General features: G+C 71.4%; 51 protein-coding genes and 1 riboswitch (2 of these 52 only partly in view). Of the genes, 16 read left to right on the forward strand and 35 right to left on the reverse strand.

Features of this window, described 5'->3' with window-relative positions:
- The 3 genes from ACIQFU_RS19575 to ACIQFU_RS19585 all read right to left on the reverse strand — a co-directional run.
- On the reverse strand, positions 1-1,163 hold the 5' portion of the coding sequence (locus tag ACIQFU_RS19575) for an acetolactate synthase large subunit (protein ID WP_402553000.1). It extends 679 nt beyond the left edge of the window; 1,163 of the gene's 1,842 nt are visible here — the first part of the coding sequence; it begins with the start codon at positions 1,161-1,163; the stop codon falls past the left edge of the window.
- A gap of 241 nt (positions 1,164-1,404) precedes the next feature.
- On the reverse strand, positions 1,405-4,503 hold the full coding sequence (locus ACIQFU_RS19580; protein ID WP_402553002.1) for a putative bifunctional diguanylate cyclase/phosphodiesterase: 3,099 nt from the start codon (positions 4,501-4,503) through the stop codon (positions 1,405-1,407).
- A gap of 413 nt (positions 4,504-4,916) precedes the next feature.
- Positions 4,917-5,861, reverse strand: coding sequence for a 2-hydroxyacid dehydrogenase (locus tag ACIQFU_RS19585; protein WP_402553004.1), 945 nt, complete (start codon positions 5,859-5,861; stop codon positions 4,917-4,919).
- Between the two features lie 74 nt (positions 5,862-5,935).
- Between ACIQFU_RS19585 and ACIQFU_RS19590 the strand changes: the two genes are divergently transcribed.
- Both ACIQFU_RS19590 and ACIQFU_RS19595 read left to right on the forward strand, forming a co-directional pair.
- Entirely contained in the window at positions 5,936-6,934 is a 999-nt protein-coding gene (locus ACIQFU_RS19590; protein WP_402553006.1) for an aldo/keto reductase, read from the forward strand.
- A 76-nt stretch (positions 6,935-7,010) separates the two neighbouring features.
- Positions 7,011-8,210 (forward strand): PQQ-dependent sugar dehydrogenase, encoded by a 1,200-nt coding sequence (locus ACIQFU_RS19595; RefSeq protein WP_402553007.1) that lies wholly within the window; start codon positions 7,011-7,013, stop codon positions 8,208-8,210.
- Positions 8,211-8,217: 7 nt separating this feature from the next.
- Here ACIQFU_RS19595 and ACIQFU_RS19600 read toward each other — a convergent pair whose 3' ends face one another.
- From ACIQFU_RS19600 to ACIQFU_RS19655, 12 genes are all read right to left on the reverse strand, one after another.
- A complete protein-coding gene (locus ACIQFU_RS19600; protein WP_402553009.1) occupies positions 8,218-8,415 on the reverse strand; it encodes a DUF6191 domain-containing protein in 198 nt (65 codons plus the stop codon).
- A 38-nt stretch (positions 8,416-8,453) separates the two neighbouring features.
- Positions 8,454-11,579, reverse strand: coding sequence for an AAA family ATPase (locus ACIQFU_RS19605; RefSeq protein ID WP_402553011.1), 3,126 nt, complete (start codon positions 11,577-11,579; stop codon positions 8,454-8,456).
- Between the two features lie 119 nt (positions 11,580-11,698).
- Positions 11,699-11,884 (reverse strand): hypothetical protein, encoded by a 186-nt coding sequence (locus ACIQFU_RS19610; protein WP_402553124.1) that lies wholly within the window; start codon positions 11,882-11,884, stop codon positions 11,699-11,701.
- A gap of 195 nt (positions 11,885-12,079) precedes the next feature.
- Positions 12,080-12,700: a hypothetical protein gene (locus ACIQFU_RS19615; RefSeq protein WP_402553012.1), complete on the reverse strand. Its 621-nt coding sequence runs from the start codon at positions 12,698-12,700 to the stop codon at positions 12,080-12,082.
- Between the two features lie 35 nt (positions 12,701-12,735).
- Positions 12,736-13,320 (reverse strand): GNAT family N-acetyltransferase, encoded by a 585-nt coding sequence (locus ACIQFU_RS19620; RefSeq protein WP_402553014.1) that lies wholly within the window; start codon positions 13,318-13,320, stop codon positions 12,736-12,738.
- Positions 13,298-15,544, reverse strand: coding sequence for an MMPL family transporter (locus ACIQFU_RS19625; protein ID WP_402553015.1), 2,247 nt, complete (start codon positions 15,542-15,544; stop codon positions 13,298-13,300). The genes ACIQFU_RS19620 and ACIQFU_RS19625 overlap by 23 nt, the downstream gene beginning before the upstream one ends.
- A gap of 240 nt (positions 15,545-15,784) precedes the next feature.
- Entirely contained in the window at positions 15,785-17,299 is a 1,515-nt protein-coding gene (gene gatB, locus ACIQFU_RS19630; RefSeq protein WP_402553017.1) for an Asp-tRNA(Asn)/Glu-tRNA(Gln) amidotransferase subunit GatB, read from the reverse strand.
- Positions 17,300-17,314: 15 nt separating this feature from the next.
- A complete protein-coding gene (locus ACIQFU_RS19635; protein ID WP_166002421.1) occupies positions 17,315-17,554 on the reverse strand; it encodes a hypothetical protein in 240 nt (79 codons plus the stop codon).
- Complete coding sequence (gene gatA, locus ACIQFU_RS19640; protein ID WP_402553018.1) at positions 17,551-19,044, reverse strand: Asp-tRNA(Asn)/Glu-tRNA(Gln) amidotransferase subunit GatA; 1,494 nt, start codon at positions 19,042-19,044, stop codon at positions 17,551-17,553. The genes ACIQFU_RS19635 and gatA overlap by 4 nt, the downstream gene beginning before the upstream one ends.
- 5 nt (positions 19,045-19,049) lie before the next feature.
- Entirely contained in the window at positions 19,050-19,346 is a 297-nt protein-coding gene (gene gatC / locus ACIQFU_RS19645; protein ID WP_070023066.1) for an Asp-tRNA(Asn)/Glu-tRNA(Gln) amidotransferase subunit GatC, read from the reverse strand.
- 118 nt (positions 19,347-19,464) lie between these two features.
- Positions 19,465-19,983 (reverse strand): cupin domain-containing protein, encoded by a 519-nt coding sequence (locus tag ACIQFU_RS19650; protein WP_402553019.1) that lies wholly within the window; start codon positions 19,981-19,983, stop codon positions 19,465-19,467.
- A gap of 65 nt (positions 19,984-20,048) precedes the next feature.
- Positions 20,049-20,420 (reverse strand): DUF4267 domain-containing protein, encoded by a 372-nt coding sequence (locus tag ACIQFU_RS19655; RefSeq protein WP_402553021.1) that lies wholly within the window; start codon positions 20,418-20,420, stop codon positions 20,049-20,051.
- 85 nt (positions 20,421-20,505) lie between these two features.
- Here ACIQFU_RS19655 and ACIQFU_RS19660 point away from each other — a divergent pair, with 85 nt between their 5' ends.
- Complete coding sequence (locus tag ACIQFU_RS19660; RefSeq protein WP_402553023.1) at positions 20,506-21,093, forward strand: TetR/AcrR family transcriptional regulator; 588 nt, start codon at positions 20,506-20,508, stop codon at positions 21,091-21,093.
- A gap of 28 nt (positions 21,094-21,121) precedes the next feature.
- Here the strand turns inward: ACIQFU_RS19660 and rmdB are convergent, their stop codons facing one another.
- The 5 genes from rmdB to ACIQFU_RS19685 all read right to left on the reverse strand — a co-directional run bounded on the left by rmdB (position 21,122) and on the right by ACIQFU_RS19685 (position 28,251).
- The gene (gene rmdB, locus ACIQFU_RS19665) at positions 21,122-23,350 is read right to left on the reverse strand and encodes a cyclic Di-GMP phosphodiesterase RmdB (protein WP_402553025.1); all 2,229 of its coding nucleotides are present in this window, start codon (positions 23,348-23,350) and stop codon (positions 21,122-21,124) included.
- A gap of 257 nt (positions 23,351-23,607) precedes the next feature.
- A complete protein-coding gene (gene ligA, locus ACIQFU_RS19670) occupies positions 23,608-25,743 on the reverse strand; it encodes an NAD-dependent DNA ligase LigA (RefSeq protein WP_402553126.1) in 2,136 nt (711 codons plus the stop codon).
- Between the two features lie 86 nt (positions 25,744-25,829).
- A complete protein-coding gene (locus ACIQFU_RS19675; protein ID WP_402553027.1) occupies positions 25,830-26,825 on the reverse strand; it encodes a methionine synthase in 996 nt (331 codons plus the stop codon).
- Positions 26,826-26,994: 169 nt separating this feature from the next.
- Entirely contained in the window at positions 26,995-27,684 is a 690-nt protein-coding gene (locus ACIQFU_RS19680) for an SDR family oxidoreductase (protein WP_402553029.1), read from the reverse strand.
- A 27-nt stretch (positions 27,685-27,711) separates the two neighbouring features.
- Positions 27,712-28,251, reverse strand: coding sequence for a TIGR00730 family Rossman fold protein (locus ACIQFU_RS19685; protein WP_402553031.1), 540 nt, complete (start codon positions 28,249-28,251; stop codon positions 27,712-27,714).
- A 90-nt stretch (positions 28,252-28,341) separates the two neighbouring features.
- On the opposite strand from ACIQFU_RS19685, the gene ACIQFU_RS19690 reads away from it, so the two are divergent.
- Positions 28,342-28,674: a DUF427 domain-containing protein gene (locus ACIQFU_RS19690; protein WP_402553032.1), complete on the forward strand. Its 333-nt coding sequence runs from the start codon at positions 28,342-28,344 to the stop codon at positions 28,672-28,674.
- A 37-nt stretch (positions 28,675-28,711) separates the two neighbouring features.
- Complete coding sequence (locus ACIQFU_RS19695) at positions 28,712-29,491, forward strand: alpha/beta fold hydrolase (protein ID WP_402553034.1); 780 nt, start codon at positions 28,712-28,714, stop codon at positions 29,489-29,491.
- Between the two features lie 43 nt (positions 29,492-29,534).
- Here the strand turns inward: ACIQFU_RS19695 and mnmA are convergent, their stop codons facing one another.
- Positions 29,535-30,665: a tRNA 2-thiouridine(34) synthase MnmA gene (mnmA, locus tag ACIQFU_RS19700; RefSeq protein WP_402553036.1), complete on the reverse strand. Its 1,131-nt coding sequence runs from the start codon at positions 30,663-30,665 to the stop codon at positions 29,535-29,537.
- Between the two features lie 60 nt (positions 30,666-30,725).
- On the opposite strand from mnmA, the gene ACIQFU_RS19705 reads away from it, so the two are divergent.
- The 4 genes from ACIQFU_RS19705 to ACIQFU_RS19720 all read left to right on the forward strand — a co-directional run bounded on the left by ACIQFU_RS19705 (position 30,726) and on the right by ACIQFU_RS19720 (position 34,540).
- Positions 30,726-31,469 (forward strand): N-acetylmuramoyl-L-alanine amidase, encoded by a 744-nt coding sequence (locus tag ACIQFU_RS19705; protein ID WP_402553038.1) that lies wholly within the window; start codon positions 30,726-30,728, stop codon positions 31,467-31,469.
- Positions 31,470-31,679: 210 nt separating this feature from the next.
- Positions 31,680-32,141 (forward strand): hypothetical protein, encoded by a 462-nt coding sequence (locus tag ACIQFU_RS19710; RefSeq protein ID WP_402553040.1) that lies wholly within the window; start codon positions 31,680-31,682, stop codon positions 32,139-32,141.
- 9 nt (positions 32,142-32,150) lie between these two features.
- Positions 32,151-33,935 (forward strand): alpha/beta hydrolase, encoded by a 1,785-nt coding sequence (locus ACIQFU_RS19715; RefSeq protein WP_402553041.1) that lies wholly within the window; start codon positions 32,151-32,153, stop codon positions 33,933-33,935.
- Complete coding sequence (locus ACIQFU_RS19720) at positions 33,932-34,540, forward strand: hypothetical protein (protein ID WP_402553043.1); 609 nt, start codon at positions 33,932-33,934, stop codon at positions 34,538-34,540. The genes ACIQFU_RS19715 and ACIQFU_RS19720 overlap by 4 nt, the downstream gene beginning before the upstream one ends.
- 46 nt (positions 34,541-34,586) lie before the next feature.
- On the opposite strand, the gene ACIQFU_RS19725 is transcribed toward ACIQFU_RS19720, so the two are convergent.
- From ACIQFU_RS19725 to ACIQFU_RS19735, 3 genes are all read right to left on the reverse strand, one after another.
- Positions 34,587-35,756, reverse strand: a complete 1,170-nt coding sequence (locus ACIQFU_RS19725; RefSeq protein ID WP_402553045.1) for a cysteine desulfurase family protein — start codon at positions 35,754-35,756, stop codon at positions 34,587-34,589.
- 91 nt (positions 35,757-35,847) lie between these two features.
- Entirely contained in the window at positions 35,848-36,150 is a 303-nt protein-coding gene (locus ACIQFU_RS19730; protein ID WP_402553047.1) for a DUF4190 domain-containing protein, read from the reverse strand.
- A gap of 32 nt (positions 36,151-36,182) precedes the next feature.
- Complete coding sequence (locus ACIQFU_RS19735; protein WP_402553049.1) at positions 36,183-36,350, reverse strand: hypothetical protein; 168 nt, start codon at positions 36,348-36,350, stop codon at positions 36,183-36,185.
- Between the two features lie 135 nt (positions 36,351-36,485).
- On the opposite strand from ACIQFU_RS19735, the gene ACIQFU_RS19740 reads away from it, so the two are divergent.
- Entirely contained in the window at positions 36,486-37,112 is a 627-nt protein-coding gene (locus ACIQFU_RS19740) for a TetR family transcriptional regulator (protein ID WP_402553051.1), read from the forward strand.
- Positions 37,113-37,124: 12 nt separating this feature from the next.
- Here the strand turns inward: ACIQFU_RS19740 and ACIQFU_RS19745 are convergent, their stop codons facing one another.
- The 10 genes from ACIQFU_RS19745 to ACIQFU_RS19790 all read right to left on the reverse strand — a co-directional run bounded on the left by ACIQFU_RS19745 (position 37,125) and on the right by ACIQFU_RS19790 (position 48,076).
- Positions 37,125-37,985 (reverse strand): thioesterase family protein, encoded by an 861-nt coding sequence (locus ACIQFU_RS19745; protein WP_402553052.1) that lies wholly within the window; start codon positions 37,983-37,985, stop codon positions 37,125-37,127.
- Positions 37,986-38,127: 142 nt separating this feature from the next.
- Entirely contained in the window at positions 38,128-38,787 is a 660-nt protein-coding gene (locus tag ACIQFU_RS19750) for a trimeric intracellular cation channel family protein (protein ID WP_402553053.1), read from the reverse strand.
- Positions 38,788-38,865: 78 nt separating this feature from the next.
- The gene (locus ACIQFU_RS19755) at positions 38,866-40,152 is read right to left on the reverse strand and encodes an ABC transporter ATP-binding protein (protein ID WP_402553127.1); all 1,287 of its coding nucleotides are present in this window, start codon (positions 40,150-40,152) and stop codon (positions 38,866-38,868) included.
- A gap of 47 nt (positions 40,153-40,199) precedes the next feature.
- Positions 40,200-41,297 carry an ABC transporter ATP-binding protein gene (locus ACIQFU_RS19760; RefSeq protein ID WP_402553055.1) on the reverse strand — a complete coding sequence of 366 codons (1,098 nt, stop codon included), beginning with the start codon at positions 41,295-41,297 and terminating at the stop codon, positions 40,200-40,202.
- Complete coding sequence (locus tag ACIQFU_RS19765; RefSeq protein ID WP_402553056.1) at positions 41,294-42,292, reverse strand: ABC transporter permease; 999 nt, start codon at positions 42,290-42,292, stop codon at positions 41,294-41,296. The genes ACIQFU_RS19760 and ACIQFU_RS19765 overlap by 4 nt, the downstream gene beginning before the upstream one ends.
- A 108-nt stretch (positions 42,293-42,400) precedes the next feature.
- On the reverse strand, positions 42,401-44,203 hold the full coding sequence (locus ACIQFU_RS19770; protein ID WP_402553057.1) for an ABC transporter substrate-binding protein: 1,803 nt from the start codon (positions 44,201-44,203) through the stop codon (positions 42,401-42,403).
- 70 nt (positions 44,204-44,273) lie between these two features.
- Positions 44,274-45,281, reverse strand: coding sequence for an ABC transporter permease (locus tag ACIQFU_RS19775; protein WP_402553059.1), 1,008 nt, complete (start codon positions 45,279-45,281; stop codon positions 44,274-44,276).
- A gap of 290 nt (positions 45,282-45,571) precedes the next feature.
- Positions 45,572-46,369: an enhanced serine sensitivity protein SseB C-terminal domain-containing protein gene (locus ACIQFU_RS19780; RefSeq protein WP_402553061.1), complete on the reverse strand. Its 798-nt coding sequence runs from the start codon at positions 46,367-46,369 to the stop codon at positions 45,572-45,574.
- Between the two features lie 191 nt (positions 46,370-46,560).
- A complete protein-coding gene (locus ACIQFU_RS19785) occupies positions 46,561-47,328 on the reverse strand; it encodes an enhanced serine sensitivity protein SseB (RefSeq protein ID WP_402553063.1) in 768 nt (255 codons plus the stop codon).
- A gap of 79 nt (positions 47,329-47,407) precedes the next feature.
- On the reverse strand, positions 47,408-48,076 hold the full coding sequence (locus tag ACIQFU_RS19790; protein WP_402553065.1) for an AAA family ATPase: 669 nt from the start codon (positions 48,074-48,076) through the stop codon (positions 47,408-47,410).
- A gap of 178 nt (positions 48,077-48,254) precedes the next feature.
- A riboswitch (glycine riboswitch) is annotated at positions 48,255-48,348 on the forward strand.
- A 155-nt stretch (positions 48,349-48,503) separates the two neighbouring features.
- Between ACIQFU_RS19790 and gcvT the strand changes: the two genes are divergently transcribed.
- The 4 genes from gcvT (at position 48,504) to ACIQFU_RS19810 (ending at position 52,858) form a co-directional block, all read left to right on the forward strand.
- On the forward strand, positions 48,504-49,637 hold the full coding sequence (gcvT, locus tag ACIQFU_RS19795) for a glycine cleavage system aminomethyltransferase GcvT (RefSeq protein WP_402553066.1): 1,134 nt from the start codon (positions 48,504-48,506) through the stop codon (positions 49,635-49,637).
- Positions 49,638-49,735: 98 nt separating this feature from the next.
- Positions 49,736-50,113, forward strand: coding sequence for a glycine cleavage system protein GcvH (gene gcvH, locus ACIQFU_RS19800; RefSeq protein WP_402553067.1), 378 nt, complete (start codon positions 49,736-49,738; stop codon positions 50,111-50,113).
- Between the two features lie 14 nt (positions 50,114-50,127).
- Positions 50,128-51,390 (forward strand): serine hydroxymethyltransferase, encoded by a 1,263-nt coding sequence (gene glyA / locus ACIQFU_RS19805; RefSeq protein ID WP_402553069.1) that lies wholly within the window; start codon positions 50,128-50,130, stop codon positions 51,388-51,390.
- Positions 51,391-51,490: 100 nt separating this feature from the next.
- Positions 51,491-52,858 (forward strand): L-serine ammonia-lyase, encoded by a 1,368-nt coding sequence (locus tag ACIQFU_RS19810; RefSeq protein ID WP_402553070.1) that lies wholly within the window; start codon positions 51,491-51,493, stop codon positions 52,856-52,858.
- 32 nt (positions 52,859-52,890) lie between these two features.
- Here the strand turns inward: ACIQFU_RS19810 and ACIQFU_RS19815 are convergent, their stop codons facing one another.
- The gene (locus ACIQFU_RS19815) at positions 52,891-55,383 is read right to left on the reverse strand and encodes an ATP-dependent Clp protease ATP-binding subunit (protein WP_402553072.1); all 2,493 of its coding nucleotides are present in this window, start codon (positions 55,381-55,383) and stop codon (positions 52,891-52,893) included.
- Positions 55,384-55,543: 160 nt separating this feature from the next.
- On the opposite strand from ACIQFU_RS19815, the gene ACIQFU_RS19820 reads away from it, so the two are divergent.
- Together ACIQFU_RS19820 and ACIQFU_RS19825 are read left to right on the forward strand one after the other, a co-directional pair.
- Positions 55,544-56,056, forward strand: a complete 513-nt coding sequence (locus ACIQFU_RS19820) for an SRPBCC family protein (protein ID WP_402553074.1) — start codon at positions 55,544-55,546, stop codon at positions 56,054-56,056.
- Positions 56,057-56,088: 32 nt separating this feature from the next.
- Positions 56,089-56,710, forward strand: partial view of an FdhF/YdeP family oxidoreductase gene (locus ACIQFU_RS19825; RefSeq protein ID WP_402553075.1) — the 5' portion only. Its footprint extends 1,685 nt past the window's final position; only the first 622 of its 2,307 coding nucleotides appear in the window; the start codon lies at positions 56,089-56,091; its stop codon lies off the right edge, out of view.

Raw genomic sequence — 56,710 nt, forward strand, 5'->3', positions numbered from 1 at the left:
GCGGGCTGGTCGTAGCCGAGCGGGTAGGTCTCGCGCCAGCGGCTCAGGTCCTTCCACCAGGCGCTGTAGTCGCCCTTGTTGCCCTCGTCGTGCTCCTTCTGGACGGCCTGCACGAGGTCGGCGACGACCTCGCGGGCGTCGCCGACGATCGGGACGTCGGCGGCACGGTTCTTGCCGATCTCGGCCGGGTCGATGTCGGCGTGGACGATCTTGGCGTACGGGGCGAAGCTGTCCAGCTTGCCGGTGACGCGGTCGTCGAAGCGGGCGCCGAGGGCGACGATCAGGTCGGCCTTCTGCAGCGCGGTGACGGCGGTGACCGCACCGTGCATGCCCGGCATTCCCACGTGCAGCGGGTGGCTGTCGGGGAACGCGCCGAGCGCCATCAGGGTGGTGGTGACGGGCGCTCCGGTGAGTTCGGCGAGGACCTTCAGCTCGGCGGTGGCCTTCGCCTTGAGGACGCCGCCGCCGACGTAGAGCACGGGCCGCTTCGCCGCGGAGATCAGCTTGGCCGCCTCGCGGATCTGCTTGGCGTGCGGCTTGGTGACCGGGCGGTAGCCGGGCAGGTCCATGACCGGCGGCCAGGAGAAGGTGGTCTTCTTCTGGAGGATGTCCTTGGGGATGTCGACCAGGACGGGGCCCGGACGGCCGGTGGAGGCGATGTGGAACGCCTGCGCGATCGTCTTGGGGATGTCCTCAGCCTTGGTGACCAGGAAGCTGTGCTTGGTGATCGGCATGGTGATGCCGACGATGTCCGCCTCCTGGAAGGCGTCCGTGCCGATCGAGGAGGAGACCACCTGTCCGGTGATCGCGACCAGCGGCACGGAGTCCAGGTTGGCGTCGGCGATCGGGGTGACCAGGTTGGTGGCACCGGGGCCCGAGGTGGCCATGCAGACGCCGACCTTGCCGGTGGCCTGCGCGTAGCCGGTGGCCGCGTGGCCGGCGCCCTGCTCGTGGCGGACCAGGACGTGGCGCACCCTGGTGGAGTCCATCAGCGGGTCGTAGGCCGGAAGGATCGTGCCCCCGGGAATGCCGAATACGGTGTCGGCGCCGACCTCCTCGAGAGAGCGAATGAGGGACTGCGCACCCGTGACGTGCTCGGGGGCGGACTGTCCTCCGGATCGGGGCCGGGGCTGCGGGTGAGCCCCGGTGGCCTGCTCGGTCATCGGCGTTCTCTTCTCGATGCTGAGGGTTTTTGCGAGGTTTGGGCGTTCTGTGCTGCTGTTCGGCAAGTGCCTGTGCAACAAAAAACCCCTCGTGCCATAAGGCAAGCGAGGGGAGCGCGTCGGTGTGGGTCGCGGGGAGTCCGGGTCGGTCCGGACGTCACCAGCTTCAGCCGACGCGCTTTCCAAGTACGAGAATTCGGGTGCGCATGGCACTGACCTTCCCTCCGGCGCGCACTCACTGTCAAGTGGGTGGGACGGGAGTCTCATCATGTGAGCGCAACGCCGTGCCACCACCGAGGACGGCGGGCAGCCCGGAAGCGACACCTCCGGCGACCTGACCGGCGGCGGGGCCACCGACACCCGTGCTGTACACCCCGGCACCGCCGCCCGCGAAGGCCGGTTCGGCCGGACCGTGCGGCACCGGGTAGTGGCCGGTTCCGAGCGCTCTGCGCAGCCGGTACTCGTCCAGGGCCCCGGAGAACGCCATGCCCTGTCCGTGCGTACAGCCCATCGCGCGCAGGGCGACGATCTGCTCGGGCAGGTCGACGCCGTCGGCGACGGACTTCAGCCCGAGGTCGGTGGCGATGCGCAGCAGACCACTGGTGATCTTGTGCAGCCGCGCGGACTCCACGACGCCCTCGATCAGGCCGCGGTCCAGCTTGAGAACGTCCACGGGCAGCCGCCGCAGCGCGGTGATCGCCGCGTAGCCGCTGCCGAAGCCGTCCAGCGCGATCCGGACACCGACCCTGCGCAGGGCGTTCAGCCGGCGGTCCAGCTCGTCGAGGCCGACCCGTGGGTCGATGTCCGACAGCTCGATCACGAGGGAGCCCGGGGGCAGCCCGTGCCGGGTCAGCAGGGCCTCCACGGAGCCCAGTGGCATGGAGCGGTCCAGCAGGCGGCGGGCGCCGATGCGTATGGCCACGGTCACGGAGAGGCCGGCCGCCGCGCGCTCGGCGGCCTGCTCGACGGCCTCGCGCAGCACCCAGCGGTCCAGTTCGGCGGTTCTGTCGCCGTCCTCGGACACCCGCAGGAACTCGGCGGGGGTGAACAGCACGCCCTGCGAGGAGCGCCACCGCGCCTGGGCGCAGACCGACGTGATCCGGCCGTCCGTCAGGGAGACCACCGGCTGGTGCAGCAGCGCGAACTCCCCGTCGTGCAGCGCGGCCCGCAGGCGCGTGGCCAGCTCGGCCTTGCGTACGACGTCCTGCTGCATCTGCGGTCGGTACAGCTCGACGCGTCCCTTGCCGCCCGCCTTGGCCCGGTACATGGCGAGGTCGGCGTTGCGCAGCAACTCGCCCGCGCCGAGGCCCGGTTCGGCGAAGGCCACGCCGATGGAGGCGTTGACCCGGACCTCGTTGCCGTCGATGAGGTAGGGCTGGGAGAGCGTCAGCCTGAGCCGGTCGGCCAACTCCCGGATGTGGCCCTCGCGGGCGGCCCGGTCCCGGGCCCCGTCTCCGACGATCAGGGCCGCGAACTCGTCGCCGCCGAGTCTGGAGGCGGTGTCGCCCTTGCGGACGGCCTCGTGGAGTCTGCGGGCGGCCTGGACGAGCAGCTCGTCGCCGGCCTGGTGCCCGATGGTGTCGTTGACGCCCTTGAAGCCGTCGAGGTCGATGAAGAGCACCGCCGTGCCGCGCAGGGCGGCACCCCGGTCGGAGGCGCGGCGGCCGGAGAGGGCCTGCTGGACGCGCCGGGTGAACAGGGCGCGGTTGGGCAGGTCGGTCAGCGGGTCGTGCTCGGCGTTGTGCTGGAGCTGCGCCTGGAGGCGCACTCTTTCGGTCACGTCCCGGCTGTTGAAGATGAGGCCGCCGTGGTGCCGGTTGACGGTCGACTCGACGTTCAGCCAGCCGCCCTCCCCGGAACGGAAGCGGCACTCGATGCGCGTGGTGGGTTCCTCGACGGGACTGGCGGCCAGGAACCGGCGCACCTCGTGGACCACGCAGCCGAGGTCCTCGGGATGGATGAGCCCGGCCAGTTCGCCGCCCACCAGCTCCTCCGCCGGGCGCCCGTAGACACCGGCGGCGGCCGGGGAGACGTAGCGCAGGATGCCGTTGGGTGCGGCGATCATGATGACGTCGCTCGAGCCCTGGACCAGGGAGCGGAAGTGGTTCTCCTTCTGGGCCAGTTCCTGGGTGAGGACGATGTTGTCGAGCAGCATGATCCCCTGCCGGACGACGAGCGCGAGCACCACGGTGCCGCCGGTCAGCAGCACGACGCGGTCGACGCTGCGGCCGTTGAGCACGTTGTAGAGGATGCCCAGGGTGCAGACGGCGGCCGCGAGGTACGGCGTGAGCGCGGCCAGGGACCCGGCGATGGGCCGGGCGGCCGGGTACCGGCCCCGCTCGCCGCCCTGTCCGGGGCCGGGCAGGGAGGGAGGCGTGGCGGGGGGCACCGAGGGAGGCGTGGGCTGGTGGCCGGCACCGCGCTGCCCGGGCACGTGTTCGCGCACCACGCGGGTGTGCCCGCCAGAGCCCCGGTCGTCCGGCGCCGCCCGCCCGCGCCGGGAGGCGGCCCAGGGGGCGTAGGCGAGCAGCAGGGAGCCGGCGAACCAGCCCGCGTCGAGCAACTGCCCGGAGCGGTAGCTGTTGTGCAGCAGCGGCGAGGTGAACAGGGCGTCGCACATCACCGTAAGGGCGAGCGCCCCGATGGCCGTGTTGACGGCGGACCTGCAGACGGGCGACCGCCTGAAGTGCAGCGCGAGCACCATGCTGACCAGGGCGATGTCGAGCAGCGGATACGCCACCGAGAGCGCGGAGCGGGCCACGCTGGAGCCGCCCTCGGCCTTCGCCGCCTGCGCGAGGGCCAGGCTCCAGGCCAGGGTGAGCAGCGAACCGCCGATCAGCCAGGCGTCCAGGCCCAGGCAGATCCAGCCGGCCTTGGTCACCGGCCGCTTGGCCAGCACCAGGAGCCCCACGATGGCGGGCGGGGCGAAGCACAGGAAGAACAGGTCCGCGTAGCTGGGGCTGGGCACCGGCACCCGCAGCACGACCTCGTACCACCCCCAGACCAGGTTGCCCAGGGACGCCATCGCCGAGGAGAGGGCGAAGAGCAGCCAGGCCGGTCGAAAGCGGACGCGGCTCCCGCGGGCGTAGAGGAAGCAGGAGACGGCGGCTGCCGCGGCGGCGGCGCTCAGCCCGAAGTCGCCCATGATCTTGGCGACGTACGCGGAGCCCCAGCCGAGCGCGGCGCCGACGGCGTAGGCCGCGCAGACCAGGGCCAGCACCAGCTGGCGGACCAGGGGCGTCGTGCCGGCGGCGGCCGACGACCGGGGCAGCAGCGGTCCGGGCGCGGCCCGGCCGTCGCGCAGCGCTCCTTCCAGCGTGGACACGGGGGGCGGACTCACCGCGGCCTCCCAGTCCGTACCGCTCCCGCGTCCCGCGCACACCGGCACCGGTGGACCGGCCGCTCCTGCCTTCCGCTCCCGCCCGGCCGGAGCGGGTGGGGGCTGCGCCGGCCCGGCCGGCCGGGGTGGCTGTGCCGGCCCCGTTCGCGCGCGGTCGTGGCCGTCGTGCGCCAGGGTCGCCGGCGGCGGCTCCGCCGCGTCGGATCGTTGGTCCATAGGCCGTGCATCGCCCGTCGCCCCCCTCACAGTCTGAGATGTCCGTCCCCGGCGCCGTACGGTGCGCGGCGCGTCCCCTGTCGGACGATACACCAGGATCGTCACTCAGGGACATAGGTTCTCTACGCTCCGTGACGACCAGCGGATATGTGCGCACCCACCGCATCCGGGGGATTGCGGAGGGTGCCCGAAACGGATTACGCGCCCGTCGTCAGGATCACGTTGCGCAGCGGCTCCCGGTTCACGAAACGGTTCAACTGGTCCACCAGCAGCCGCTTGGCGCGCGGCAGGAACGCGGAGGTCGGACCGCCCGCGTGCGGGCTGACGACTATGCCGGGAGCATGCCACAGCGGGTGGTCCCGCGGCAGCGGTTCGGGGTCGGTCACGTCCAGGGCCGCGGTGAGGCGCCCGCTCTCCAGTTCGGTGAGCAACGCCTTCGTGTCCACGACGGGTCCGCGCGCCACGTTGACGAGCAGGGCGCCGTCCTTCATGCGCGCCAGGAACTCGGCGTCGGCCAGGCCGCGGGTGGCCTCGGTGAGCGGTGTGGACAGGACGACGACGTCGGCCTGCGGGAGCAGGGCCGGGAGTTCGGTGAGCGGATGCACGGGGCCGCGCTCCGTGGCGCGGGCGGAGCGCGCGACGCGCACGACCGGCGCGACCTCGAACGGCACGAGCCGGTCCTCGATCGCGGCGCCGATCGACCCGTACCCGACGATGAGCACCGTCCGGTCCGCGAGCGCGGGCCGGAAACCTCCGCCGAGCCACTCGCCGCGCTCCTGCGCCCGCACGAAGTCCGGGATGCCGCGCAGCGAGGCCAGGATCAGGGTCAGGGTCAGCTCCGCGGTGCTGGCCTCGTGCACGCCGCGCGCGTTGCACAGCCGTACGCCCGCGGGCAGGTGCCGCAGGCCGGGCTCGACGTGGTCGATGCCCGCGGAGAGCGTCTGGACGACCTGGACGGAGCGCATCTCGGGCAGCGGACGGACGCCGACCCCGCCCGCCTTCATGTAGGGGACGACGTAGTACACGCAGTCGGCCGGGTCGGCGGGGTAGGTCTCCTCCCCGTCCCAGTGGCGGTAGGCGGGGCCCTCGGGAAGGCCCTCGATCTCGTCCGGGGGGATGGGCAGCCACACGTCAGCAGTCATGGTCAGGAGGCTATGTCAGGGCACGAAGAGGCAGCGGTTAGGTTGGGTGGCCTGACGAGGGAGGGTCACGACCGGTGGAGCGCAGGACGATCGGCGCGACGGCACTCGCGGTGGGGGCCGTCGGACTGGGGTGCATGCCGATGAGCTGGGCGTACAGCGCCTCGCGGCAGCGGGGCGACGAGTCGCTCAGGGCGGTGCACCGGGCCCTCGATCTCGGTGTCTCCCTGCTGGACACGGCGGACATGTACGGCCCGTTCACCAACGAGCTGCTGCTGGGCCGGGTGCTCAGGGAACGGCGGTCCGAGGCCTTCGTGTCGACCAAGGTCGGTCTGCTGGTGGGCGAGCAGCACATCGTGGCCAACGGCCGCCCCGGCTACGTGCGGCGTGCCTGCGACGCGTCCCTGCGCCGGCTCCAGACGGACGTCATCGACCTCTACCAACTGCACCGCGCCGACCCCGAGATACCCGTCGAGGAGACCTGGGGCGCGATGGCGGAGCTGGTGCGGGCCGGGAAGGTGCGGGCGCTCGGGCTCTGCGCGGTCGGCGCGCGGTCCACCCGGCGCCCGGGCGCCCGGCTGTACGACGCGACCGTCCGCCAACTGGAGCGGGTCCAGCAGGTGTTCCCGGTCAGCGCGGTCGAGGCCGAGTTGTCGGTGTGGTCGCCGGAGGCGCTGCGGACGCTGCTGCCGTGGTGCGTCTCGCGCGGCGTCGGCCTCCTGGCCGCGATGCCGCTGGGCAACGGCTACCTGACCGGCACGCTGACGCCGGGCCAGGGTTTCGAGCCGGAGGACCTGCGGGCCCGGCACCCCCGTTTCACCGCCGAGATGATGGCCGCCAACCAGCCGATCGTGGCCACGCTGCGCCGGATCGCGGCCCGGCACGGCGACGGGGTCACCGCGGCGCAGGTGGCGCTGGCCTGGGTGCTGGCGCAGGGGCGGCACGTGGTGCCGGTGCCGGGCACCAAGCAGGAGCGCTGGGTGACGCAGAACGCGGGCGCGGCGGGACTGCGGCTGACCGAGCGGGATCTGGCGGAGCTGCGGGTGCTGCCGCCGGCGCAGGGGTCGTGGGAGTGACGCCTGCGGCGGCCCGCGCAGGACGCCGCCGGATTCGGGATTGGGCGATCGGGAACCTGGAAAGCTCCTGCGGTGTATGACAGGGAGAACCCGCCCCGTCGAAGGGACCGAGATCGTGCGACGTCGAGCCGTGCCGGCCGTGCTGGCCACCGCCCTCCTGCTGACGGCCGGCTGCTCCTCCGACGGCGGGGACCCGCCCGGAGCGGACGGCGGCACCTCCCCGGCCAGTACGGCGGCGCGGTCCTCGCCCGCCGGATCGCCCAGCGAGGAGGCACCGCCCGCGAAGGGCTCGGTGAAGGTGCTCCGCACGGTCGCCACGGGGCTGAAGAGCCCCTGGGGCCTGGCCCCGCTGCCGGGCGGCGACCTGCTGGTCTCCTCCCGCGACGAGGCCACGATCACGCGCGTCGACGCGGAGTCGGGCGAGAAGACGGAGCTGGGCGAGGTGCCCGGGGTCTCCGCGTCCGGCGAGGGCGGCCTCCTCGGCATCGCGCTCTCCCCCGCCTACGCCTCGGACCACATGATCTACGCGTACTTCACCTCCGCCTCGGACAACCGGATCGTGCGCATGCTGTACGACGAGAAGAAGCCGGCGGGCGAACAGCTGGGTGCGCCGGACACGGTCTTCCGGGGCATCCCCAAGGGTGTGATCCACAACGGCGGCCGGATCGCCTTCGGCCCCGACAAGATGCTCTACGCGGGCACCGGCGAGAGCGGCGACACGGGTCTGGCGCAGGACAGGAAGTCCCTCGGCGGCAAGATCCTGCGGATGACCCCGGACGGCGAGCCGGCGCCCGGCAACCCCTTCCCCGACTCCCCCGTGTACTCGTACGGCCACCGGAACGTGCAGGGCCTGGCCTGGGACGGCAAGCAGCGGCTGTTCGCCTCGGAGTTCGGCCAGGACACCTGGGACGAGCTGAACGCGATCAAGCCGGGCGACAACTACGGCTGGCCCGAGGCGGAGGGCAAGGGCGGCGGCTCCGGGTTCCACGACCCGGTCGCGCAGTGGAGCACCGACGAGGCCTCCCCCAGCGGCATCGCCTACGCCGAGGGATCCGTGTGGATGGCGGGGCTGCGCGGTGAGCGGCTGTGGCGGATCCCGCTGAAGGGCACGGAGGCCGCGGCCGAACCGCAGGCCTTCCTGAAGGGCGAGTACGGCCGGCTGCGCACGGTGGCCCCGGCGGGCGGCGACAAGCTGTGGCTGGTCACCAGCAACACGGACGGCCGCGGCGACGCGAAGGGCGACGACGACCGGATCCTGGAGCTCGAGGTGAAGTAGCGGCCGGCTACTCCTCCTCCGGGGCGGCGGTCTCCGTCTCCCCGGAGCGCGGCCGGTGGACGACGACCTTGCCGGAGGTCAGGTCTATCGGGCCGTGGCCGGGGTCGCCGTCGCCGATGTCCTCGCGGGTCAGTTCGAGGCGGTTCTGCTCGTCGCGGGTGTGTTTGCGGCCGGGGGAGAAGAGTTCCTCGAATGCGTTGAACATCGTGCCTCCGTCGGTCGGCGTCCCTTACAGCGTAAGCCTCACTCGGTCGAACCGGACGTGAGCCGTTCGGCGGGGAACAGCGCCAGCCGGTGGGCCACCGCCGCCGCCTCGCCGCGGCCGGAGACGCCCAGCTTGGCCAGGATGTTCGACACGTGGACGCTGGCCGTCTTGGGCGAGATGAAGAGTTCCTCGGCTATCTGGCGGTTGGTGCGGCCGTCGGAGACCAGCCGCAGCACGTCGCGCTCCCGGCCGGTGAGGCCCAGGGCGTCGGCCGGGTCCGCGGGCTCGGGCGCGGTGGCCGGTCCCGCGGCGTGGCCCAGCGTGAGGCGGGCGCGGCGGCCGAGCAGGGCGACGGCGTCGGACAGCGGGCGGGCGCCGAGGTGGTCGGCGACGGTGCGGGCCAGCCGCAGCAGCTCCGTGGCCCGGGCGCGCTCGTCCTCGCCGCCGGTCGCGAGGAGGGCGGCGGCCAGCCGGTGCCGGACGCGGGCGAGGTCGTAGGGGCGCTCCAGGCATTCGAAGGCGGTGACGGCCTCCGACCAGAGCTGCGGGGTGTCACGGTCCCGCGCGCGGTGGAGTTCGGCGCGGACCCACCGCTCGTGGGCGGCCCAGACGGGGGCGCCCGTCGTGAGGTGCTTCGCGGCCTCGGTGAGGCGCGCGAGGACGGCGGCTCGGCCCTCTTCGGCGGCCGGCAGGGTGCGCGCGTCGGCCTCCGCCGCGGCGGCGGACAGCAGCAGGGGCCAGCCGTAGCGCTGGGTGCCGGGCGGGAAGCCCTCGTCCAGGGCGCGGACGAGTTCGGCGCGGGCGTCGGGGAGGCGGCCCTCGGCCGCGGCGATGCCGACGGTGAGCGCGGCCAGCGGCAGCTGGTACTGCGGCATCGGGTCGTGGGTGCCGTAGGCGGTGCGGGCCTCGCCGAGCAGCCGGGCGGCCTCGGCCTGCTCGCCGCGGGCGAGGGCGACGGCGGCGCGTTTGAGCGCGGCGCCACCGCGTGGTGCGGGGCTGCGGCCCGGCGCCCCGGCCCGGTCCGCCGCTTCGAGGGCCTCGTCCCAGCGGCCCAGGGAGATCAGCGACTCGGCGAGGTTGCCCCAGACCCAGGCCTCGGACTCCAGCAGGCCCATCCGCCGGGTGAGTTCGACGCCCTCGCGCAGGATGCCGAGCGCGTCCCGCGAGCGGCCGACGCTCTCCAGGGACGAGGGCAGGTTGACGTGGCTGCGGGCCACCACGACGGACCTGCTCTGCGCCACCACGAGGTCCCTGACCTGGAACATCTCGGCGAGTCCCGCGTCGATCTGGCCTGCGTCCACCATCAGGCCGCCGAGAGTGAGCCGGGCGTTCTGCTCGATCTCGTCGGCGCCGACCATGCGTGCGTACTCGACGGCCCGTTCGGCGGCGGTCATCGCGTCGGGGCCGGGAGAGTGGAGCATCGACCAGTTGGCCGACATGGCCAGCACCTCGGCGTGCACCTGGGAGGGCGGCAGGCCGCGGACCAGCTCCTGGGCGATGCCCAGCTCCCGCCAGCCGTCGCCGCGGCCCTGCGCCTGCACCAGCAGCGAGCGCTGGGTCCAGAACCAGGCGGCGCGCTGCGGGTCCCGGCCGCTCGCGCCCGCCCCGGCGGCCGCGTCCTGCTCGTCCTCCAGGAGGCGCAGCGCCCGCTTGGTGATCTTCATGGCGCGCTCGCGTTCCCCGCACAGCCGCCCGGCGACGGCCGCCTCGGCCATCAGGTCCAGGTAGCGCAGGGGCGTGGTGGCGGGGTCGCAGCCGCACGGAGGGTAGACCTCGGTGTAGTCGACGGGGCGCAGGGTGGCACGTACGTCGTCGGGGACGGAGTCCCAGAGCTCCATCGCGCGCTCCAGCAGCCGCAGCTGCTCGGAGTAGGCGTGCCTTCGCCGGGCCTCGACGGAGGCTTCCAGGACGGCGGGCAGGGCCTGGGCGGGCGCGTGGGCGTGGTACCAGTAGCTGGCCAGGCGCATCACGCGCTCGGCGGCGGGCACCAGCGTGGGATCGGCGTCCAGTGCCTCGGCGTAGCGCCGGTTGAGGCGGGAGCGTTCGCCGGGGAGCAGGTCGTCGCCGACGGCCTCGCGGACCAGCGAGTGGCGGAAGCGGTAGCCGTCGCCGTCGGGAGCGGGGAGCAGGATGTTGGCGTTCACCGCGGAGCGCAGCGCCTCGATGAGGTCGTCCTCGGCGAGCCCGGCGACGGCGGCCAGCAGCCGGTACTCGACGGTGGAGCCGCCCTCGGCGACGATCCGGGCGACCCGCTGGGCGCTCTCCGGCAGCGCTTCGACGCGGACCAGGAGCAGGTCGCGCAGGGAGTCGGTGAGGCCGGCGCAGCTTCCCTCGTGGGCGACGACGGCCAGTTCCTCCACGAAGAAGGCGTTGCCGTCGGAGCGTTCGAAGATCGCGTCGACCTGGAGCGGGTCGGGCTCCTGGGCGAGGATCCCGGCGATCTGCCGGCCCACCTCGTCGCGGGTGAAGCGGCCGAGTTCCAGGCGGCGGACGGTGCGCAGCCGGTCCAGCTCGGCGAGCAGGGGGCGCAGCGGGTGGCGGCGGTGGATGTCGTCCGAACGGTAGGTGGCGAGGACGACGAGGCGGCCGGTGCGCAGGGTGCGGAAGAGGTAGGCGATCAGGTGGCGGGTGGAGGCGTCGGCCCAGTGCAGGTCCTCCAGGACGAGGACGACGGTGTGCCGGGCGGCGACCCGCTCCAGCAGGCGGGCGGTGAGTTCGAACAGCCGCGCCATGCTCTCCTCGTCGTGCCGTCCGCCGCCGGTGACCGGGGCGCCCTCGGCCAGTTCGGGCAGCAGCCGGGCCAGCTCCTCCTCCTGCCCGGCGGCCGCGGCGGCCAGCTCCTCGGGCAGGTGGCGGCGCAGAGCGCGCAGGGCGGTGGAGAAGGGCGCGAAGGGCAGCCCGTCGGCGCCGATCTCGACGCAGCCGCCCAGTGCGACGACGGCGCCCTGCCGGCAGGCGGCGCGGGCGAACTCCTCGACGAGGCGGGTCTTGCCGACGCCGGCCTCGCCGCCGAGCAGCAGGGCCTGCGGCTCTCCCCCGGATGCGGACGCCCGGGGGGCGTCGCCACCGGCGGCACGGGCGAGCGCGTCGTTCAACGTGTCCAGTTCGCCGGTACGGCCGACGAACACGGGACTGACGGACCTGGTCTCCACGGACCCGAGCATCGCACGCGGGTCCGACAGCGGGGCACCGGTTTTCGGCACGTGGACGGTGCCGGGAACGACGGTGCCGGGAACGACGGCGGGGAGGGAGGCCGTGCGGCCTCCCTCCCCGGCTCCCCCGTTCACGCGACCCGGGCGAACCAGGGCCGGCGCTGCCGCGGCGTATGGCTCTCCGCCTCGGCGGCGCCGTGGCGGGCCTCCCGGCGGGCGGCGCGACGGGCCCGGAGCACCTCGCGGGCCAGCCGGGCCTGGTCGGCGCGGCGGATCAGTTCGGCGGAGCGGTACTGCTGGAGTTGGTACTCGTACATGGTGTGTCCCATCGTTGAGAGCCGGATTCGGCTTCGCTCGTTCGCGATGCCTCAACCTTCGTCTCCCAGGGGGGTGGGCCACATCGGGCAAGTTCCGCATCTTCGGCGCCGCGCGGGGCCTTAGACGTGCGTGAGGGGTCTTAGGGCGCGCGCCACAGGCGTGCGGTTGCCCTAAGACCCCTCAGAAATGCCCGGTCAGCCGGTGGAGGGCAGTCCCAGCAGGACGTCCGTGTACTTCAGTACGGCAAGGAGCAGGCCGATGACGCCGAGGGCGACGCCCGCCCAGGCGACCGACTTGATCCACGGCGCCTGCGGGCGGCCGGGCGCGCCGAACGCGGGGCGGGCCAGCACGACGACGCCGACGATCAGCGCGACCAGGGCGAAGACTCCGCCCCACATCGCGGTGGCCTGCCAGGCGTTGCCGTAGCCCTTCTCGATCAGCGTGCCGACGTTCGACGACGAGGAGGTCTCCAGCTGGCCCATCAGCGACTCGCGCGCGGAGGCCACGGTGCCGACCCAGCTGCCGGTCAGGGAGACGATGCCGAGGCCGGCGGAGACGACGGCGCCCGCGCCCTGTCCGACGCCGGTGGGGCCGGCCCCGGCCGCGTCGGTGCCGTCGGTCCCGTCCGTGGCGTCGGCGTCCTCCGGCGTGCCGGTGCCGTCGGGAGTGCCGGTCCCGGACTGCTCGGCGGTTCCGGCGCCCTCAGCGGCTTCAGCGGTTTCAGAGGCCTCGGTGGACCCGGTGGCCTCGGCGGTCTCGTCCGTCTTGTGCTCGTCGGTCTTCACGCCGGTCTCGTCCACTGTCTTCGTTCCCATGCCTCGCACCGTACGGACGCTGTCTGAGAGGTCCCTTAATGATCCTTTCGAGCGGCACGCGCGCGTGCCTCGCGGGCCGCACGCCACTCGGGTGCGAGCACCGCCCACACCTCCATGTCCTGGCGTGCGCCCCGGTGGGGGAAGCTCTCGCGCAGCAGGCCCTCACGCATCATGCCGAGTCGCCGCGCGGCGTTGACACTCGGGGTGTTCGCCGAGGAGGCGTACCACTCCACACGGTGCATGCCGCGCTCGTCGAAGGCCCAGTCGATCAGCACCCGGGCACCGCGGGTGACCAGGCCGCGGCCCGTTCCGGCGGGCTCCAGCCAGCAGCCGATCTCGCAGACCCCGGTGGCCGTGTCGAAGGGGTGGTAGAGCACACCGCCGACGAGCGTGCCGTCCAGCCACAGCCCGTGCAGGAAGCCGCGGTCGGCGGCGCGCCGGTCGGCGTAGGTCTGGAGCACCTCACGCGCGGAGTCGACGTCGGTGGCCTTCGAGCCGAAGGGGACGTGCTCGGTGATGAAGTCCCGGCCGCGGTCCAGGTGGGCCAGGAACTCCTCGGCGTGCCAGGTCTCCAGGGGGCGCAGTTCGGCTCCGTCGTCACCCAGTGGTATCGCGTACATCCCGCTGCCGTTCCTCCTCCGCAAGGACGTCCGCCACCTCGGCGTCCGTCACCGCGGCCAGCCTCTCATGGGCGGCCCGGCACTCGGGCGGCTCGATGCTGATGCGCGGCAGGAGGGCGTCCAGGCGGCGCGGCAGCCACCAGTTGGCGCGGCCGAGCAGGTGCATCAGGGCGGGCACCAGGAGGGTGCGCAGCACGAAGGCGTCCAGGGCGACGGCGGCGGCGAGCGCGATGCCGAACATGGCGATCACGCGGTCGCCGCTGAGGACGAAGGCGAGGAAGACCGAGATCATGATGACGGCGGCGGAGTTGATCACCCGGCCGGTCTCGGCGAGTCCGACCCGGACGGCACGGCGGTTGTCGCCGGTCTCCAGCCATTCCTCGTACATCCGGCTGACGAGGAAGACCTGGTAGTCCATGGAGAGCCCGAAGAGCACCGAGACCATGATCACGGGTAGGAAGGGTTCGACGGGACCCGCGCTGCCGAGGCCGAGCAGTTCGCTCCCCCAGCCCCACTGGAAGATCGCCACGACCACTCCGAAGGCCGCGGCCACGGCCGCGACGTTCATGGCGGCGGCCTTGAGGGGGATGCCGACGGAGCGGAAGGCCAGCAGGAGCAGCAGGCAGCCCAGGCCGATGACGACGCCGACGAACAGGGGCAGCTTGCCGACGATGACGTCGGCGAAGTCGTCGTAGCCCGCCGTCACGCCGCCCACGTGCACGTCGAGCGCGGTCCCGGCCTCGGCGCGCGGCAGCACCTCGGAACGCAGCCGCTCGACCAGGTCGCTGGTGTCCTCGGACTGCGGCGCCGACTCGGGTACGACGGTGAGGTACGCGGCGTCGCCGCCGGAGTTGTACGTCACCGGGGTCACCGAGGAGACGCCCTCGGCGGTGCGCAGGGTCGCGTCGAGGTTGTCCAGGGCGAGCCGGTCCTCGGCGCCGCGGACCTCGGTGACCAGGGTGAGCGGGCCGTTGACGCCGGGGCCGAAACCGTCGGCGAGGAGGTCGTAGGCCTGGCGGGTGGTGGTGCCCTTGGCGTCGTTGCCCTGGTCGGAGGTGCCCAGGCGCAGGCCGAGGGTGGGCAGGGCGAGGACGGTGATGACGACGAGGGCGAGGGCGCCGAGCAGTTTCGGCCGGCGCTCGACGAAGGCCGACCAGCGGGCGGCGAACCCGGTCGCCACCTCCGGCTCGGGACCGTGCTCGGCGAGTCGGCGCCGCTCACGCCGGCTCAGGGCGCGCGGGCCGATGTACGACAGCAGGGCCGGCAGCAGCGTGACGGAGGCGGCGACGGTGAGGAGCACGGTCAGCGAGGCGGCGACGGCCACGCCGTTGAGGAAGCTCAGCCGGAGGATCAGCATGCCCAGCAGGGCGATGCAGACGGTGGCGCCCGCGAACACGACGGCCCGTCCGGTGGTCGCCACGGCGTCGGCGGCGGCCTCCGCCACGGACAGGCCGCGCTTCAGTCCGCGCCGGTGTCTGGTGACGATGAACAGGGCGTAGTCGATGCCTACGCCGAGTCCGATGAGGGTGCCCAGCATGGGCGCGAAGTCGGCGACGGTCATGGCGTGGCCGAGCAGGGTGATGCCGGCGTAGGCGGTGCCGACGGAGACCAGCGCGGTGGCGATGGGCAGCAGGGCCGCGGCGACGGAGCCGAAGGCGAGGAAGAGGACGACCGCTGCCACGGCCACGCCGACCGCCTCGGCGAGATGGCTGCCGCCGGACTCGGTCAGCGCTATGGCGTCGCCGCCCAGTTCGACGCGGAGTCCGTCGGTCTCGGCCGCCTCGGCGGTGTCGACCACGGCCCGCGCCTGGCCCGCGTCGATGTCCTGGGAGGCGTCCTCGAAGGTGACGGTCGCGTAGGCGGTGTCGGCGTTCTCGCTGATCAGGGGCGAGTCGGGGTCGTCGTACGGGTTGGTGACCGCGGCCACGCCGGGCAGGTCCGCGATGCGGTCCAGGGTGCGGGTCATCGCCTGTTCGACGTCGGTGGCGCGGACGGTGCCCGACGTGGTGTGCCAGACGATCGTGTCGCTGTCGCCGCCGAGGTCGGGGAAGCGGGACTCGAGCAGCCGGGAGGCGCGGTCGGAGCCGGTGCCCGGGATGCCGTAGTCGTTGGAGTACGCGGAGCCGGCGACCGTGGCGGCCGTGGCGACGCCACCGAGGGCGAGCAGCCAGAGCAGAACGGTTACGAGGCGACGTTGAACACACCAGCGTGCGAGGGCTGCCACGAACGTGCTCCCAGGGGTGTCTGATTGTGGATCTTTGACCGGAAACACCCGTTAAGCCGGGAACGCCGGGAACGGTCGTCCATGGGGTGAACGGCCCGCAAAGAACGCATGAGCGATGCGGAATCACTCTTGCAGGCAGAAGAGATCCTTTGCGGACTTAGTGGGCTTCTTCACAACAACGGCCCTGGGGGGACGCGCTGCGGTCGGCGCGTCCCCCCAGGGCTCGTGGTGTACCGGGCCTCAGCCCTCGGTGACACCCAGCTTCTCCAGGATCAGTTCCTTGACGCGGGCCGCGTCCGCCTGACCCCGGGTGGCCTTCATGACCGCGCCGACCAGCGCGCCCGCCGCGGCCACCTTGCCGCCGCGGATCTTGTCCGCGATGCCCGGGTTGCCGGCGATGGCCTCGTCGACCGCGGTGGTCAGCGCGCCCTCGTCGGAGACGACCTTCAGGCCGCGCTTGTCGACGACCTCGTCCGGCGTGCCCTCGCCGGCGAGGACGCCCAGGATGACCTGGCGGGCCAGCTTGTCGTTCAGCTCGCCCTTGGTCACCAGTTCGGCGACGCGGGCAACCTGGACCGGGGTGATCGCCAGCTCGTCCAGCGACGTGCCCGACTCGTTGGCGCTGCGGGCCAGCTCGCCCATCCACCACTTGCGGGCGGAGGCCGCGTCGGCACCGGCGTCGATCGTGGCGACGATCGGGTCCAGCGCTCCGGCGTTGAGGATGGACTGCATGTCGTTGCCGGAGATGCCCCACTCCTCGCGGAGCCGGTTGCGGCGCACCAGCGGCAGCTCGGGCAGTCCCGCCCGCAGCTCCTCGACCCACTCGCGGGACGGGGCGACGGGCACCAGGTCGGGCTCCGGGAAGTACCGGTAGTCCTCGGCCTCCTCCTTCACGCGGCCCGAGGTGGTGGACCCCGTGTCCTCGTGGAAGTGGCGGGTCTCCTGGATGATCGTGCCGCCGTCGTTCAGCACGGCGGCGTGCCGCTGGATCTCGAAGCGGGCGGCGCGCTCGACGGAGCGCAGCGAGTTGACGTTCTTGGTCTCGCTTCGGGTGCCGAACTTCTCCCGGCCGTGCGGGCGCAGCGACAGGTTCACGTCGCAGCGCATCTGGCCCATCTCCATGCGGGCCTCGGACACGCCGAGGGCACGGATGAGTTCGCGCAGCTCGCGGACGTACGCCCGCGCGACCTCGGGGGCCCGCTCGCCCGCTCCCTCGATCGGCTTGGTGACGATCTCGATGAGCGGGATGCCGGCGCGGTTGTAGTCGAGCAGGGAGTGCGAGGCGCCGTGGATACGGCCCGTCGCGCCACCGACGTGCAGCGACTTGCCGGTGTCCTCCTCCATGTGGGCGCGCTCGATCTGGACGCGGAAGGTCTCCCCGTCCTCCAGCTGCACGTCGAGGTAGCCGTCGAAGGCGATCGGCTCGTCGTACTGGGAGGTCTGGAAGTTCTTCGGCATGTCCGGATAGAAGTAGTTCTTCCGGGCGAAGCGGCACCACTCGGCGATCTCGCAGTTGAGCGCGAGACCGATCTTGACGGCCGACTCGACGCCGGTCGCGTTGACGACCGGGAGCGCGCCGGGCATGCCGAGGCAGACGGGGCAGGTCTGGGAGTTCGGATCGGCACCGAGCGCGGTCGAACAGCCGCAGAACATCTTGGTGTGGGTGCCGAGTTCGACATGGACCTCGAGGCCCATGACGGGGTCGTAGGACGCGAGTGCGTCCTCGTACGACACCAGGTCGGTCGTGGTGGTCACGGTGAAACTTCCCTCTCAGCCCAGCAGGACGTCGTCGTCGCCGAGGCGCTTCAGCTCGCGGTAGAGGATGGCGAGTCCGGTGACGATGGCGGCGGCGGACACGGCCGCGTCGACCAGGCGGAGCGTGTCGCTCTCGGCCCGGGCGAGCTTGGCCTGCTTGGCGACGCTCAGCGCGCCGAACGCCGTGGTGGCCATGGACAGGTACAGGCCGTTCTTGGACTTCTTGAAGCCCTTGGCCTTCGACAGCTTGCTCACAGCGACGGTGCCTCCTCCAGCAGCGGGTGGCCCCACTTTTCCACGAAGGCGGCCTCGACGGCGGCGCCGACCCTGTAGAGCCGGTCGTCCTTCATGGCGGGGGCGATGATCTGCAGACCCACCGGCAGGTTGTCCTCGGGGGCGAGGCCGCAGGGCAGCGACATGGCCGCGTTGCCCGCCAGGTTGGTGGGGATGGTGCACAGGTCGGCCAGGTACATCGCCATCGGGTCGTCGGCGCGCTCGCCGATCGCGAAGGCGGTGGTCGGGGTCGTCGGGGAGACGATCACGTCGACCTGCTCGAAGGACCGCTCGAACTCCTGCTTGATCAGGGTGCGGACCTTCTGGGCGCTGCCGTAGTACGCGTCGTAGTACCCGCTCGACAGGGCGTACGTGCCGAGCATGATGCGGCGCTTGACCTCGGGGCCGAAGCCGGCCTCGCGGGTCAGGGAGGTGACCTCCTCGGCGGAGTGCGTCCCGTCGTCGCCGACGCGCGCGCCGTAGCGCAGGCCGTCGAAGCGGGCGAGGTTGGAGGAGCACTCGGACGGCGCGATCAGGTAGTACGCGGAGAGCGCGAGGTCGAAGGACGGGCAGTCCAGCTCGACGATCTCGGCGCCCAGCGACTTCAGCAGCTCCACGGACTCGTCGAAGCGCTGGACGACACCGGCCTGGTAGCCCTCGCCGCGGAACTGTTTGACGACGCCGACGCGCATGCCGTCCACGCTGCCGTTGCGGGCGGCCTCGACGACGGCGGGGACCGGCGCGTCGATGGAGGTGGAGTCCATCGGGTCGTGCCCGGCGATCACCTCGTGCAGCAGGGCCGCGTCCAGGACCGTACGGGCGCAGGGGCCGCCCTGGTCGAGGGAGGAGGAGAAGGCCACCATGCCGTAGCGGGAGACGCCGCCGTAGGTCGGCTTGACGCCGACGGTGCCGGTGACGGACGCGGGCTGGCGGATGGAGCCGCCGGTGTCGGTGCCGATGGCGAGCGGCGCCTGGAAGGCGGCGAGGGCCGCGGAGGAGCCGCCGCCGGAGCCGCCGGGGATCCTGGTGAGGTCCCAGGGGTTGCCGGTCGGGCCGTAGGCGCTGTTCTCGGTGGAGGACCCCATGGCGAACTCGTCCATGTTGGTCTTGCCGAGGATGACGACGTCGGCGGCCTTGAGGCGCCGGGTGACAGTCGCATCGTACGGCGGGATCCAGCCCTCAAGGATCTTCGAGCCGACGGTGGTGGGGATGCCCTCGGTGGTGAAGATGTCCTTGAGCGCGAGGGGGACGCCGGCCAGCGGGCCGAGCTTCTCGCCGCGCTCGCGCTTCTCGTCCACGGCGCGGGCCTGGGCCAGCGCGCCCTCGCGGTCGACGTGCAGGAAGGCGTGCACCTTCTCGTCGACGGCCTCGATGCGGGCCAGGTGGGCCTCGGTGACCTGCACGGCACTCAGTTCGCCGGAGGCGATCTTCGCGGCGGTCTCGGCCGCGGTGAGCCTGATGATGTCGCTCATGGCGGTTACTCCTCCCCCAGGATCTGCGGCACCTTGAATCGCTGCTGCTCCTGGGCCGGGGCGCCGGAGAGCGCCTGCTCGGGCGTGAGCGACGGACGGACCTCGTCCGCCCGCATGACGTTCGTCAGCGGGAGCGGGTGCGAGGTCGGCGGTACGTCTTGGTCGGCGACCTCGCTGACGCGGGCGACCGCGCCGATGATGTCGTCCAGCTGTCCCGCGAAGTGCTCGAGCTCTTCGGGCTTCAGCTCCAGACGCGCCAGCCGGGCGAGGTGGGCGACCTCCTCGCGCGTGATGCCAGGCATGCAGCGTTCCTCTGGGTGAGTGTGTGGTCGGGGCACATCGGCCGGGGCAAGGCGCCTGTTCCGGTCGATTCGGCCCAGTCGGTTTGGCCCAATCCTATGGGGCCGGGCCCCGTGGCCGTTAAACGGTTTCCCCCGGACCGGCTTCCCGGCGCCGCGCGTCCCAGGCGGCGCTGCGCAGGAAATGGTTGTCGTAGAGCTCCTGGACCTCCAGCAGGCTCTCCCGGGTGGCCTCGCCGAGGGCGATGCGCTGGAGGTGGCGGAAGTACTCGAAGCGCTCGACACCCGGCGTGAGGACGATGAGCAGGTCGGCGTCGGCTCCCGGCACGGCGGCGAAGGCGTGCGGCCTGCCGGGCGGGACCACCACGAGGTCGCCGGGGCCCGCGGTGAGGACGTCGTCGCCGGAGAGGATGTCGGCGGCGCCGTCGAGGAGGAAGAACATCTCGGCGGAGTTGTCGTGCCAGTGCGGCGCGGCGCCGTCGGCGCCCGCGGTGAGGGTGACGCGCTGGGTGGACAGGGCGCCGCCGGTGGCGCTGCTGTCCGCCAGCAGGCGCACGGTGGTGGGCGCGCGGCCGACGACCTCGGCCTCGGCCTCGCGGACGACCACGGACTCGTCGAACTTCGGAACGAACAGCGACATTCTCGGACTCCCTGGAGCGAACGACGGACGGGTGCGTCCGGGTGGGTCCACCCGGACGGGTGTGCTCAGACCGCGAAGAGCAGTCCGGCACTGATCAGGACAACGACCGCGGTGGCGAAGTGGATCCCGAAGGCCACCGCCCTCGTGCCCCCGTGGCGCAGCACTATGAGCGTGTCGGCGAGCGGCACGAGGGCGACGCAGAGCATGAACCACGCCTCCGGGCGGGCGCCGGCGAAGGCCAGCAGAGCGAGCCCCACCACGCCGAGCGCGCCGTCCCTGACCCCCTTGATCGTCAGATAGGCGCCGGCGTCGCCGCCGGGGTCGGCCGGGACGCCGTAGCCGGCGGCGGCCGGGCCGGGCTGGAACAGGAAGCGGTACCCCAGGAACAGGCAGAACAGGTTGAGCACGACGGCCAGGGTGTATGCGGTGACGGTCACGACGACTCCTTGCTAGCGATGCTAGGTACAGGAATGACGCTAGCAGAACGATGACAGCATGGCTAGCGTTGCTAGAATCTCGGTCATGACGATTCAGGCGCGCCGGGAGCGCGAACGGGCGGAACGCGAGCGGCTGATCGTGACGGTCGCGCGGAACCTGGCCGAGGCGGAGGGCTGGGACGCGGTCACCACCCGCCGGCTGGCCGCGGAGATCGAGTACAGCCAGCCGGTCCTGTACAGCCACTTCAAGAGCAAGGGCGCGATCGTGGCGGCGGTCGCGGTACGGGGCTGCGAGGAACTGACGGCCGGCCTGCGGGCTTCGGCCGCGGCGGCCGGGGACGGGTACGGGAGGGCGGCGGCGGTCGGCCGGGCGTACACGGACTTCGGACGGCGGCGGCCCGCGCTCTACGACGCGATGTTCACGCACCCGGTGGACCTGCCGTTCGCCACCCCCGGGGCACCGGCGCCCCTCCGGGAGGCGTTCGGCGAACTGCGGCGGGCCGTCCAGCCGGTCGCGCGCGACGGGGAAGACCTCACGCTGCTCACGGAGACGTTCTGGGCGGGACTGCACGCCCTGGTGACGCTGACGCGCGACGGCCGGCTGCCCGCGGAGACCCACGACCACCGGCTCGCCCTGCTGATCGCGCGCTTCGCCGTGCCTGCCGGTGGGTGAGAGCGCGCCGCGGTTCGCGGCGCTCGGGTCACTCGTCGCTCGCCGCCGCGGGCAGTGCGGCGGCGGCCCGTACCCAGCCCCTCGAACCCCGGGCGAGCAGCCAGGCCGTGGTCTCCTCCGGGGGCATCGCGGCCGCCACCAGCCAGCCCTGTACGGCGTCGCAGCCGAGGTCCCGCAGGCGTTCCCAGGTCTCGTCGTCCTCCACGCCCTCGGCGACGACGAGCAGTCCGAGGGAGTGGGCGAGGTCGACCGTGCAGCGCACGATCTCGGCGTCCTCGTTGTCGATGGCCAGCCGGGCCACGAACGAGCGGTCGATCTTCAGCTCGCTGACGGGGAGCCTGCGCAGGTGGACGAGGGAGGAGTAGCCGGTGCCGAAGTCGTCCAGGGACATCTTGACGCCGTGCCCGGTCAGCGCGTTGAGGGTGTCGGCCGCGCGCTGCGGGTCCTCCAGCAGGACGTGCTCGGTGATCTCGAGTTGGAGCGCTCCCGCGGGAACGCCGTGCCGGGCGAGCCGGGCGGCCACCGAGCCCGCGAACCCGGGGGTGTGCACGTCGCGCGGGGAGACGTTGACCGCGACCGGCACGAACAGGCCCTGGGAGCGCCAGTGGGCGACCTGCTCCAGCGCCGTCTCCAGTACGTACTCGGTGAGGTGGGGCATCAGCCCGGAGGACTCGGCGATCGCTATGAACTCGTCCGGCGGCACCTTGCCGCGCTCGGGGTGCACCCAGCGCACCAGCGCCTCCAGGCCCGCCACCTGCCCGTCGAAGCGGACCTTGGGCTGGTAGTGCAGCTCGACCTCGTGGGCGTCCAGGGCCCGGCGCAGGTCGCCGAGGAGGCCGAGCCGGTCCGGAGTGTTGGAGTCCCGCTTGGACTCGTAGACCTCCACCCCGGTGCGGTCCCGCTTCGCCTGGTACATCGCCACGTCCGCGCGGCGCAGCAGCCCCTCGGCGTCCAGCGCGTGGTCGGGGAAGACGGCGACCCCGGCGCTGGCCTCCAGGACCAGGGTGAGTCCGTCCAGGTCCATCGGTGAACTGAGCGCGGACACCAGGCCCCGGGCGATCCGGGTCGCCGACGTGGTGGAGTCGGCGACGGGCAGTAAGACGGCGAACTCGTCGCCGCCGAGCCGCGCGGCCTCCGCTCCGCGCGGCAGGGCCTGTCGCAGCCGGTCGGCGGTCTGCAGGAGCAGCCGGTCCCCGGCGAGGTGTCCGAGCGTGTCGTTGACCGACCGGAAACGGTCGAGGTCGATCAGCATGAGGGCGGCGCGGGCGCCGATGCGCTCGGCGTCGTCCAGCGCGCTCCAGGTGCGCTCCAGGAGCCACTGCCGGTTGGGCAGGCCGGTGAGCGGGTCGCGCAACTGCTCCTCGGCGCGGGCGCGGGCGATCCACAGCGTGGAGTCGAGGGCGATGAGCGGGATGGCGAACAGCGGCAGCAGCAGCGGCTTGGCGACGGCGACGACGCAGACCAGCGGGGCGATGCCGAGCAGCGCGACGGCGACCAGGCCCTGTCTGACCAGGGCGGTGCGGGCCACGGTGGGGAGCCCGGGGCGCGGGGTCTGCAGGTACCACAGCAGGGCGCGGGTGACGGCGAGGTAGGCGATGGCGACGAGCGCCACCTTGGGCGCCGCGTACATGCCCCAGGTGTCGGGGTCCCAGGGGTGCTCGACGGACGGTACGGAACCGCAGACGCCGAGGAGGAGGGCGCCCGCGGCGATGCCGAGGATGTCCACCGCGCCGTGCAGGACGCCCTGCCGCCAGCGGCCCCGGCGGGCTATGCCGACCAGGACGACGACGGTGAGGCTGACCATGCCGGCCGGAATCCAGCCGTACAGCAGCAGGACGGCGAGGGTGAGGGCGGCGCCCGAGCCGGTGCCGCCCCACCAGCGGGAGCGGCCGAGCATGACCAGGTGGCCGACGACGATGCCGGTCAGCACGGCCAGGGACCAGCCGACGGTGCCGGACGGGAAGAGGGCGTGGCCGTCGCTGAACGCCCGGTAGAAGCCCGCGCCCAGGACGAAGGCGGCGGTCGCGACGATCGCCGCGGGCAACGCGGGCCAGGACAGGTGCCGTTCGGCGTCCGGGTCGGCGGGGCCGTGGAGGTGTCCGGTGGTGTGGCCGGTGGCCTGCGGCACGCGGATGCCCGCCGCGGGACGCGGGATGCCACCCTCGCGTTGCCCGTGCCACCGGCTCACGTGCCACGCGCCCACCATGCGACGCAGGCGCAGCCGTGAGCCCGCGGCGGCGCTCTCGGTCGGTTCCATTCCCGTCCCTCTCACAGCCGGCGGTGCCCACGCCACGCGGCCCCCGCCTCGACCACCTTCAACGGCTCCGCGTCAAAGACCCCTTCCCCTGTCACCCGGGGCAGGGGGATGCCCCGACCGCAGCTGGGCACGGCGGGCGCACACCTCAACAGTAGGCCGCGGAAGGCTTCCAGGGGCACTGGTCGTCGACGGTTGCCCGAATGCCACCCGGCCACCCGTATGCATCTGATATGCGCCGATCGGGTGGCCTTCAACCGCTATTCCTCAGCCGAAAGCGCGACACCCGCCGCCGCTTCGGCTCCTTGTTCGAGGAGCACGCCGAAACCTTCCTCGTTCAGAACCGGCACTTTCAGCTGCATCGCCTTGTCGTACTTCGACCCGGGGTTGTCACCGACCACGACGAACGACGTCTTCTTGGACACCGATCCGGTCACCTTGGCGCCCCTGTTCTGGAGGGCCTCCTTGGCGCCGTCCCGGGTGAAGTTCTCCAGGGTGCCGGTGACGACGACGGTGAGTCCCGCGAGCGGCCGGGGCCCTTCGTCCTCCCCCGTCGACCGGTCCTCCAGCAAGACCCCGGCCGCCTTCCACTTGCGGACGATCTCGCGGTGCCAGTCCACGGCGAACCACTCCTTGACGGCGGTGGCGATGGTGCCGCCCACGCCGTCCGTGCTCGCCAGCTCCTCCTCGGTGGCCTGCTCGATGCGGTCGACGGAGCGGAACTCGCGGGCGAGGGCCTGGGCGGCGACCGGTCCGACGTACCGGATGGAGAGGCCGTTGATGAAGCGGGCCAGCGGGCGGGTCTTGGCCTCCTCGATGTACTGCAGGAGCGCGAGGGTGTTCTTCTTCGGCTCGCCCTCCTTGTTGGCGAAGACCGTGGCGATCTTCTCCTCGCCGGTCTTGGGGTCGCGCTTGGGCAGCCCGCTGTCCGGGTCGAGGACGTACGCCTTGATGGGCAGCAGCTTCTCGACGGTGAGGTCGAAGAGGTCGCCCTCGTCCACCAGCGGGGGCTCGGCCGGTTCCAGCGGGCCGGTGAGCGCGGCCGCCACGACGCCGCCGAAGTGCTCGATGTCCAGGCACTCCCGCCCGGCGAGGTAGGCGACGCGCTCGCGCAACTGGGCCGGGCAGGCGCGGGCGTTGGGGCACCGCAGGTCGATGTCGCCCTCTTTCATCGCCTTCAGCGGCGTCCCGCACTCGGGGCACTCGGCCGGCATCACGAACTCCCGCTCGCTGCCGTCCCTGAGGTCGGCGACCGGCCCGAGGATCTCGGGGATGACGTCACCGGCCTTGCGCAGCACCACGGTGTCGCCGATGAGCACGCCCTTGGCCTTGACGACCTCCTGGTTGTGCAGGGTGGCGAACTCCACCTCGCTGCCGGCCACCGTGACCGGCTCGACCTGCGCGTACGGAGTGACGCGGCCGGTGCGGCCGACGCCCACCTTGATGTCGACGAGCTTGGTGTTGACCTCCTCCGGCGCGTACTTGTAGGCGATGGCCCAGCGGGGCGCGCGGGCGGTGGAGCCGAGCCGGCCCTGGAGGCGGATCTCGTCGAGCTTGACGACGACACCGTCGATCTCGTGCGCCACGGAGTGCCGGTTCTCGCCGTAGTACGCGATGAAGTCCCGTACGCCGTCCAGGCCGTCGACCACCCTGTTGTGCGGGGAGGTGGGCAGGCCCCAGGTCTTCAGCAGGTCGTATGCCTGGGAGAGGCGGGTCAGGCCCTTGTAGCCCTCCAGGGTGCCGATGCCGTGGACCACCATGTGCAGCGGGCGGGTGGCGGTGACGCGCGGGTCCTTCTGGCGCAGCGAACCGGCCGCCGCGTTGCGGGCGTTGGCGAAGGGCTTGTCCCCCGCCTCGTTCAGCCGGGCGTTGAGTTCCTGGAACTTCTCCATCGGGAAGTAGACCTCGCCCCGGATCTCCACGAGGTCGGGGACCTCGTCGCCGGCCAGGCGCTCGGGGATCTCCGCGATGGTGCGGACGTTGGGCGTGATGTCCTCGCCGGTGCGGCCGTCGCCGCGGGTGGCGGCGCGGACCAGACGGCCGCGCTCGTAGGTGAGGTTGACGGCGAGTCCGTCGACCTTCAGCTCGCACAGGAAGTGGTACTCCTGCTCGCCCAGCTCCCGGGCGATGCGGTCGAACCAGGCGGCCAGCTCGTCGTCGTTGAACGTGTTGTCCAGGGAGAGCATCCGCGTGGGGTGCTCGACGGCCGTGAACTCGGTCTCGTAGGAGCCGGACACCTTCTGCGTCGGGGACTCGGGGGTGCGCAGCTCCGGGTGGCGCTCCTCCAGCTCCTCCAGGGTGCGCAGCAGCCGGTCGAACTCCGCGTCGCTGACCACGGGTGCGTCGTTCACGTAGTACCGGAAGCGGTGCTCCTCGATCTGCTCGGCGAGGCGCATGTGCCGCTCCCGCGCCTCGGCGGGCACGCTGGTCGTCTCCGCCTGCTTGTCGCCCTGCTTGTCGCCGGCCACCGTAAGTCCTCCCGTTACTCTGGGTTGTCCGCGAGGGATCCCGCCGCCCGGACGCAGTGGGCGAGCGCGCGCCGGGCGTACTCCGGGGAAGCACCCGCGAGTCCGCACGCGGGAGTGACGGTGACCGTCCTCGCGAGCAGCTCCGGGCGCAGCCCCAGCCTGCGCCACAGCGTTCTGACACCCATGACGCTACCGGCAGGGTCTGACAATGCGGTGTCCGTGCCCGGCACGACACCTGCGAACAGCCGGGTGCCGCCCTCGACGGCCTCACCGATCGCGTCGTCGTCACGCTCGGTGAGGAGCGAGAAGTCGAAGGAGACGCCCGCGACGCCCGCCCGGCGCAGCAGGGCGAACGGCACGTCCGGCGCGCAGGAGTGGACCACGACGGGGCCGCCGTCGTGGACCCCGGCGACCTCGCGGAGGGTCGCCTCCACGGCCTGGCGGTCGACGGCGCGGTGGGTGCGGTAGCCGCTGGCGGTGCGGACGCTGCCGCGCAGGACGGCGGTGAGGGACGGCTCGTCGAGCTGGAGAACGGGGCGGGCGCCGGGCACGCGGCGACGGATCTCGGCGAGGTGCAGGCGCAGGCCTTCGGTGAGCGAGGCGGCGAGGTCGCGGCAGGCGCCGGGGTCGGAGAGGACCGCCTCGCCGTTGCGCAGTTCCAGGGCGGCGGCGAGGGTCCACGGGCCGACCGCCTGGACCTTGAGCGGGCCCTCGTAGCCCTGGGTGAACTCCTCCAGGGCGTCGAGGTCCTCGCCCAGCCAGGCCCGGGCGCGTTTCGTGTCCCGCCCCGGGCGGTCGCCGAGCCGCCAGCCGCTGGGCTCCACGCGCGCGTACAGCTCGACGAGCAGGCCGGCGGTGCGGCCGATCATGTCGGCGCCGGGGCCGCGGGCGGGCAGCTCGGGGAGGAAGGGGAAGTCCTCGAAGCTGCCGGTGGCGGTTCTGGCCGCCTCGCGGGCGTCGTGGCCCGGGAGGCTGCCGATGCCGGTGGCGGGGGCGAAGTCGTCGTTCACGGGAGAAGCGTACGCAGGGGTCGGGCGGCTGGATTCCGCCCCCGCCGCCCCTTCCCTTTCCCGTCCCCGGGGGCTGCCGCCCCCGAACCCCCGCCTTCGGCCCTGGACGGGCCTCGTCCTCAGACGCCGGACGGGCTGGAATTTCCACACCGGCGTCTCGGAGAAACCCTTACCGTCCCGGGCGCACCGTCAGGTCGTTGACCTCCGCGTCCCTCGGGAGGTCCAGGGCCATCAGGATGGTCGTGGCGACGGACTCGGGGTCCATCCACTGCGACGGGTCGTACTCCTTGCCCTCCTGCCGGTGGACCTTGGCCTGCATGGGGCTGGCGGTGCGGCCGGGGTAGACCGAGGTGACCCGGACGCCGTTGCCGTGCTCCTCCTGGCGCAGTGCGTCGGCGAGGGCCTTCAGGCCGTGCTTCGAGGCGCCGTACGCGGCCCAGCCGGCGTGGGCGTTGAGGCCGGAGCCGGAGTTGACGAAGAGCACCTGGCCCTGGGCGACGCGGAGCTGGGGCAGGAGGAGGCGGGTCAGCTCGGCGGGGGCGACCAGGTTGACGTTGAGCTGGTTGAGCCAGGTCTTCGGGGTGAGGTCGCCGACCGGTCCGAGGTCGACGACCCCGGCGATGTGCAGCAGCGGGTCCACCCGGTCGGGCAGCGACTGGTGCGAGAGGGCCCAGGACAGCTTGGCCGGGTCGGCCAGGTCTCCGACCAGCGTCCTCGCGCCGGGGAGCGCGGCGGCCAGTTCCTTCGCGCGGCCCGCGTCGCGCGCGTGGAGCACGACCTCGTCGCCGCGTTCGTGCAGGCGGCGGGCGACGGCCGCGCCGATGCCGGAGCCCGCTCCGGTGATCACGTGTGTAGCCATGCCCGCCATGCTCGCACCACCGGCGTCCTACTCGATGCCCTGGCTCTCCTCCAGGTAGGCGAGCGCGCCGACCGGCTCCTCGGCGAAAAAAACCAGCTCGGTGAGGGGGCGGGGGAGGAAGCCCTCGTCCTCCATGCGGCGGAACTGCTCCCTGAGGCCGTCGTAGAAGCCCGCGGTGTTGAGCAGCACGACCGGCTTGTCGGTGTGCCCGTGCTTCTTCAGCTCCAGGATCTCGGTGGCCTCGTCGAGCGTGCCGGTGCCGCCCACCATGACGACGACGGCGTCGGCCTTCTCCAGCAGCAGCCGCTTGCGCTCGGCCAGGTCCTTCGCGATCAGCATCTCGTCGGCGCCCTCGCGCGCCTTGGCCGCCAGGAAGTCCACCGAGACCCCGAGCAGTCGGCCGCCCGACTCCTGCACGCCGTCGGCGACCACCTTCATCAGGCCGACGTCCGAGCCGCCCCAGACGAGGGTGTGACCGCCCTTGCCGAGCAGTTCGGCGAACTCCTTGGCGGGGCCCGTGTAGCGCTCGTCGAGGTCGGCGGCGGAGAGGAAGACGCAGATGTTCATGGCGTCCACCGTACGGCCCGGCGGAGCGGGAAGAACCAGACGGCCGGGCACGCTGTAGTGGCGAAGGCCACTGCACCGAGGAGGACGACCGTGACCAAGGGACTCAAGGGACACCGCATCACCGTCGAGCCGAGCGAGCGGCACGTGCGCGTGGTGCACGGCGGGCAGCTGCTCGCGGAGAGCGACGGGGCGTTGGTGCTGCACGAGACGGGCTGTCCCGACCGGTACTACCTCCCGGCCGAGGACGTTCGCCTCGACCTGCTGACGCCGTCCGCCACGACCACCCACTGCCCCTTCAAGGGCGACGCCTCCTACTGGTCGCTGCCGGACGCGGCGGACCTCGTCTGGGCGTACCCGGACCCGAAGCCGGAGGTCGCGGAGATCAAGGACCGCCTCTGCTTCTACGAAGTCGAGGTGTCCTGAGCGATGAACCGCGTGCCGTACGGCAGTCTGCACAGGCATGGAGAAGAAGACTGTTTCGCGTGACGGCACACGCATCGCCTACGAACGCACCGGGCGGGGGCCGACGGTCGTGCTCGTCAGCGGCGCGATGTCGACCGGTGCCACGACGGCACCGCTGGCCGCCGAGCTGTCGGACCGCTTCGACGTCGTCGTGTACGACCGCCGGGGGCGCGGTGGGAGCGGCGACACCGCGCCGTACGCGGTGGAACGCGAGATCGAGGACCTGGCGGCGCTGACCGAGGCGGTGGGCGGCGAGGCCTCGCTGTACGGCATGTCTTCGGGCGGCGCACTGGTGCTCCGGGCGGCGGCGAGCGGTCTGCCGGTGCGCCGGGCCGCCGTGTACGAGGTGCCGTACGCCATGGACGACGCGGGCGTGCGGGCCGGGGCCGAGTACACGGAGCGGCTGACCGAGGCGCTCGGCCAGGGCCGCCGCGGGGATGCCGTGGAGCTGTTCCTGCGCCGCACCGGGCTGGGCGAGGAGATGATCCGCGGTGCCCGGCAGTCCCCCATGTGGGCGGGGATGGAGTCGGTGGCGCCGAGCCTGGCGTACGACGACGCCGTGATGGGCGACGGCCGGGTGCCCCGCTCCGAGATCGCCGCGATCGCCTGCCCCCTGCTGGTCCTCGCGGGCGGCGCGAGCGACGCGTGGTGGCACGAGGCCGCCCGGACGGTCGCGGAGTCGGCCCCCGACGGCGCGTACGGCACCGTGGACGGGCAGACCCACATGGTGGAGCCGGGCGTACTGGCGCCGGTGCTGGCGGAGTTCTTCGCCGGATGAGCCGGCGCCCACGAGGGCGCCGGCGCGCTGCCCGGCGGTGGGTTCAGGCGGCGCCGGCCGTGGCGCGCGTCGTCGACGCGATGGTCGCCGAGCCCACCACGCGCGTGCCGTCGTACAGCACGATCGCCTGGCCGGGGGCGACACCGCGGACCGGCTCGGTGAAGGTGACCTCCAGGGCGCCGTCGACCAGCTCGGCCCGTACCCCGGTCTCGCCGCCGTGGGCGCGCAGCTGGGCCGTGTAGGTGCCGGGGCCGGCGGGAGCGGCGCCGCACCAGCGGGGCTTGACCGCGCGGAGGGCGTCGACGTCGAGTGCCTCGGCCGGGCCGACCGTCACGGTGTTGTTCACCGGGGAGATGTCCAGGACGTAGCGCGGCTTGCCGTCGGGGGCCGGGGTGCCGATCCTGAGGCCCTTGCGCTGGCCGATGGTGTAGCCGTAGGCGCCGTCGTGGGTGCCGAGCCGGTTGCCCGCCTCGTCGACGATGTCGCCCTCGGCCCTGCCGAGCCGGTCGGCGAGGAAGCCCTGGGTGTCGCCGTCGGCGATGAAGCAGATGTCGTGCGAGTCGGGCTTCTTGGCCACCGCGAGGCCCCTGCGCTCGGCCTCCGCGCGGATCTCGTCCTTGGTGGTGACCGTGTCGCCGAGCGGGAACATCGCGTGGGCGAGCTGCCGGTCGTCGAGCACGCCGAGGACGTAGCTCTGGTCCTTGGCCATGTCGGAGGCGCGGTGCAGCTCCCGGGTGCCGTCCTCGCGCAGGATCACCTGGGCGTAGTGGCCGGTGCAGACGGCGTCGAAGCCGAGGGCGAGCGCCTTGTCGAGCAGCGCGGCGAACTTGATCTTCTCGTTGCAGCGCAGGCACGGGTTGGGGGTGCGTCCCGCCTCGTACTCGGCGACGAAGTCCTCGACCACGTCCTCGCGGAAGCGGTCGGCGAGGTCCCACACGTAGAAGGGGATGCCGATGACGTCGGCGGCGCGCCGGGCGTCCCGTGAGTCCTCGATGGTGCAACAGCCCCGGGCGCCCGTGCGGAAGGACTGCGGGTTCGCGGAGAGCGCCAGGTGGACGCCGGTCACGTCGTGCCCCGCCTCGGCCGCGCGGGCTGCGGCGACGGCGGAGTCGACTCCGCCCGACATGGCGGCGAGGACGCGGAGGGGACGGGTGCGCTGCGGAGTGTCAGTCATAGCCCCTCCAGAGTACGGGGAGGCGGGAACCGGAGCGCGCGAGTATGCGTTGAAGATCGTATGGGGGCGAAGCAGGGATCCACGGGCGGATCCACGAGCGGCGGATCCGGTGACGGCGACCGGCGCATCGGCCGGCGGGCGCTGATCGTCGGCGGTGCGGCGGCGGCCCTGGGCACGGGTGTGCTGGCCCGTGACGAGCTGTCGCGGCTGTGGTGGCGGATGCCGGGTGTCGAGCGGCCCCGCGAGGAGGGCGCGGTCGACTACGCGGGCGCGCGCTGGGTCGCGGCGTCGGACGCGAACTGGCGGCGGGCGGACCGGCCGGACGACTTCGGCATCGACATGGTGATCGTCCACGTCACCCAGGGCAGCTTCGACAGCGCCGTGCGGGCCTTCCAGGACCCGGGGCACAAGGCGGCCGCGCACTACATCGTGGGGCAGGACGGGCGGGTCACCCAGATGATCCGCGAGCTGGACGTGGCGTACCACGCGGGCAACCGCGACTACAACGAACGCAGTGTCGGCATCGAGCACGAGGGTTTCGTGGACCGCCCGCGGGACTTCACCGACGCGATGTACGCCGCCTCCGCGCGGCTGACGGCGGGGATCTGCGCGCGGTACGACATACCCCTGGACCGGAAGCACATCCTCGGCCACGTGGAGGTGCCGGGCACCGACCACACCGATCCGGGGCCGCACTGGGACTGGGACCGGTATCTGAAGCTGGTGCGACGGGCGGCCACGAGCGGCCCCTCCGGCAGCCCGTCGGCCGGCCCGTCGAACGGCCCCTCGCGATCCGGCGTCTGACTCCGAGTCCGTCCCCGGCCGGTCCCCCACCGGATGACGCCGTCCTGACCCGACGACGACCCGGTTCGGCCTGAGTCCGGATACTCAGGCCTCGTGGTGGCCGGTACGGACAGCCACCGCTTCGGGGAAAGTTACTGTACGTCCCGACAACCATGACGCTGCGGTCACCAGTCGCATCCGCTCGTCATCATCACAGGGGGAGGGCCACGCATGGCGTGGGAGGAGTGGGAGCAGGTCAAGGCGGCGGTGTCCACAGGACGCACCGCGCAGATGCAGCTCAACCAGTTGCCGGCCGATCGGGGAGGCACCGGCACAGCCGGTGGTGGTCCGGTCGGCAGGATGAGATCCGACAAGGCCACGTGGTCCGGAGCCGGTGGAGCCCTCGGCGAGTTGCAGGAGAGCCTCGGCAAGGCGCTGGCGAGACTGGCGGACGGCCAGACGGGGCTCGGCAAGGAATCCGGGTGTCTGACGGCGGCGGTTCAGGAGAGGGTGTACGAGTCCTGGGAGCGCCGGGTGAAGGACATCAGCGAGCTGTGCGACGGACTCGCCGAAGTGTTCGAGAAGACGGGCAACGACCAGCTCAGGACCGACGAGGCCATCAAGGCCGAGATCGCCCGGCTGAAAGTGGCCTCCGGGGACCCGGCCGACGGCGGCTCGGGCAAGGGCCGGTGAGTCGAGCGCATGGACATCAAAACGCTCAAGGCCCTCAAGCCGTCCGAGTACTCGGAGGCCGCGGACGGGTACCGCGCGATCAGCAACACCGCCGACGCGGCTCGGGAGCGCATCGACAAGCAGGTCACCAAGGCCATGCGGAAGGCCAACGAGGGCGCGGCAGCGGACGCGGCACAAAAGCAGCTGACGAAACTCTCGGAGAACTTCCACTACACCCAGGTCGAATGCGGCCTGATCACCGGAGCGCTGGACGGTTTCTCGTTCGAGATCGCCGCGCCCAGGCGCCGTCTGCTCGAGGCGCTGGACGATGCGGCGGCGCTGGGGTACGCCGTCAGCGCAGAGGGTGACATCACCTTTCCCGCCGGCGGCAAGAACGAACTGACCGGTGCCGAGATCCCCGGCGGCACGGCCGTGGGCAACAACGGCATGCTCGACTCCAGCAACAGGGGGCTCTACGGTCCGGACAACCGGGGGTTGTACTCACCGGGTACCGCTGGGACCGGCGGCCTCGACATTCACCGTGGGAATCCGCATCACGCGAAGGCACAGGACATAGCCGACCGCATAGCCCACGCCGTGGCGGAGGCGAAGCTGATCGATACGCGCTACAGCGACGCACTGGGTCAGCTCAAGGCGGCACCGGGGCTGAGCGTGACCTCGAAGACGTGGGCGGATGTGGCGTCCGACGTCGACGCCGTCAGCTGGGCTGCGCTCGACTACGTCCAGGACCACATCCCGATGGACAAGTCGCCGGCCGACCGCAAGGAGTGGTGGGACAACCTCAGCGAGGAGGAGCGCGACGAGTACAAGACGGCCTTCCCCGAGATCATCGGCGGCCTCGACGGCATCCCTGCCGTAGTCCGCGATGAAGTCAACCGCGAAAACCTGCAGATGCTCATCGCCAAACTGGAAGGACAGGACGACGACACTTCCCGGGCCCAACTGGAGGGCATGAAGGGAATTCAGGAGAAGCTGTCCAAGCCCAGCCAGCCGCCCATGTTCCTGCTCGGAATCGGGGATGAGGGCAATGGCCGGGCGATCGTAAGCTACGGAAATCCGGACACTTCGAAAAATGTCTCCGCCTACGCTCCGGGGCTTGGCACCACGCTTGACGGCGACTTCGCGGACGACACGGTCCGACGGGCGTACCAGACGGCGAAGGGCGCCTACAAGTACGACCATTCCACCGCTTCCATCGTCTGGTTGGGCTACGACGCCCCTGGTTTCACAGAGGTGGCGTCCACAACCCTCGCGAACCGGGGTGCCCCCGCCTACAGCAGCTTCATGGAAGGCATACAGGCCACCAACGAGAACGCCGACCCCCATGTCACCGCCATCGGGCACTCGTATGGCTCGCTCGTGGTCGGAACGGCCGCGCGAGAGCACGGCGGAATACCCGGCGTCGACGACATCGTGCTTCTGGGAAGCCCCGGCACGGGCGCGCAGACCGCAGACGAGCTGAATGTCGGAAAAGGCCATGTATTCGCCGCGTCGGCCGGCAACGATCCGGTTTCGTGGCTACCGGCGGCCAGCAGCCTCATCGGGCCCGCCCCCGCCGTCGTCAATTTTCTGGACGACGAGCGCTGGTTCGGCAGGGACCCGGTCAGCGACGATTTCGGCGCCACACGCATGGAATCAGGCGACGGTCCACTGCCGCTTTGGCTCTCCGGTGAGGGCCCGACCCCGGCCCACTCAGGGTATTTCGATTCCGAAAGAAATCCGTCTGCGGCCAACAACGTCGCCAAAATTGTCGGCGGTAGACCAGACCTAGTCACGACAGAAGAGTCACGATGAACAAGCTTCCCATTCGGGTGACCGGAATCGCGCTCGCACTCCTCGCTGTCGCGGGCTGCGGCACAGGAGACGAGGGTTCAGGAGATACGCAGAGGAGCTCGAACATGAACATGCAGGAGGCGGCGGACGAGGCCGACACGCTGATCCACCAGACCTTTTCGGCGGTAAAGCCTCCGGTCGAGTGGACTCACGACGCTTCGGACCACGGCAGCTGCGGTGGCGATTCGACAGGAATGGGAGACGTCACACGCCGCGCGGTCGTCATGACAAAGGTTTCGGCGGAGAGGAGGGGAGCCCTGCTCGGCATAATCGAGCGCCACTGGAAGAAGAAGGGGCACAAAATCACTGACGTCAATCCGAACAAGGAGTTCCCCGAGATCTACGCCGAGAGCGGTGACGGTTTGTTGAGGATGAGCTTGATCGTCGGCGGAGAGGGCCAGTTCTTCCTCGACGTCCAGACCTCCTGTGTCCCGGAATCGAGCGTCACCGGGCCGACCACGAAGGGACATGGCCACAGCTACTACGGGGAGGCCGTCCCGAGGCCCAATGTGGATGACGCCTTCTGGTCGTCCGAGCGGCCGCTCCCCTCGCCGTCGCCGAGCTGAACCGGGACGCGCTTTTGACCCGGCCGGTACCGGTCGGCCGGGCCTGCTACGACAGCCCCGCCGCGCGGGCGCGTTCCACCGCGGGGCCGATCGCCTTGGCGAGCGCCTCCACGTCGGCCCCGGTCGAGGTGTGGCCCAGCGAGAAGCGCAGGGTGCCGCGGGCCAGGTCGGGGGCGGTGCCGGTGGCCAGCAGGACGTGGCTGGGCTGGGCGACTCCCGCGGTGCAGGCGGAGCCGGTGGAGCACTCGATGCCCTGGGCGTCGAGCAGGAGCAGGAGCGAGTCGCCCTCGCAGCCCGGGAAGGTGAAGTGGGCGTTGGCGGGAAGGCGCCCCTCAGGTGCCGGATCGCCGCCGAGGACCGCGTCCGGGACCGCCGTGCGGACGGCGGCGACGAGGTCGTCGCGCAGGGCGCCGATCTCGCGGGCGAACCACTCGCGCCGCTCGGCGGCGAGGCGGCCGGCGACCGCGAAGGAGGCGACGGCGGGGGCGTCGAGGGTGCCGGAGCGCACATGGCGTTCCTGCCCGCCGCCGTGCAGGACGGGCACCGGTGTGTACTCCCGGCCGAGCAGCAGTGCGCCGATGCCGTAGGGGCCGCCGATCTTGTGGCCGGAAACGGTCATCGCGGCGAGCCCGGAGGCGGCGAAGTCGACCGGGAGCTGGCCGAAGGCCTGGACCGCGTCGGCGTGCAGCGGCACGTCGAACTCGGCGGCAGCGTCGGCGAGTTCGCGCACCGGCATGATCGTGCCGATCTCGTTGTTGGCCCACATGACGGTGGCGAGGGCGACGTCGCCGGGGTCGCGGGCGATGGCCTCGCGCAGCGTCTCGGGGTGGACGCGGCCGTGGGCGTCGACCGGCAGGTACTCCACGGTGGCGCCCTCGTGCTCGCTGAGCCAGTGGACGGCGTCGAGGACGGCGTGGTGCTCGACGGGGCTGGCCAGGATCCGGGTGCGGGCCGGATCGGCGTCGCGGCGGGCCCAGTACAGGCCCTTGACGGCGAGGTTGTCGGCCTCGGTGCCGCCGGAGGTGAGGACCACTTCGCTGGGGCGTGCGCCGAGCGCCTCGGCGAGGGTCTCGCGAGCCTCCTCGACGGTGCGCCGCGCGCGGCGGCCGGACGCGTGGAGGGAGGAGGCGTTGCCGGTGACGCTCAGGTGCGCGGTGAGTGCCTCGACCGCCTCGGGGAGCATCGGGGTCGTCGCGGCGTGGTCGAGGTAAGCCATGGTGCGGCCGATTCTACGGGGCGCTCGAACCCTGCCCCGGACCAAGGCCCGCCTCGTCGCGCGGTTGGCCCGGGCGTGACGGTGGGGTGGCTCACAGGCTCCACGACATCGTGTTGTCCGCGGACATGAACACCATCAGGACCAGCAGGTCGGCGACGCCCAGGCCCAGACCGAGCAGGGCCCGGCCGCGGCGGGCGGTGCCGCGCCACAGGGCGACGCCCGCGAGGGCCATGGCGATCGGGCCCAGGAAGACGTTGAGGACGAGCAGACCGAGCAGACCGAGGACGAAGGCGGCGACGGCCATGCCGTCGGTGTCGTGGATGCCGGTCCGGCGGGTGGCGCGGGTGGTGCGCTCGGCGTCGGTGGTGCGGTGGGCCGGTGCGGTGAGCTGCATGACGTTCTCCCTGCCGTGCGTCGGTGGTGCGGTCAGTGGGCGGAGGTGCTCCGTCGGCGGCCGTGCCGCTCGCGGAGGGCGAAGATGCCGAGCCAGACGGCGATGACCAGGCCGGCCGCGAGCGAGAAGGTGAGCGATGCGTGGGCGACGGTGCCCATGACCAGCCCGAGGAGCAGGAGTGCGACGACGAGAAACAGCATGGAGCGGATCCCCCAGACTTCCGGACTTCCTTCCGGACTTCGGTGAACGGTTGTGGTTACAGTTGTTCACTGACTTCCCAGTCTAGCGCGCTCTACGGCTTTTCAATTCCAGAGAACGGTTGTTAACTGCATGGCATGAGTCACACCCCCGGCGTTCGGCAGGCGCAGAAGCAGAAGACCCGGCAGGCACTCCTGGACGCGGCGCTCGGACTGCTGGAGGAGCAGAGCCTGAGCAGCCTGGGACTGCGCGAGGTCACCCGTGCCGTGGGCGTCGCCCCGACCGCCTTCTACCGGCACTTCCGCTCCACGGCGGATCTCGGCGTCGCGCTGGTCGAGGAGGCGCTGGGCAGCCTCCACCCGATGATCCGGACCACGATGTCACCGGCCGAGGACGACGACGAACGCATCGCCCGCGCGGTCGAGTTGATCGCCGGTCACGTGGCCGCACACCCGGCCCACGTCCGCTTCATCGCGCGGGAGCGGCACGGCGGGGTGCAGCCGGTGCGCCGGGCGATACGTGAGCAACTGGCTCGGTTCGCCGAGGAGGTGCAGGCCGAGCTGGCCACGGACGCGTCGGCGGCGGACTGGAGCGAGACCGATCTGCGCATGCTGGCGGGCCTCTACGTCGACCAGATGCTGATCACGGCGTCCCTCTTCCTGGAGACGCTGGACGCCCCCGGAGAGGAGCGCCGCCGGGCCGTGGAGACGGCACGGCGGCAGCTGCGACTGATCAGCGTCGGCCGCACGCACTGGCTGGACTGAGGTGCCCCCGGGTCAGCCGAGCCGGACCCGGGCCAGCTGACGGGACTGGGCGACCAGCCGGTCGGCGCTGTCCCAGACCTCGGCGTCCTCCTCCAGGAAGCCGCCGGCGAGGTTGCGGGTGGTGATGGAGACCCGCAGCGGGCCAGGCGCCGGACGGCAGCGCACGTGCACGGTCAGCTCGACCGTCGGCACCCAGCCCTTGAGCCCCAGCTCGAAGGCGGTCGGCGGCAGCGCGTCCACCGCCAGGAGCAGCGAGAGGGGGTCCGCGTCGCGGCCGTCGGCGAGGCCGAACCAGGCCCGCATCTCGCCCCGCCCCGAGGGCTGCCCCAGCGCCCAGCCCAGCGTGGCGGGGTCCAGCTTGAGCATCAGCCGGTCGGCGATGGCCGAGCTGCCGTCGACGGGGGCGGGGCCGTCCTCCGGGCCGAAGCACTGGCCCGCCGGCGGGATCGCGGGCGGCTTCGCCGAGGTGCGGACGTCGTCGGGCAGCGCGTCGAGGTCGCCGTAGGAGGCGAGGACGCGGATGCGCTCGACCTCGTTGCCCTCGTCGTCGTACTGGAAGAGGGAGGCCTGGCCGGTGGAGAGGGAGCGCCCCGCGCGGACGGTCTCGGTGCGCACGACCGCCGGGCCCGGCCGGGAGGCGGTGAGGTAGTGCGCCGAGACGGTGAAGGGGTCGGGATGCGCGAGCGCGTCGCCGAGGGCCCGGCCCAGGACGGCCAGCAGATAGCCGCCGTTGACGGCGTTGATGATCGTCCAGCCGGCCGACAGGTCGATGTCGTAGACACCGGGGGCGCGCCGGGTGACGGCGGTGTCCCGGTCGAACTCGCTGTCGCCGATGGTGGCCCGTGTGGCCGCTGCGGAGGCTGCTTCTGGCATGACTGCACGGTACAACAGGAAACTACTAAGCGGTAGCTTTCCCCGTCGTTCCCTCCCCGGCCGACCGCACCCGGGCAGGACGGACGCGATCCGACGGCGTCGCCTTCGTCGAGGGCGTGCCGCCTCCCCGACCCGAGCCGGGTCAGTCCCCCTCGACCACCGTCGACCGGCGGTTCCAGGCGCGTGGTGCCCGCCAGTGGTAGCGCAGGGCGAGCAGTCGCAGTACGAAGGCCGTGACGACCGCCAGCCCGCTGGTGAAGGGGGTGAGCGCCTCGTAGCGGATGCACAGGGCGACCATCGCGGAGCCGACGATCGCGGGGACGGCGTACAGGTCGCGGTCCCAGCGCAGCAGTGAGGGCACCTCGTTGGCGAGCACGTCGCGCAGGACACCGCCGCCCACCGCGGTGGTCAGACCCAGGCAGGCCGAGGCGGTCAGGCCGAGACCGTAGTCGTACGCCTTGGTGGTGCCGGCGACGCAGAACAGGCCGAGGCCCGCCGCGTCGAAGATGTTCACGCCGGTCTGGAGGCGCTCCACGTGGGGGTGGAGGAAAAAGACCAGCAGCGTCGCGAACAGCGGGGTGAGGAAGTATCCGAGGTCGGTGAAGGCGGCGGGCGGCACCGCGCCGATCACCAGGTCGCGGAAGAGCCCGCCGCCCAGCGCGGTGACCTCGGCGAGGACGGCGATGCCGAAGACGTCGAAGTTCTTGCGTACGGCCAGCAGCGCGCCGGAGATGGCGAAGACGAAGATCCCGACCAGGTCGAGCGTGTGCTGGACGGTGGGGCTGAAGAGTTGCTCGTACACCCTTCTATTCTTACCTGCCAGTGAGCCCCTGCCTTACAAACGAAGGCAGGGGCTCACTGGCAGAGCGGGTGAGTGAGGTCACTTCTCCTTGGCGGGAGGCTCCTCGGCCGCCGGCTCCTCGGCGGCGGGCTCGTCGCCGTCCGCCGCGGCGTCCGCGCGGGACTCCGCCTCGGCCTCCGCGGCCTCCGCGACCTCCGCGGCAACCGCCGCCGAGGTCGCCGCCGACTCCGCCAGCGCTTCCTCCGACACCAGCTCCGCCGCCTCCTTGGCCGCGGTCAGCAGGACGACGTCCTGCGGAGCCTGGTCCTCGAAGTTCTCCGGGTGGTGGCAGGCCACCTGCTGCCCCGGCCGCAGCTCCTTCAGCGGCGGCTCGGTGGTGGTGCAGATCTGCGTCGCCTTCCAGCACCGGGTGTGGAAGCGGCAGCCGGTCGGCGGGGCGATCGGCGAGGGCACGTCGCCCTTGAGCAGGATGCGCTCGCTCTTGGCCGACTTGCGGGCCGGGTCCGGGATCGGGACGGCCGACATCAGCGCCTTGGTGTACGGGTGCATCGGCGACTTGTAGAGCAGGTCGCGGTCGGCCAGCTCCATGATCTTGCCGAGGTACATCACCGCGATGCGGTCCGAGACGTGCCGGACCACCGACAGGTCGTGCGCGATGATCACGTACGTCAGGCCGAGCTCCTGCTGGAGGTCGTCGAGCAGGTTGACGACCTGGGCCTGGATCGACACGTCGAGCGCGGAGACCGGCTCGTCGGCCACGACCAGCTTCGGGTTGAGCGCGAGCGCACGGGCGATGCCGATGCGCTGGCGCTGGCCGCCGGAGAACTCGTGCGGGTAGCGGTTGTAGTGCTCGGGGTTGAGGCCGACCACCGACAGCAGCCGCTGGACCTCCTTCTTGACCCCGCCCTCGGGCTGGACACCCTGCAGCTTGAAGGGGGCGCTGACGATCGTGCCGATGGTGTGGCGCGGGTTCAGCGAGGAGTACGGGTCCTGGAAGATCATCTGCACGTCACGGCGCAGCGGACGCATGCCGCCGACCCCGAGGTGGGTGATGTCCTTGCCCTGGAACTCGACCTTGCCCGCGGTCGGCTCCAGGAGCCGCGTGATCAGCCGGCCCATGGTCGACTTGCCGCAGCCGGACTCGCCCACGACGCCCAGCGTCTCGCCGGACCTGACCTCGAAGTCGATGCCGTCGACGGCGCGGACCGCGCCGACCTGGCGCTGCAGCAGGCCCTTCTTGATCGGGAAGTGCTTCTGCAGCCCGGTCACCTTGAGCAGGGTCTCGCCGGGGGCGGCGTCCTTGGTGAGGGTCGCGGTGCCGCCGGCCTTCTCCTGCGTGCCGTCGCTCTGCGCGGGGATGGCCACTGCTTCGTCCTTGGCCTTGCCCTTGGTTTGGTCCTTGGCTTCGTCGCTCACAGCTTCGGCGCAATCTCTTCGGTCCAGATACGCTCCCGCTGCTCCTGCGACATGTGGCAGGCGGCCCAGTGCTTACTGCCGACCTCGGTCAGCTCGGGGCGGACCGTGCGGGTGACGTCGTCCTTGGGCACGTCGGCGTAGGGGCAGCGCGGGTTGAAGGCGCAGCCGGACGGGAGGTTGATGAGGGAGGGCGGGGAGCCCTTGACCGGGATGAGGCGTTCCTGCTGGTCGCGGTCGAGCCGCGGCATCGAGCCGAGCAGGCCCCAGGTGTAGGGGTGCCGGGGCTCGTAGAACACCTTCTCCGCCGGACCGCGCTCGACGCACCGGCCGCCGTACATCACCAGGAGGTCGTCGGCCAGCTCGGCGACGACGCCCAGGTCGTGGGTGATGACGATGACCGCGGAGCCGAACTCCTTCTGCAGGTCCCGGATGAGGTCGAGGATCTGCGCCTGGACCGTCACGTCGAGGGCGGTGGTCGGCTCGTCCGCGATGAGCAGCTCGGGGTTGTTGACCAGCGACATCGCGATCATCGCGCGCTGGCGCATACCGCCGGAGAACTCGTGCGGGTAGCTGTCCACCCGCTTGTCCGGCTGCGGGATGCCGACCCGGTCGAGCATCTCCACCGCGCGGCGCTTGGCGGTCTTCTTGTCCACCTTGTGGTGGATGCGGTACGCCTCCACGATCTGCTGGCCGATCGTGTAGTACGGGTGCAGCGCGGACAGCGGATCCTGGAAGATCATCGCCATCTCCCGGCCGCGCAGCTTGCGCACGTGGTCGGGGTCGGCGGACAGCAGCTCGGTGCCGTCCAGCCAGATCTCGCCGGAGATCTGCGCCTTGCGCTTGCCGTACTGGCCGGCGGTGTGCAGGCCCATGATGCCGAGCGAGGTCACCGACTTGCCGGAGCCGGACTCGCCCACGATGCCGAGGGTCTTGCCCTTCTCCAGCTGGAAGGAGAGCCCGTCGACGGACTTGACCAGGCCGTCGTCGGTCGGGAAGTGGACCTTGAGGTCGCGTACTTCCAGGAAGGCGGTCGGCGCGGGCGAGGTGCCGGTGGGCTCGCCCACCGCTGCCCCGCTCTTGCTCAGTTCGGTCATGCGAGCCTCACTCGGGGGTCGATCACGGCGTACAGGATGTCCACCACGAGGTTGGCGATCAGCACCGCGAGAGAAGTGATCAGGACGACGCCCAGGATGAAGGGCAGGTCGTGGTTCTTGATCGCGTCCAGCACCTTCTGGCCGAGGCCCGGGAGGCTGAACGTGGTCTCGGTCAGGATCGCGCCGCCCATCAGGGCGCCGAGGTCCATGCCGAGCATGGTGAGCAGGGGGGTCAGGGTCGACCGCATCGCGTGCTTGCTGATGACGACCTGTTCCTTGAGGCCCTTGGCCCGCGCGGTGCGGATGTAGTCCTCGCCGAGGATCTCCAGCATGGTGGCGCGGGTGATCCGGGCGTACATCGCGGCGTACAGGAAGGCCAGCGTGATCCAGGGCAGGATCATGCCGCCGAGCCATCCGCTGAAGCTTTCCTCGAGCGGTACGAACTCACCGTCGATCCAGCCCAGTCCGTAGGAGAAGATCGCCAGGCTGAGCAGACCGGTGAAGTAGATGGGGAGGGAGACACCCGCCAGGGCGACGACCATCGCGCCGCGGTCCCACAGCGTGCCCCGCTTGAGGGCGGAGAGCACACCGGCGGCCACACCGAAGAGCAGCCACAGCACGGCGGCGCCGAGCGCGAGAGCCAGGGTCACCGGGAAACGCTCGGTCAGCACCGGCCACACGGACTGCTCGGTTTTGAAGGAGTAACCGAAGCAGGGCGCGGAGCAGTGGGTCACGTCGCCGCCGGCCGCGTAGGTGCGACCCGCGAAGATGCCCTTGAAGAACTCCCAGGCCTGGACGAGGACCGGGTCGCCCAGACCCAGCTTCTCCCGCACACCCTCGACGGCGGCGGGGTCCGCCTGCTTGCCGACGAAGTTCAGGGCGATGTCGACCCCGGCCCACTTGGGGACGAGGAAGAAGATGCAGAAGACCACCAGGATGATGACCACGAGCATCACTGCGGCGGCGAACAGCCGCCTGATGAGGTAAGCGAGCACGGGTTGCGGCCCGCTGCGCCCCGCGGGCCGCCGGAGGTCGTCCGGCGGCCCGCGGTCACGCCGCGCCGGCCTTCACCTGCCTTTCGTGCCGTACGGCGGGTGTACCGGTTACTTCTTGGGGTTCTTCAGGCCGAGGTTCACGAAGTCGTACATACCGCTGTAGGCGTCGGTGGTGTACACGTTCGCGATGTTGCTGGAACGCCAGTTGATGAACTTCTCGAAGACGAAGGGCAGGTAGTAGCCGCCCTCCATCACCTTGTGGTTGATCTCCGTGGCGATCTGCTGCTTGCCCGCGTCGTCCTTCGCGGTCAGGTAGTCGGCGAAGAGACCGTCGATCTTCGGGTCGTCGATCATCGCGAAGTTGTTGTTCGCGCTGTCGAGGATGTAGTCGCTGTGCCACAGCGGCAGACCGTAGCCCTGCACGGACGGGAAGTCCGGGCCCCAGCCCATGATGATGATGCCGTAGCCCTTCTTCTTCACGTTCGAGGGGCTGCCGATGACGCTGGCGTACTGCGAGCCGTCGTACTGGTCGATCTCGACGTTGATGCCGACCTTCTTCAGCGAGGCCTGGAGGGACTCGGCGGTGGCGACCTCGACCGGCTTGTTGTTGCGGACCGCGATGGTGGTCTTGAAGCCGTTCGGCTTGCCGCAGGCCTTCAGCTCTTCCTTGGCCTTCTCGACGTTGCCCTTCTTGTTGGCACCGGCCATCTCGTACGGGTCGTACTTCTGGCCCTCGGAGCCCGGAACGGCGGGCGGCAGCATGTTGGTGCCGATGTCACCGCCGGCGACCGGGCCGCCGCGCGCGGTCTGCAGGGAGACGTGGTCGGCCCCGTAGAGCACGGCCTTGCGGCAGTGGATGTTGTCGAACGGCTTCACGTTCTGCGGGAAGGACGCGTACCGGATGTAACCCGAGATCGGGTTGTCCAGGTTCTCCTTGTGCTCCTTCAGCGCCGTGGTGCGACCCTGCGGGGACAGACCGGTCTGGGCCAGGTCGATGTCGTAGTCGCCGGCGATCAGGCGGGCGTCCAGGTCGTTGGCGTTGGTGAAGAACTTGATCGTGATCTTGTCCGGGTACGCCTTGCGGACCGGGTCCGAGCTCTGCTTCCACTCGGCGTTGCGGACCAGGGTCAGGTCCTTGCCCGGGTTGTAGGACTCGAACTTGTACGGGCCCGAGGAGAACGGGTGCAGACCGTACTTGGACTTGGTGTCCTTGTCCTGGCGGACCGGGGACGCCGAGGTCAGCGCGAGCATCTCCTCGAAGTCCGAGTTGGCCTGCGGCAGGTGGAAGACGATCGTCTTGTCGTCCGGCGTCTCGATCGCCTTCAGACCCAGCTTGTCCTTGGCCTTGTCCTTGTACGGACCCTGGTACTCGTCCTTGGGGTCGAGCACCTCCTTGAGGTACGTCGGACCGCCGGACAGCACGTCCTGCGCCCAGACGCGCTCGATGCCGTACTTGACGTCCTTGGAGGTGATCGGCTTGCCGTCCTCCCAGGTGATGCCGTCACGCAGGGTGTACGTGTAGGTCTTGCCGTCGGCCGAGACCTTGGCGACGTCGGCCGCGAGGTCGGGGGTGACCTCGGCACCGGTCTTGCCCGGCTCCGTCTTGTTCGTGACGAGCTGGCGGCTGTAGTAGCGGGAGAAGTTCCACATGAAGCCGTAGTAGCCACGCGTGGTGTCCCACGAGTCGGCGTCCTGCGTGCTGGCGAACTTCAGCGTGCCGCCCTTCTTGGCCTCGGAGGCCTGGGCGACCTTGTTGTTGGCGGCGTCGAAGCCGGCCGCGCCGTTCTTCGAACCGCTGCCGCCGTCGTCGTCGCCGCCGCCGCCGCACGCCGCCGTGGTCAGCAGCGCGGCGACCACTGCGGCAGCGGCCAAAGCCTGCTTGCGCCGCCCTGAGGTGCGTTGGGTAGTCACGATCTCGGATCCTCCGGATTAGATGAGAGACCCCGTGCAGGTGCCACGGGTCGCCTTGCGGTACGGCAGGTCAGCGGGAACCCTTCGGGTCCAACGCGTCGCGCACGCCGTCACCGAAGAGGTTGAAGGCAAGAACGGTGATGAAGATCGCCACACCGGGAACCACCATGTACATGGGGTCCGACTTGTAGTAGTCGATCGCGCTCGAGAGCATCTGCCCCCAGGACGACGTGGGCGGCTTGACGCCCACGCCGAGGAAGCTGAGCGCCGCCTCGGTGAGGATGTTGGTGGGGATCATCATCGTGGTGTAGACGATGATCGGCGCCACCAGGTTGGGCAGCAGTTCCTTGAACAGGATGTAGAACCGTCCGGCCCCCAGCGACCGGGCCGCCTCGACGTACTCCCGTTCGCGCATCGAGAGGGTCTGGCCTCGGACCACGCGACCGATGTAGGGCCAGCCGAAGAAGCCGATGACCACGATCATCATGAGCAGGCGCACGCCCGTGCCGCTCAGTCCGAGCATGTTGTCCGGCATGACGGAGACCAGGGCGATGATGAAGAGCAGCTGCGGGAAGGCCAGCAGTCCGTCCATGATCCGGCAGATGAGGGAGTCGACCCAGCCGCCGAAGAAGCCCGCGAGAACACCGAGGACGGTGCCGAGGACCACGGCGACCATGGCGGACAGGAAGCCCACCAGGAGCGAGATCCGTGAGCCGTGGACGATGCGGGCGAAGATGTCGCGGCCGTTGACCGGCTCCACCCCGAGCCAGTGGTCGCCGCTGACACCGCCCAGGGAGCCCGTGGGGGTGCCGAACAGCGGGTCGATCATGTCCTCGTTGTACGCGTTGGGCTCCTGCCCGTACAGGGAGGTGATCAGGGGAGCCAGCACGGCGATCACGATGAGGACCAGCACCACGACACCGCCCGCGAGGGCCAGCCTGTCCCTCTTCAGGCGCTCCCAGGCGATCCGGCCCAGGGAGCGCCCTTGTACCGACTTGGCCTCGGCGCCGGCGACCGCCGCTTCCTCTGCCGCACTCGGGGCCGCTTCCGCGGTCGGCTCGTGCAATGGTGCCGTCATCTGGCAGGGACCCCTCTCAACCGGCGGTAGCCGGCCCGCACTTGCCGCTGTAGCGGCGTGATCAGTCCGTCGTACAAAGAGGCGAGCATCCACCCCTTGTTGCGGGAGTCTTCAACGCTTTGGCGATCTGTAGCCAGAGGGGACGGGGAATGGATGCGCAAACGTGATGCTGTTTGAGGTGTTCCGTTATCCGGACAGTGGGTAACGGGGGCCGGACGCGGGCGAGTTGGGACATCAGGGACAAGATGGTGCTTTGCGCCGCCATCTACGCGCGAAGATGATCTCCGACGTCAGTACCGGCTGCCGGCCGGAGGGTATCCGTACCCGCCCGCCGGTGCCTGGGCGGGGGCGGCCGCGTGGGCCTCGCGGTCGTAGAACGGGCGGGCGTTGGCGCGCAGCCACAGGGCGACCGGGTCGTGCGTGTCGGTCATCGCCACCGTGGACACCGGCAGCCCGTCCGGCACCGCGCCGACGGACTGCTGCATCATCGCGCGGACCGCGTCGACGGCCGGCGGGGAGGTGTCGTACACGTCCAGGCCGATGGCGAGGTACGGCGCCCCGAGCGCCGGCTGCACCCAGGCGCGGCGCAGCGCGCGGACCGCCGGGGTGCGGTGGGCGTTCTGTGCGAGCAGGGCGTAGAACTGGGGGATCTCGACGGCCGGTTCGGACAGGCGCAGGGGCCCGGCGGGCTGGCGGTCCAGGCCAGAGGCGATACGGCGCAGGTCGAGCCAGGGGATGCCGACGCCGCCGCCGGGGGCGTGCGGGTTGAGCCACAGGCCGTAGTGGTCCGGGTAGAGGGCGCGGGCCACCTCCAGGCCGTCGACCACCTCGTACGACCGGTTCCAGCCACTGGCGGACAGCTCCTGGGCGGAGGTCACGCAGGGCGCGTAGCCGTAACCCTCGACCTCCATGTTCCCGTACTGGGCGTCCGGGGAGCCGGCCTGTCCGTGCCACAGCAGCATCCAGACCTGGCCGGAGGTGGGAGTGGCGAGGGCGCGCAGCAGGGCCTCGTAGGCGTCGTAGCGCCCGGGCGTGACCTGGCGCAGCATGTGCTCGACCTGTCCGGTCGTGGTGCCGCTGGCGCTCACGCGTATCGCCCCTTCGAGAAGTTCCCCCGGTGTCGGAACCAGCTTAAGGCTCCGCCGGGTGCGGGGGGCCTTCCAGCTCGGGGTGTGCTGTCCGTCGGCGGGTGCGGATTCGTTGTGGCTTGTCGCGCCGCGCGGCGGAGCCGCACATGTCACAGCCCCGCGCCCCTTCGGGGCGCCCACCCGACGGGCGCTTACAAGTCCCGGTCGTAGAACGGCCTGACCTTGTCCCGCATCCAGTCGCAGACCGGGTCCTGGGCCGCCTCCAGGAGGACCAGGTTGACCTGGTACCTGAGGGGGGACTTGGTCAGGGCGCGGCCGAGGGCCTCCAGGGGGAGGGCTTGGGCGTCGCCCTCCCAGTGGGTCAGTTCGACGCCGACGTACAGGGCCGGGTCGGCGGTCTCGACGGCGGCCAGACAGCGGCGCGCGCTGCGTACGACGCCGGTGGCGGCGAACTCGGCGGAGGCGGCGGCCAGGAAGTCCACCGGGTCGTCCTGCCAGTCGGGCTCGAAGAGGCGGACCCGTCCGCCGGACGCGGGGCCGTCCAGCGGGGTGCGTCCGGCCCGGCACAGTTCGGCCACGGCGGGCGGCGGCAGCGGGAGGCCCACCACGCCCTCCGGGTTCAGCGCGATGCCGGCCTGCGGCGGCAGGCCGCGGGCGAACTCCACGGCGGGGGCGACGGTGTACGCCATCTGCGGCCCGGCGACCTGCCGGAGCTGTTCCTCGGAGCTGAACACCGGTACGTAGGCCTGGCCGTCGATCTCCAGCGAGGGCAGGTCGAGGGGGCCGCTGTGCGGTCCGCCGCCGCTCGGCAGGGGTACCCACAGGAGGCTGCGGCCGAGGACCTCCACTATCCGGCCGCCGGCCGTCGGGACGCCGAGGGAGGCGGACAGCACCTCCTCCAGCTCGTTGCCGGGCCACCCGCCGTGCGGATGAGGGTGCGCCTGTGCCGGGAAGTCCATCTGTCTACCTACCGCCTGCCTGATACCGCTGTTCGTGGCTGAAAGGCTAACCCGTTCGGCCCCGGTGCCCTACCGTGCGTCACCCCGTGAAGGCGATCCGGCGCAGGGTGCCGGCCGCGGCCCGGTCCAGGACGACCGCCGAGGCGCAGCCGGCGGGCAGGCTGCCCGCGGTCACCGCGCGCAGCAGGCGGGAGTTGGCCGCGCGGTGCCGCAGGAACGCGTACCGGGACACGCCCCGGCCGCGCTCGCGCTGGCCGGCCAGGGCGTCGTCGGGAGCGACGTCGAGGAGCAGCAGGTGCAGGGCACCGCCCCGGCGGCGGGCCGCGCGGGCCAGCCAGCCGCGCACCCAGGCCTGGGTGCCGCAGTCGTGCACGACGACACCCTCGCCGGAGCGCACCGCGCGGCGCAGTCCGGCGTAGTGGGTGAGGCGGACCAGGGGGCGGTAGAGCGCGTAGGGCAGCCGGCGCGGCACGCGGTGCTCCCAGCGGTCGCGGGTGTCCTGGGAGTCGACGCGCGGGCCGCGCACGGTGCGCCGCATCAGCGTGGACTTGCCGCTGCCGGGCAGACCGGTGATCACCACCAGGTCCCGGGGTCCGAAGAGCAGGGCGTGCGGGCTGCGGCCGTCGCGGTCCCTGAGGTCACGGACGACGGGCGCGTGCAGTGGGGCGCACGCCTCGGTCGCCGGAGCGGCCGGCTGCTCGGGCAGCGCGAGTCCCGAGGTCGTGGCGTACGCCGTGGTCCTGTTCACCGTGATCGTCCTCCCCTGGGGCGGTTCACGAGGCCCTCCCCGTCGAGTGTAAAGAGAAGGTAATGCGCAGGTCTCGCGTTTTCGTTCGCTTACTGCCACAAGCCGGTTACAAGAACAGCTCTGCCCACGGATCGCCGGGGCGTGCAATGATGGCGGCGCCAACTGCATACCGGCCGTTTGAATCCGCGCGGGAGAGTCCCCGGCCGCGCCGGGGCGCCGAAGGAGCAAGTCCCTCCCTTGAATCTCTCAGGCCCCGTTACCGCGCGGGCGAGGCACATCTGAAAAGCGGACCGCCCCCGACGGCGGTCCCACCCAAGGTGCAAGCCCTGATCGCCGTACTCCGGTGGCCGTGGCGAACCTCTCAGGTTCCGATGACAGATGGGGAGGACCGACCTCGCCACGTCCTGTCATGGGAGACGACCGACCGATGAGCAGTACCGAACCGCGCCGTACCGCGCTCGATGCCACGCATCGCGCGCTGGGCGCGACGATGACCGACTTCGCCGGCTGGGACATGCCCCTGCGCTACGGCTCCGAGCGCGAGGAGCACGTCGCGGTGCGCACCCGCGCCGGTCTCTTCGACCTCTCGCACATGGGCGAGATCACCGTCAACGGCCCGCAGGCGGCCGAGCTGCTGAACTTCGCGCTGGTCGGCAACATCGGCACCGTGAAGCCGGGCCGGGCCCGCTACACCATGATCTGCCGTGAGGACGGCGGCATCCTGGACGACCTGATCGTCTACCGCCTGGGCGACACCGAGGCCGGGTCCCCCCGCTACATGGTGGTCGCCAACGCCTCCAACGCCCAGGCCGTGCTGGACGCGCTGACCGGGCGGGCGGCGGGCTTCGACGCCGAGGTGCGCGACGACCGCGACGCCTACGCGCTGCTCGCCGTGCAGGGCCCCGAGTCCCCGGGCATCCTCGCGTCGCTCACCGACGCCGACCTGGAGGGCCTGAAGTACTACGCGGGGCTGCCCGGCACGGTCGCCGGCGTCCCGGCGCTGATCGCACGCACCGGCTACACCGGCGAGGACGGCTTCGAGCTGTTCGTGGCGCCGCAGCACGCCGTCGAGCTGTGGCAGGCGCTGACCAAGGCGGGCGAGGGCGTGGGGCTGGTCCCGTGCGGCCTGTCCTGCCGGGACACGCTCCGCCTGGAGGCGGGCATGCCGCTGTACGGCAACGAGCTGTCGACCGCGCTGACCCCGTTCGACGCCGGTCTCGGCCGGGTGGTGAAGTTCGAGAAGGAGGGCGACTTCGTCGGGCGCGCCTCGCTGGCCGAGGCCGCTTCCCGGGCGGAGCAGAACCCGCCCCGCGTCCTGGTGGGCCTGGTCGCCGAGGGCCGCCGGGTCCCGCGCTCCGGGTACCGGGTGGTCGCGGGCGGCGCGGTGATCGGCGAGGTCACCTCGGGTGCTCCGTCCCCGACGCTGGGCAAGCCGATCGCCATGGCGTACGTCGACCCCGCGCACGCGGCCCCGGGAACCGAGGACGTCGGCGTGGACATCCGGGGCAGTCACGAGCCGTACGAGGTCGTGGCGCTGCCGTTCTACAAGCGCCGGAAGTAGACACTGGGCGGCGGCCCTCCCCGGCGGCCCCCTGCCTCGCTCGTTCCCCCATCACCCCCTTCACCAGCCACTTCCTCGCGTACAGGAGAATTCAGGCCATGAGCAACCCCCAGCAGCTGCGCTACAGCAAGGAGCACGAGTGGCTGTCGGGCGCCGAGGACGGCGTCTCGACGGTCGGCATCACGGAGCACGCGGCCAACGCGCTCGGTGACGTCGTCTTCGTCCAGCTCCCCGAGGTCGGCGACTCGGTGACCGCGGGCGAGACCTGCGGCGAACTGGAGTCGACCAAGTCCGTCTCCGACCTGTACTCCCCCGTCTCCGGTGAGATCACCGAGGTCAACGAGGACGTCGTCAACGACCCGTCGCTGGTGAACAGCGCCCCCTTCGAGGGCGGCTGGCTGTTCAAGGTGCGGATCACGGACGAGCCGGCCGACCTGCTCTCCGCCGACGAGTACACCGCCTTCACCGCCGGCTGAGGAGTCCCGACCGCATGTCGCTTCTGAACACACCCCTGCACGAGCTGGACCCGGACGTCGCCGCAGCCGTCGACGCCGAGCTGGACCGCCAGCAGTCCACCCTCGAGATGATCGCCTCGGAGAACTTCGCCCCGGTCGCGGTCATGGAGGCCCAGGGCTCGGTCCTCACCAACAAGTACGCCGAGGGCTACCCCGGCCGCCGCTACTACGGCGGCTGCGAGCACGTCGACGTGGTCGAGCAGATCGCGATCGACCGGGTCAAGGCGCTCTTCGGCGCCGAGCACGCCAACGTGCAGCCGCACTCGGGCGCCCAGGCCAACGCGGCGGCGATGTTCGCGCTGCTCAAGCCGGGCGACACGATCATGGGTCTGAACCTCGCCCACGGCGGGCACCTGACCCACGGCATGAAGATCAACTTCTCCGGCAAGCTCTACAACGTCGTCGCCTACCACGTCGGCGACGACGGCCGGGTCGACATGGCCGAGGTGGAGCGCCTCGCCAAGGAGAACAGGCCGAAGCTGATCGTGGCCGGCTGGTCGGCGTACCCGCGGCAGCTGGACTTCGCCGCGTTCCGCAAGGTCGCGGACGAGGTCGGCGCGTACCTGATGGTCGACATGGCGCACTTCGCCGGTCTGGTCGCGGCGGGCCTGCACCCGAACCCGGTGCCGCACGCCCACGTGGTCACCACCACCACGCACAAGACCCTGGGCGGCCCGCGCGGCGGTGTGATCCTCTCCACGGCCGAGCTGGCCAAGAAGATCAACTCCGCCGTCTTCCCCGGTCAGCAGGGTGGCCCGCTGGAGCACGTGGTGGCCGCCAAGGCCGTCGCCTTCAAGGTCGCCGCGAGCGAGGACTTCAAGGAGCGCCAGCGTCGTACGCTGGACGGTGCCCGCATCCTCGCCGAGCGCCTGGTGAAGGACGACGCGAAGGCGGCGGGCGTGTCGGTCCTGACCGGCGGCACGGACGTCCACCTGGTCCTGGTGGACCTGCGCGACTCCGAACTGGACGGACAGCAGGCCGAGGACCGCCTCCACGAGGTCGGCATCACGGTCAACCGCAACGCCGTCCCGAACGACCCGCGTCCCCCGATGGTGACCTCCGGTCTGCGCATCGGTACGCCGGCCCTGGCGACCCGAGGCTTCACCGCCGAGGACTTCGCCGAGGTCGCCGACGTGATCGCCCAGGCACTGAAGCCGTCCTACGACGCCGAGGCGCTCAAGGCCAGGGTGAAGGCCCTGGCCGACAAGCACCCGCTGTACCCGGGTCTGAACAAGTAGACACCGCGTCCGAGGGCGGGGCGCCGCGCCCGCCACGAGCGGGGCCCGGCGCCCCACCCGAAGCACCCCCTCCGCACCACCCCCGTTCTGAGGAGTCCCCGTGGCCATCTCGGTCTTCGACCTGTTCTCGATCGGCATCGGCCCGTCGAGTTCGCACACGGTCGGCCCGATGCGCGCGGCCCGCATGTTCGCCCGCCGCCTGCGCAACGAGGAGCTGCTGGACTCCGTCGCCTCGGTCCGCGCCGAGCTGTACGGCTCCCTCGGCGCCACCGGCCACGGCCACGGCACGCCCAAGGCGGTGCTGCTCGGCCTGGAGGGCGACTCACCGCGCACGGTGGACGTGGAGAGCGCCGACGACCGCGTCGAGACGATCAGGTCGGCCGGCCGCCTCCGCCTCCTCGGCGAGCGCGAGATCGCCTTCTCCTACGACGACGACATGGTCCTGCACCGTCGCAAGGCCCTCCCCTACCACGCCAACGGCATGACCCTGTGGGCGTACGACGCCGAGGGCGCCGAGGTGCTGACCAAGACCTACTACTCGGTGGGCGGCGGCTTCGTCGTCGACGAGGACGCGGTCGGCGCCGACCGCATCGTGCTCGACGACACGGTCCTGAAGTACCCCTTCCGCACCGGCGACGAGCTGCTGCGCCTGACCCGCGAGACGGGTCTGTCCATCTCGGCGCTGATGCTGGAGAACGAGCGTGCCTGGCGCGACGAGGGCGAGATCCGCACGGGTCTGCTGGAGATCTGGCGCGTGATGCAGGCGTGCGTCGAGCGCGGCATGACCCGCGAGGGCATCCTTCCGGGCGGCCTGAAGGTCCGCCGCCGCGCCGCGAACACCGCGCGCAAGCTGCGCTCCGAGGGCGACCCGCAGGCCCTGGCCATGGAGTGGATCACGCTCTACGCGATGGCCGTGAACGAGGAGAACGCGGCCGGCGGCCGGGTCGTCACGGCCCCCACCAACGGCGCGGCCGGCATCATCCCGGCGGTCCTGCACTACTACGTGAACTTCGTCCCCGGTGCCGACGAGGACGGCGTGGTCCGCTTCCTCCTGGCGGCCGGCGCGATCGGCATGCTCTTCAAGGAGAACGCCTCCATCTCCGGCGCCGAGGTCGGCTGCCAGGGCGAGGTCGGCTCCGCCTGCTCGATGGCCGCGGGCGCCCTCGCCGAGGTGCTCGGCGGCTCACCGGAGCAGGTGGAGAACGCCGCCGAGATCGGCATGGAGCACAACCTCGGCCTCACCTGCGACCCGGTCGGCGGCCTCGTCCAGATCCCGTGCATCGAGCGCAACGGCATGGCCGCCGTCAAGGCGGTCACGGCGGCCCGGATGGCGATGCGCGGCGACGGGTCCCACAAGGTCTCCCTGGACAAGGTCATCAAGACCATGAAGGACACCGGCGCCGACATGTCGGTCAAGTACAAGGAGACGGCCCGGGGCGGGCTCGCGGTGAACATCATCGAGTGCTGAGCGGGCAGACCCCGCCGGCGCCGGGCCCGGCGTCAGGACGCGTCGTCGGCCGTCTTGCGCACGGTGCAGACGAGCGCGTCCTGATGTACGTCGGCGACGACGGTGTCCCCGGGACCGGCCTCGCCGCCCAGGAGCAGGTCGGCGATGCGGTTGTCGAGTTCGGCCTGGATGGTGCGGCGCAGCGGGCGGGCGCCGAACTCCGGCCGGTAGCCGTGGGCGATGAGCAGTTTCCTGGCGGCCTCGGTGACCTCCAGCTTGATGCCCTGGGCGTGCACGCGGTGCTCGCTCTGGGCGAGGAGGTGGTTCAGGATCTCGGTCAGATCGTCCTGGGTGAGACTGTGGAAGACGATGATGTCGTCGATCCGGTTCAGGAACTCGGGCAGGAAGCGGGCCCGTAGTTCCTCCATCAGTTCGTCCTTGAGACCGGCCGCGTCGCCCTTGTGGTCGAGGATGCGGTGGGCACCGATGTTGGACGTCATGATGATCACGCAGTGCCGGAAGTCGACGGTGCGGCCCTGTCCGTCGGTGAGGCGGCCGTCGTCCAGGATCTGCAGCAGCGTGTTGAAGACGTCGGGGTGGGCCTTTTCCACCTCGTCGAACAGGACCACGCTGTAGGGCTGGCGGCGGACCTTCTCGGTGAGCTGGCCGGCCTCCTCGTAGCCGACGTATCCCGGGGGCGCCCCGACGAGCCGGGCGACGGTGTGCTTCTCCTGGAACTCGCTCATGTCGAAGCGGACCATGCGGTTCTCCTCGCCGAACAGGAGCTCGGCGAGGGTCTTGGCCAGCTCGGTCTTGCCGACGCCGGTAGGGCCGAGGAAGAGGAAGGAGCCCACGGGGCGGTCGGGGTCGCCCATGCCGGCCCGGTTGCGGCGCACCGCCCGCGAGACGGCGGTGACCGCCTCGTCCTGGCCGACGATCCGGGCGTGCATCTCCTCCTCCAGCTTGAGCAGCCGCTCCTTCTCCCCGGCCGTCAGCTGGGAGACCGGGATGCCGGTGCGGCGGGAGATCACATCGGCGATGTCGTCGGCGGTGACGGAGACGACGCCCTCGCGGCGCTCCTCGATGCCGGCCAGTTCGCCCTCCGCCTCGGCGATCTCGCGCTTCAGCTCACCCGCCCGGTCGTAGTCCTCGGCGGCGACGGCCTGCTCCTGTTCCCGGCGCAGCCGGGCGATGCGGTCCTCGCGGCCGACGGCCTCGGTGGAACGGCTCGCGCTGCGCAGCCGTACGCGGGCGCCCGCCTGGTCCATCAGGTCGATCGCCTTGTCGGGCAGGAAGCGGTCGCTGACGTAGCGGTCGGACAGCTCCGCCGCCGCTGCCAGGGCGCCGTCGGCGAAGCGGACCTGGTGGTGCGCCTCGTAGGCGTCGCGCAGGCCCTCGAGGATCTGCAGGGTCTCCTCGACCGTCGGCTCGGGGACCAGCACGGGCTGGAAGCGGCGTTCGAGGGCCGCGTCCTTCTCCACGTGCTTGCGGTACTCGTCGATGGTCGTCGCACCCACCACGTGGAGTTCGCCGCGCGCGAGGGCGGGCTTCAGCATGTTCCCGGCGTCCATGGAACTCTCGCCGCCGGCTCCGGCACCGACGACGGTGTGGAGTTCGTCGATGAACAGGATGATGTCGCCGCGGGCCTGCTGGACGTCCTCGATGACCTTCTTGAGCCGCTCCTCGAACTGTCCCCGGTACTGCGCGCCCGCCACCATGCCGGACAGGTCGAGCGCGACGACGCGCTTGTCCTTGAGGGTGCCGGGAACCTCACCCGCCACGATGCGCTGGGCCAGCCCCTCGACGATCGCGGTCTTGCCGACTCCCGGTTCTCCGATGAGAACGGGGTTGTTCTTGGAGCGGCGCGAAAGGATCTCGACGGTCTGCTCGATCTCCTCCGCACGCCCGACCACCGGGTCGAGTTTTCCGGCCCTGGCCTCTTCCGTGAGGTCCCGGCCGAACTCGTCCAGGGTGGTCGCCGGCTTCTTCCGGCCGGTGGATCCGCCGTCGCCGCGTCCCGTCTGCTCGGCGAGTCCCGCGAGTTTCGCCGGGTCGAGGCCGTCCGCACGCATCATCCGGGCGGCGCCCGTGTCGCTGTCGTCGAGCAGGGCGCTGAGGATGTGCTCGGGGCCGATGTACGACACCCCTGCGGCCTGCGAACGCTCGTACGCCGCGGCGAGCGTGCGCTTGGCCGCGGGGGTCAGACCGGGCTCGGCCGACGGCTCGCCCGACTCCCGGGGCAGGACGCGGGCGATGTCGTCGGCGAAGGAATCCGGATCGACGCCCGCCCGGACGAGGATCCGCCGGGCGGGATCCACCTTGGTGGCCGCCCACAGGAGATGTTCCGTGTCGAGGTCGGACGTCCCGTCCTCGACGGCCCGCCGGGCGGCGAGGTTGATGAGTTCCTGGGAGGACTCGGTCAGGAGCCGCCCGATGGGCACGCGCTGCACCGCGGGCGGCGACGACGCCGGCGACATGCCGAAGAAGCGGTTGAGCATGTCACTGAACGGGTCCGACGAACCGAAACCGAATGTCGACATCGACATGGCAACTCCTGATGCGCGGCGCTTTCGTCCAGCCAAACGCCATGCCCGCGCGGTCGCAAGCGGGCCTCGCGGGGTGCGCCCGAGCACCACCAAGATCCACATGGCGGCACTCCGGCAGGACGGTGAGACTGAGGGGACATCCATCGCAGACGGGCGAGCCATGACCACGATCGAAGAGACGGTGCAGGTCGCGGTGCCGGTGCGCACCGTCTACAACCAGTGGACCCAGTTCAGGACGTTCCCCCGGTTCATGACCTCGGTGGTGAAGGTGGACCAGGTCAGACCTGCCATCACCCACTGGACCGTGGGACTGGGGCCGGCGCGCCACGAGTTCGCGACCGAGATCGTCGAGCAGCAGCCGGACACCTGTGTGGCATGGCGCGGTCTGGACGCACGTCACCGGGGAGAGGTGACGTTCCACGAGACCGCACCGGACAGCACCGCGGTCACCGTGCACATCGAGCTCCTGCGACCGCGCCTCGTGGTCCTCCTGGCGGACGCGTCCGGACTCGTCCGACGCGTGGTCCGGTCCGAACTGGCGCATTTCAAGGAGTTCGTGGAGGGCCTCGGGCAGGAGGGCGAGGGCTGGCGGGGGACCATCCGAAACGGTCACGTCCGGCCGGTGGAGTCGGAGCCACCGCGGTGCCACGTACCTCGATGGCCCGTGGGCTGAACCGACCGGCGAGAAAGCGGGAGACCCCTCAGATGCACAGGCCACCGAGCGAAGAGCCCGAGGACGAACTCGAGGTGACCCCGCCGAAGAAGTGGGCGGCGGGCGTGCCGGCGGTGACGCACGCGCTGGAGTACTCCCTGGAGGAGACCTCCGCCCGGCGCACCGGAGTGACGCTGCTGAACATGAACCAGGTGGGCGGCATCGACTGTCCGGGCTGCGCCTGGGCCGACCCCTCCCCCGGCCACCGGCATCTCAACGAGTACTGCGAGAACGGCGCCAAGCACATCAACGACGAGGCGACGACCCGGCGGATCACCGCCGAGTTCTTCCGCAGGCACTCCGTGTCGGAGCTGGCCGGCCACTCCGACCTCTGGCTGAACCAGCAGGGCCGGCTCACCGAACCCATGGTCAAACGCCCGGGGTCGGACCACTACGAGCCGATCAACTGGCACGACGCGCTCGGTCTGATCGCCGACGAACTGAGGTCGCTCGGCTCCCCCGACGAGGCTGTCTTCTACACCTCGGGCCGGGTCAGCAACGAGGCCGCCTTCGTGCTGCAGCTCTTCGCCAGGGCGTACGGAACCAACAACCTGCCCGACTGCAGCAACATGTGCCACGAGTCCAGCGGCTTCGCCCTGCACGAGACCCTCGGGA

It is taken from the genome of Streptomyces sp. NPDC093065 (genome assembly GCF_044754585.1).
GTDB lineage: Bacteria > Actinomycetota > Actinomycetes > Streptomycetales > Streptomycetaceae > Streptomyces.

Bases quoted from the DNA above. Each gene is read 5' to 3' on its own strand.
- ACIQFU_RS19585 (WP_402553004.1), bottom strand. From the start codon at position 5,861: ATGACTGCTGACGTGTGGCTGCCCATCCCCCCGGACGAGATCGAGGGC.
- ACIQFU_RS19595 (WP_402553007.1), top strand. From the start codon at position 7,011: ATGACAGGGAGAACCCGCCCCGTCGAAGGGACCGAGATCGTGCGACGT.
- ACIQFU_RS19600 (WP_402553009.1), bottom strand. From the start codon at position 8,415: ATGTTCAACGCATTCGAGGAACTCTTCTCCCCCGGCCGCAAACACACC.
- ACIQFU_RS19605 (WP_402553011.1), bottom strand. From the start codon at position 11,579: ATGCTCGGGTCCGTGGAGACCAGGTCCGTCAGTCCCGTGTTCGTCGGC.
- ACIQFU_RS19610 (WP_402553124.1), bottom strand. From the start codon at position 11,884: ATGTACGAGTACCAACTCCAGCAGTACCGCTCCGCCGAACTGATCCGC.
- ACIQFU_RS19615 (WP_402553012.1), bottom strand. From the start codon at position 12,700: ATGGGAACGAAGACAGTGGACGAGACCGGCGTGAAGACCGACGAGCAC.
- ACIQFU_RS19620 (WP_402553014.1), bottom strand. From the start codon at position 13,320: ATGTACGCGATACCACTGGGTGACGACGGAGCCGAACTGCGCCCCCTG.
- gatA (WP_402553018.1), bottom strand. From the start codon at position 19,044: ATGAGCGACATCATCAGGCTCACCGCGGCCGAGACCGCCGCGAAGATC.
- gatC (WP_070023066.1), bottom strand. From the start codon at position 19,346: ATGCCTGGCATCACGCGCGAGGAGGTCGCCCACCTCGCCCGGCTGGCG.
- ACIQFU_RS19650 (WP_402553019.1), bottom strand. From the start codon at position 19,983: ATGTCGCTGTTCGTTCCGAAGTTCGACGAGTCCGTGGTCGTCCGCGAG.
- ACIQFU_RS19660 (WP_402553023.1), top strand. From the start codon at position 20,506: ATGACGATTCAGGCGCGCCGGGAGCGCGAACGGGCGGAACGCGAGCGG.
- rmdB (WP_402553025.1), bottom strand. From the start codon at position 23,350: ATGGAACCGACCGAGAGCGCCGCCGCGGGCTCACGGCTGCGCCTGCGT.
- ligA (WP_402553126.1), bottom strand. From the start codon at position 25,743: ATGCGCCTCGCCGAGCAGATCGAGGAGCACCGCTTCCGGTACTACGTG.
- ACIQFU_RS19680 (WP_402553029.1), bottom strand. From the start codon at position 27,684: ATGGCTACACACGTGATCACCGGAGCGGGCTCCGGCATCGGCGCGGCC.
- ACIQFU_RS19685 (WP_402553031.1), bottom strand. From the start codon at position 28,251: ATGAACATCTGCGTCTTCCTCTCCGCCGCCGACCTCGACGAGCGCTAC.
- ACIQFU_RS19695 (WP_402553034.1), top strand. From the start codon at position 28,712: ATGGAGAAGAAGACTGTTTCGCGTGACGGCACACGCATCGCCTACGAA.
- mnmA (WP_402553036.1), bottom strand. From the start codon at position 30,665: ATGACTGACACTCCGCAGCGCACCCGTCCCCTCCGCGTCCTCGCCGCC.
- ACIQFU_RS19705 (WP_402553038.1), top strand. From the start codon at position 30,726: ATGGGGGCGAAGCAGGGATCCACGGGCGGATCCACGAGCGGCGGATCC.
- ACIQFU_RS19710 (WP_402553040.1), top strand. From the start codon at position 31,680: ATGGCGTGGGAGGAGTGGGAGCAGGTCAAGGCGGCGGTGTCCACAGGA.
- ACIQFU_RS19715 (WP_402553041.1), top strand. From the start codon at position 32,151: ATGGACATCAAAACGCTCAAGGCCCTCAAGCCGTCCGAGTACTCGGAG.
- ACIQFU_RS19720 (WP_402553043.1), top strand. From the start codon at position 33,932: ATGAACAAGCTTCCCATTCGGGTGACCGGAATCGCGCTCGCACTCCTC.
- ACIQFU_RS19725 (WP_402553045.1), bottom strand. From the start codon at position 35,756: ATGGCTTACCTCGACCACGCCGCGACGACCCCGATGCTCCCCGAGGCG.
- ACIQFU_RS19730 (WP_402553047.1), bottom strand. From the start codon at position 36,150: ATGCAGCTCACCGCACCGGCCCACCGCACCACCGACGCCGAGCGCACC.
- ACIQFU_RS19735 (WP_402553049.1), bottom strand. From the start codon at position 36,350: ATGCTGTTTCTCGTCGTCGCACTCCTGCTCCTCGGGCTGGTCATGGGC.
- ACIQFU_RS19740 (WP_402553051.1), top strand. From the start codon at position 36,486: ATGAGTCACACCCCCGGCGTTCGGCAGGCGCAGAAGCAGAAGACCCGG.
- ACIQFU_RS19745 (WP_402553052.1), bottom strand. From the start codon at position 37,985: ATGCCAGAAGCAGCCTCCGCAGCGGCCACACGGGCCACCATCGGCGAC.
- ACIQFU_RS19760 (WP_402553055.1), bottom strand. From the start codon at position 41,297: ATGACCGAACTGAGCAAGAGCGGGGCAGCGGTGGGCGAGCCCACCGGC.
- ACIQFU_RS19775 (WP_402553059.1), bottom strand. From the start codon at position 45,281: ATGACGGCACCATTGCACGAGCCGACCGCGGAAGCGGCCCCGAGTGCG.
- ACIQFU_RS19785 (WP_402553063.1), bottom strand. From the start codon at position 47,328: ATGGACTTCCCGGCACAGGCGCACCCTCATCCGCACGGCGGGTGGCCC.
- gcvT (WP_402553066.1), top strand. From the start codon at position 48,504: ATGAGCAGTACCGAACCGCGCCGTACCGCGCTCGATGCCACGCATCGC.
- gcvH (WP_402553067.1), top strand. From the start codon at position 49,736: ATGAGCAACCCCCAGCAGCTGCGCTACAGCAAGGAGCACGAGTGGCTG.
- glyA (WP_402553069.1), top strand. From the start codon at position 50,128: ATGTCGCTTCTGAACACACCCCTGCACGAGCTGGACCCGGACGTCGCC.
- ACIQFU_RS19815 (WP_402553072.1), bottom strand. From the start codon at position 55,383: ATGTCGATGTCGACATTCGGTTTCGGTTCGTCGGACCCGTTCAGTGAC.
- ACIQFU_RS19820 (WP_402553074.1), top strand. From the start codon at position 55,544: ATGACCACGATCGAAGAGACGGTGCAGGTCGCGGTGCCGGTGCGCACC.